Raw genomic sequence first — 57,671 nt, 5'->3', positions numbered from 1 at the left:
TTGAGCCTCGTCGTGATTTGCTTACTCAAATGGTCGGCGCTTTATGTTTTGCTACAACAGCAAATGTATTTGGCATTAATTGTATTTCCAGTATTAGGTCGTTTAGCCCCTTTATTTTTGTTTTTAACAACTCAGTATGTTCGTGAAAAAGGCTTGGGCTCATCGATAGCAGCAACTATTCCACGAAAGTCGGCATACCTGGTCTTTATACTCTGCCTAAGTGCATGTTTGTATTTTAGCTGGACTGGAGTGGTGAGTATATTCGCGTTTATTTGTACTTTACTGTATTTGCGATGGAAATTTATTCAGCGTATAGGTGGCGTAACGGGAGATACAATTGGTGCAGCGATTGAAATTACAGAAGTGTCGAGTCTCTTAGCGTTTGTCATAGCACTACATTATGTAATTGCTTAGTTTTTACAGTGAAATGACTTAACTCCTGATTTAAAAAAAGCCCAGCTATTGCACTGGGCTTTTTATTTTATCCCAACAGATAAATGACTAAATGAATAAGCGATGGCCCAAGCAATACCATAAATACTCCAGCAAGTACCATGCTCAAGCATGCTGCTACACCTTCTTCTTTATGACGTGATAATGCTTTACTTGTACCAAATCCGTGTGCAGCATTGCCAAGAGCCGCACCTTGTGCAAAGCGTGAATGCAATTTAAGCCCAGCCAAAACTAGGTCAGCCATAGCCACGCCGGCAATCCCAGTAATCATGGTAAATAGAATCACCAATTCGACTGAACCTCCAATATTCGAGGTAAGTTCCATGGCAAAGGGGGTAGAAATGGAACGTGCCATTAAGCTATAAGACGTTTCTTGGTCAAACTGAAACAACTGTGCCAAATAAAAAGCACTAATAATCCCAGCTAACATGCCAATCACGATGCCTAAACTAATGCTCAGCGCATGCTGACGGATAATTTGCCGATATTCATAGATGGGAATAGCAAAGGCCACAGTGGCAGGGCCGAGCATCCATACAATCCATTGGCTTTCTTGCATATAGGTGTCATATGAAATATGAAAGCAAAGCATGAGTATAATCAGCACAAACGGGACGAATAGTGCAGGGGAAAGAACCATATACGGTAACTTACGATGTAGCTTTTTCGCCAAAATATAACCGATTAGGGTCAGGACGAAAAACAATACAGAGATGCTGTTCAACCCAAAATCGTTCATAAGGTTTTTCCTGCTGTGTTGACATCATGATCTGTCGCAGTTTGGTGTTTCGCTTTAAGTTTTGCCTCGAGTTTAAAGCCCCAATAAACCGTAAATGCTGTAAACACCATGACACAGACGGTACCCAGTACCACGGCTAAAATTAACTGCCAGCCAGAGCTGAGTAATAAATCTTGATATTTAATTAATCCAACTACACAGGGGATAAAGAATAGAACCAGTTCAGCCAAAATAAAATCTGAGCCTTGTTTGACCCACTGCATTTTAAATAAACCACTCAACAATGCAGCTAATAGCAGCAATAAACCAATCACGCCAGCAGAGATCGGCAAGTTAAACCATGATTGAATGCAAGAGCCGATCCACCAGATCAATATCAATAAACTTAGCTGGGCTAAGGTCTTGAGAAACTGGGTAAATTTGGAAGTAGATTGTGGAAACGTATCCATGAGACGACAGTAGAATAGGAGATGACGCTATTTTAAAAGTGCATACCCTGTATAATTATGAATAATTAATTATTAATTATGCTTAAATGGAATAATAATGGACATTAAAAGCCTAAAAGTCTTTGTGACCATCGTACAAAAACAGAGTTTTAGTCATGCAGCTGAAGCGCTTTTTGTCACTCAGCCGACCATTAGCAAATTAATTCGTCAGTTAGAAGACGAGATCGGCGTGCCTTTATTTCATAAAGGAGAAGCAGGTCGAAAAAGGGAAGCACAGCTCACCTATATGGGAGAGCAGATTTATCAGCATGCTTTAGTGATTTTGAATGAACAACAACGGATGCTTGATACAGTCACCCAAGTTCGTGCCTTAAAACAAGGTAAATTGACTCTAGGTTTACCGCCATTGGCATCGGTGATGTTTAGTCAGTTAATCGCGCTGTTTCATAAAAAATACCCGAATATTGAACTGAGCTTTTTTGAGGTAGGTGCGACGGGTATTGAAAGTGCTATTTTAAAAAAACAGGTCGATGTCGGGATTATTTTGGGTCACTTGAAACCGGTGTTGAGCGGTATTCCGGTGATGGAGTCACCTTTATGTTTATTATCCAAAAAAAACTCACAGTGGCGTAAGCGAAAAACCGTTTCGTTGATTGAATTAAAAGAAGAATCTTTTTTATTGTATGACGATACCTTCACACTCAATGACATCATTATACAGGCGGCAAATTACGTCGGATTTGAGCCCAATGTGGTATGTAAAAGCAGCCAGTGGGACTTCATCGCCAAAATGGTGGATTCAAATGTTGGGATTGCACTCCTGCCTAAAATTTATTGTGAACAACTTGATGCGGTAAAATACCATGTGGCTGAATTAGAAAATCCGAACTTAGACTGGAAACTCAGCATGGCCTGGAATACCACTGTTGCCATGAGTCCCGCAACGCGTGCATGGCTAGAAATCATTGAAGACAATAAAGACAAAATACATTTTTAGTTCATTCACAGATCAAGTCGATGAAATAAAAGATTGGAAATGGAGGTGGATTTACGATTTGTACATCAAAGATTATTGAAAAGGATTTTGCAAAATCAACATGCATGAATTAAATTGGGTGTTGGTCGTTATTTTTGATGGTTCATAAAATGAAATGGGATGATATTGGTCAACAACCGTGTTCAATCGCTCGTGCGCTTTCTGTGCTAGGGGACCGTTGGACCATGTTGATTATCCGTAATGCATTTATGGGCATTCGACGTTTTGATGACTTTCAACAAAATCTCGGTGTGACGCGTCATGTGTTATCTGACCGATTAAAGCGTTTGGTTGAAGAAGGTATTTTAACCAAAGTTGCTTATGTCGAGCGTCAGGAACGTTTTGAATATCGACTGACTCAAAAAGGCTTAGACTTGTATCCAATCCTTCTAGCTATGACCCATTGGGCTGATCAATATATGGATCAGGGCTTAGGATCACCTGTTGAATATGTCCATCAGGCATGTGGGCAAAAATTTAAACCGGTTTTAGTGTGCTCATGTTGTGCTGAACCGATCCAAGCCAAACAGGTCAAACCGATATTTACCCAAGCCTATTACATCGCTCTAAATCAATTAAAACCTGCCTAAGCTGTTTTATGGCTTTCTTCAAGATGCTGATTTGCATCTATTTAGCCAAATTAGCCTAAGCGGTATTTGGGTTGCTTTAAAATCACAAACAATTTGCAGGTTTAGGGATGCCCGCTAAACGACTTAAATGTCGAGCGACCAAACCGGTGTTAAATTTGTCTTGTAACACCGCATTATTAATATCAGCGCTCACCGTTTTCATTAAAAATTTAATGAGTGGGCGAGTTGCCGGCGAGTGACCAAACTGTTGATAAAACTGTCGCACAGCTTGTAAAACTTCAAAATGCCAAGGGCTTAACTCAAGTTCTAAACTTTTAGCCAGTTCTTGGGCAACAGTTTCATTCCAAATAGTGTAATCCACCAAATGGCCATCTTGGTCTAATTCAAGATTCATATTCATTCCAAAAGAGAAGATTGTAGAAATGGATCGCTTTTACTCAAATTATTTGAGTGAAATACATCGTTTAAATTTCAGGCATAGATCAGCAAAAGCGGCATAGTCGATCACTTTCATATGACTATAATTCATACTTTTACCTAAAATTTCAGCATCATTTTCAAGTACATAACATGTGCCAAATTGCTGAATTTGTTCATCTGCAATATGTAAGACTGCTTCACCCATTAGTATGATTGAATCTTCAGGGTTGATTAAACTGGCTAACTGCTGGATGTGCTGTAGGGTATTGGCATAGCTGGCTTGGACTAAATACAGCGTAGAATTTGACATCATCATTCCTCTTTTACCAATACAACACATGATCAAATTGTTGAATCAATTCAGTATTGAATTGAACAAACTCAAGCTCTTGCTCACTGTTGATCACAAATGGATGCTGCGAATTTTTTTGTTCAATATAAATCGGGGTGAGATCATAAAACTCAAAGCTATCAACCATGTTGGATGCGAGTTTAAATGCATGCTTGAGTTGACTAAACTCTTGTTCGGCTTGAAGTAAGCTCAGCGCAGCATCTTTGAGCAACACTTTAACGTCACAGCCGAAGGTTGCAAGCACCATGGTCGCAGAAAGACTTTCATGTACTTGTAAGCTTGCAAGATTTGCATGGGTTAAAACAACCAGTACAGATTTCACGTAATTTTCCTTTTCAATGCTACAAATGCGCGGCAATCAAAATACTTAGAATTGCAATAAACGGTCTGCAGTTTGTACGGCATCGGCAAGTTCACCTAAGCCCACAAGTTCAAAATGCTCAGCTAGATTATGTTGCTGAATATTGTGACGCTGAGCATTTTCCTGATCTGTGATCCCACGTGCGAGAGCTGCACTTACACAAACAGGTAAACGAATGCCGAGTTTTTGCCATTCACTGCTGAGTTTGCGCTGATCATCTGGCACCCATTGCAGAGCATTTGCCACATTTACACCATCTTGATAGAAAAAAACCCGAAAGTTTTCGCCTTTTTGTTTCAGCGCTTGGGCAAGGCCCAAAGCATGCCAAGCCAATATCGAAGTAGGTGAGGAGGTAATTAGTAATAGAGTACTCATCGAAATTCACTAAATGAATAAACGGTCTAGATCGACAGTTTGTTCTGAGTTCAGAAGAAAAAGCTAGTATACAATGATTTACTCAATGATCTGAATATTTGCAAAGTTTTGCTTATTTAGGCAGCGAAGTCATTGCCAATTTTTCTTCAAATATAACTTTGGGTTTATTTTGGATTCAGCCTCAAGCCGTCAGTTTTTCATAAATAAACTGTGCGGTTACATACTGAAAAATCTTTATATGAATAAAACGCAATTTTTGATTTTGCAGAGTGCTATGATCTTTTCATTTTTTAAACCATCTCATGAATATAGAGAAATTTAACTTAAGTTTATTTAATTCAATCAATGCTTCGGACAATGCTTTAGATTTCACCATTTCTTTCGCCATATTTATAGCCAATGATCTATTTTATATCGTGATTCTTTTGATGTTTTTGGCTTGGTTTAAAGGCAATTTTGATATCAAAAAACAAATCGTTAAAGCCACTGTTTTTACAATCGTCGCATTTCTTATCAGCCAAGTGATTTCAAGTTTTTTTTACTATCCTAGACCCTTTGTCTTGGACGTTGGACGCACGATTATAGAACATTCACCGAATGGATCATTCCCGAGTGATCACATGCTGTTTTTTAGCACGATTGCATTTTCTTATATATTTTCAAAGCAAAAAACCGTCGGCTATGTATTTCTAGCATTCGCTTTTCTTGTTGCATGGTCGAGAGTCTATTTAGGTGTGCATTATCCAATGGATATGGCGGGCGCGTTGATCATCGCTGTTTTGCTTAATTTTGTCGGACTGTCTTTATGGCGAAGCTATGGTTTTCATTTGGTGAGCATGATCTTAAAAGTTTACGAGTTCCTATTCTCAGCCATGATCAAAAAAGGCTATATCCGCTAAATTAAGTTCGCCAAATATTTGCGATTTCAAAAGTTTGCTGCTGTTATAGTTACATTGCCAACATCTTGCCAGATGAATATTTATGATGATTCATCTGGCGTTCACATCCAGATCCTATACCTCAAAAAATAGTCAGACTGCTCAATTCCATTTGCTCATTCGATAAGATCATCTCTAATATTTTGTTGCTGTCTAACATGCTTCGCAATGTAACTATTATTAAATATCTTCTTCAAAAAGCCTTCAACTCAAATGCCACGAAAACTTGTGATGTCTTCTAAATGGATCGCTAGCGAGGTCATTTGTCGTAAATCAAATACAGTTAATATTCATAACTGCAACACAGTCAAAATTCCAAAGCAGTAAGATAAAACTAGAATGCTCTTGCAGATTGTTCGGCTCATGGAAAATGCTGAGGCGAGGTTTAATAATTTTGATCTGTAGAAAAGTTGGTGACGACACCAAGATGATGCCAAAGAGTTGTAAAAGCTTGATAACTATAAGGAGTATCTAAACAATGATTTTAGTGACTGGTGGTTTAGGCTTTATAGGCTCACATATAGCCTTGAGTTTAATGGCTCAAGGTCAAGAAGTCATTATTGTGGATAATTTATCCAATGCAAATTTACAAACACTTGAACGACTAGAATTTATTTCAGGCATGTATGTACCTTTTGTCAAACTCGATATTCGAAATACTCCCGCACTCAATAAAGTATTTGAACAATATACCGTCGATGCTGTCATTCATACGGCAGGCTTTAAGTCATTGGAAGAATCCGTCCTTAAACCACTTGAATACTATAATGATAATGTCAGCTGTATCATGAGTTTGCTGCGTGCCATGCAGCGAACAGGTGTACGAACACTGATCCATTTATCAAGTTTGGCGGTATATGGTCAGTCTTCGGCAGAATTAACAGAAGACACAGAAATCAATTTTACCTATCCAAATCCCTATGTGAAATCTCAACAAATGGTGGAAGAAATTATACGGGATACGGCACGTACCGATAATGAGTGGAAAATTGCGATTTTGCGTTTAGGAAACGTCGCAGGTGCTTTCGAACATGCAGTTTTAGGTGAGTTTGTTGCGCCATTGCCAAAAAATATCGTGCCACTTGCGATGCAAGTCGGTGCTTTACAACGAGATTTTATTGAACTTCGCAAACAAGCCAAAACTGAAGATGGTACTGTGGAACGGAGTTTCTTGCATGTACTCGACTGTTGTAAGGCGGTGTGGCAATGTTTGCAATGGTTGTCGCAGCAACAATTTACTTGCGAGGCCTTTAATATTTCAGGTGAATTGGTTTCGATACAGCAACTGTTGGATACGCTTTCAGAAGTGACACAGGCGGAGATTAAGACGGTCGAATCTAGTTTTTACCCAAGCCATGAATATGACCAGCTTGGGGCAAGTACACAGAAAGCGAAAAGTACTTTTGATTGGCAGCCTGAACAAGATTTAAAGAAAATGCTAGAAGATGAATGGCGTTTCTATCAACAAACATTAAGAGGGAATTAACTCGTCTTGTTTTCGGTAAATTTAATCATCGTGCATGATTTTCTTTATAAAATCACGATAAAGATTATCAAATAAACCGCTCATAATTGATAATGGTTATTATTTACAAATCTAAGCAAGTTACCTAAACTGTATTTATCAGCAGAGTTTGATTCTGCATAGACGTTCAAGTTTTATAGATAAGGATATGAGGTCATTTATGCAAACACGTATTGAACATGACACAATGGGCGATGTTGAAGTACCTAGCGATGCGATGTGGGGTGCACAAACACAGCGTAGTTTGCAAAACTTTAAAATTGGTGGTGAACGTTTACCACGTCCAATGATTCGTGCAATGGGTCTCGTTAAAAAATCAGCAGCGATTACTAACGCAGCATTGGGTCAAATCCCTCAGGAACTTTCTGGTTATATCATCAATGCAGCCGAAGAAGTGATCTCAGGGCAGTGGGATGCACAATTTCCACTGGTAGTTTGGCAAACTGGTTCAGGTACGCAAAGTAACATGAACTGTAATGAGGTCATTGCCAATATTGCCAATCAAAAACTGGGTAATCCGTTGGGCTCACAAAAACCTGTCCATCCCAATGATCATGTCAATCGTGCTCAATCGACCAACGATTCATTCCCAACCGCAATTCATGTGGCTGCAAGTCTACAAATCAATGAGCTTTTAATTCCTGCAGTAACAAAACTGCGTAATACCTTAGAAGCTAAATCTAACGATTTTAAAGATATTGTTAAAATTGGCCGTACACATTTACAGGACGCAACGCCTTTAACATTAGGCCAAGAGTTTAGCGGCTATGTTTCACAGCTCGATCATGGTTTGAAGCGTTTAAATCAAGCTTTAGAAGGACTGTATGAATTACCACTAGGTGGTACAGCGGTCGGTACAGGTCTGAATGCACATCCTGAATATGCTGTAAAAGCAGCAGCAGAACTTGCGAAACAAACGGGTCTGCCATTTGTCACTGCGCCCAATAAATTTGAAGCACTTGCAGGGCGTGATGCAGCTGTATTCGCGTCGGGTGCTTTAAAAACACTTGCTGCAAGTTTAAATAAAATCGCCAATGATGTGCGCTGGTTAGCCAGTGGCCCACGCTGTGGTTTTGGTGAGCTACGTATTCCAGAAAATGAACCAGGCTCAAGCATCATGCCAGGTAAGGTCAATCCAACTCAAAGTGAAGCCATGACAATGGTGGTTGCTCAAGTACTTGGAAATGACACAACCATTAATGTTGCCGGTGCATCGGGTAACTTTGAATTAAACGTGTTTATGCCTGTTATTGCCTTTAACTTATTGCAATCTATTCAACTCCTCGGTGATGCATGTAATAGCTTTAATGACCACTGTGCAGTAGGCATTGAGCCAAACCGTGAAAAAATCGATCATTTCTTACATGATTCATTAATGTTAGTTACGGCACTCAATCCTGTAATTGGTTATGAAAATGCTGCAAAAGTTGCTAAAACTGCATATAAAGAAGGTAAAACTCTAAAGCAAGTTGCGGTAGAACTCGGTTTAGTCACTGCAGAGCAATTTGATGAAGTGGTTCGTCCTGAGCAAATGGTTTTACCCAATACCAAATAAATTGGTTTGAGATCATTCATCTAGAGTGTTTGAAAATAAAAAGAGGGGCTGATTCATATTAAGCCTCTCTTTTTATTGGATATATGATTGAATTATTTTTCAACTAGTTATTGCCTAACACAGATTCTTTGGATTCATATTCATCTTGAAATGTATGTATAGAAACCAGACGATTTATTAAAAATAGGGGAACGAACAAAATGAAGAAAGGCCTGATGATGAAGCGAGTAATTCATTGGATTGGGCTTTGAATTCATTGGCACACTTGTTAAAATGCCTTTCTTTTTCTGTTTTCGTTGCTATTTGACATTTGTTTGAATAAATATTTGCAAGACAGTGTTTTATTTAAGGATTTCCCCCAATGCTCACCATCTATTTGACAGATGTCCAAAAGAACGTTCAATTTAAAGACTATCCGGGCGAGCATCCTGTTAAATTTGTTTTGAATTTTAAAAAGATTTTCCCAAGTGTTATGGAGCTTTTGCTACCAGTTTTGCCTGAGAATGAAAATCTAGAAGAAATGAGCTGGGAATCAACAACGACAGATTTTGAAAAATTTAAATTACTACTCAGTGGGTGGGGCGTAATTGAGCTACGTTTGAATGCTATTGCCCAATATAAAGACCGTGCTTATGCAGATAACTTGGTAAAAAAAGCACAGCAAAAACGTAAAGAATATAAAAAAGCACAGTCAAAATTACAAACCGTTGAACTTGATTATTTATTCATGCACGAAGTTCATGGTTTGATTGATGCAGAGTTGGTCGAGCTAGGTGAAAAATTCTATCTACCGACTTTACGTGAGCTTTGGAAAAACCAAGTGTCAGCGAATGTATTAGAAGCAAAATTCTAAACTGCACACAGTTTTAGTCGAAAAATCCTCCGCTTAGGAGGATTTTTTATATGCACAGCAGAACTTCAGATTTACTGCGGCAAGTGACTGTTTCATAGTGACCCATCAAGCAAGTGAAGCATTGATCCTAAACAATATCGTGAACGGTCATCCCTTCTAAATACTTAAAATATTTCTGCTTAAAGGCTTTTAGACTTAACCAGTCATTTGTAGAAGGTCGTCTAATTCGATGGTAGTAAACTTTGAGAATAATACAGCATCGGTTTCTTTTCTAGTAGTAAACACTACCGTGAATCACATGGTCTTTTAATGTGGGAGACAAGCTTCGCTTACTGCATTATCCCATGAGCAGCATACTGTGTAAGGTCGCGACGGTTGTATACTAGAATACCGTTATTCATCAATAAATAGCCCCTACAATCATGATTACAGTACTTCGAGTCTGTGAAGTATTGCTTTGCAAGGAAATGTACCATGCACCTGTTTGGATAACCTTGATGAGCTACTGCTTAATTAAATGCATTACACGCATATCAATTGATGGTCTGATTTTACTTGACCATTACAATGGCTAGTTTGCCAACAGACAGTACAACGACTAAATAAACTTAGCATCCACATAAATACAACCCATCTTGCTTGGTACTGATATAAGTAATATCCGTTGTATGCTTATATTTGCGTGCAACTTTATTCAGTAAACTTAGCTTTTTAAATATTCTTAGATTCTACAGACAGAACATTCATTCATACGATAATCAAGATCATGTATGTCATGGACATGATTGTGCGCCTAAATGAGTATGATGCTGCCAATGGATAGCTTTCAAATCATCATACATAAATAAATCTAACATTTTTCATGCATAGAAGCGTGAAGTGCTGACACCTAGATATTTGCAGGCAGAAGAGACTGCAGTGATTATTTTTAACTGATCGGTGATAGATTTAAGTAAGTATATCGTTGCTTTGAATACTTTCTTAGCTTTACGAGTATAGGGCTATGCTGGCAGCATGTCGAAAGACACAGCAAACTATTAGCGAAAGAGTCTCTCAAAGATGCTAAAACTTGAAAATCATAAATGCGGACATTAAAAAGCCCCATGGTTAGGGGCTAGTCGTATCACTCGCGTGATACTCATATAAGGCTCATCTCATACTGCATGTATTAAAACATAAAATCGAAAAAATTGCTGAGCAAATTAGGCGGGTAAAACTAGGTTATTTTAGAAAAAAGCGATCGCTATACTTTGCCCTGAACATTTGTTCATTTCACTATAACCATAAAGAACTATATTGATGAAAGAATATAAAGTTGTTATCTATCAAGAAGGCATGCTGGGATCTTTACTGCTTGGCTCTTCAAAAGTTGATCCTGTTAAATTCACCAATTTTTTAAATCAAAATGCGCAGCAAGGTTGGGCGGTGATTACGATGGAAAAAGATATCCGCCGTATGCTACTTTTTTGGAAGCGTGAAGCTTATGTAGTTGTTTTGGAGAGAGAAATATGAAATATGGTGTCTTTAGCGCACTTATTATTTCAGTTTTATGGGGGTTATTAGCCATCGCTCAGTTGTGGTTTGAGTTGCTCAGTGTCGAAGTATTTACCAAAATAACCGTCACTGTGGCGATTCTAGAAGCCATCATTATTATCGCAACATTGGTCATACGTGAGTATTTGACAGATAAAAAATTGAAAAAAGATGGCTTTATAGATTAGACCGCATAAATAGGGCGATTGAGTGCTGAACTCAATTGCCCTTAAATTTTAAAGTCATCTTATAGATTAAATCTATATTGGCTCATTACTCAATCATCATAAGGTCAGCACTGCTGGCAGATTTTAATTGTCGTAGCGCAAAAATAGAGCGTGTATGGCGTATACCTTTCATAGAATATAAGTTTTTACGCAAAAAACGCTCATAGTGTTCAGCATTTTTAACCGCAACTTTCACTAAATAATCGTAATCGCCAGTGACTAAATGTGCTTCTACTACTTCTGGCATATTGGCTAAAGTTTCACTAAATTGATCTAAAATTTCATCGTCGTGACGTTCTAATGTAATTTCAATAAAGAATAATTCATTGATCCCAATCGATTTTGGGTTGATGTTGGCTGTATAGCCGTCGATAATTTTTAAATTTTCTAGACGCTTTAAGCGTGTCCAACACGGCGAAGAGGAGAGACCAACACGTTCAGAAAGCTGGGCTATGGTGAGTCGTCCATCTTCTCTTAATGCGGATAATATTAAACGATCAATTCTGTCGAGGTTGTGTCGTGCTTCACTCATGCCAAAATAGAATATAATTGAGAAAAAATAGTTATATCATTTTTTGCAATGGTCGGCTGAAGAAAATAAGTACACTTGGACGTTCAGTGCAGATTTTAAAGATAGAAAAATAAAATATGTAAGCTGTCAGGCAGGGTGATTGAATCTAAAAGTAGAAATTATTGTATAGACCATAAAAAGACCACTCAGCCGGATTACTGACTGAGTGGCAAAAACTTAAGCGTGTAACTGTTGTTCAATGATCGGCCATAGGTTTTGATGTGACGATTTAAACATCAACATATGTCCGATGGCTTTATGACCTGTTTCTTTCGGTTTTAACTCAATCATTTGAGTCGAAGCATTCGGGTATAAGCGCAGCAAGTCTTTGACATTGGCTTCCGTGGCGATTTCGTCATCAGAGCTCCATACGGCAGTGATCGGGCAGCTCACTTGTTGATGAAAATCATGCTGAACAGTTTTGCCTAAGGCATTGATGACATAACCGGGTTTGCTACAAAATTCAGCCCATTCACGAGCAACATCTTTTGGCAAATTTTCACCCATGCCAATTGCATTGGTCGGGCCATAGCCAATGGTATAGCGTGCAATCGGGAAGATCACATTAAACATCACTGGAGCTAAAAGTTTGGTACGACCTTTAAGTTTTTTTACATGACCTGTAGAGCCAGAAACAGCAACCACTTTAGCAACTTTGTCAAAATTTGGCACGATACCTAATAATTGTCCGCCTGCGCTATGACCGAGTAATATGACTTTAGGCGCTTGCGTTTTACTGATCAAGGCGTCGATTGCCGCAGGGATATCAAGCTGCCCCCATTGCACAATACTTGCTGTCGATTCTTTTAGAGGGCTGTGTAGCGACTCACCAATACCACGAAAATCAAAAACTAAAACGTCATAGCCTTGTTGGCTCAACCATGTTGCATAACTATTATAAAATTGATTGGTAATGCCTGTGGCTGGACAAATCAACACAGGTAAAACCTGTTTGAGCTCTGTCTGGTGCGGATAATAGCGCGCACTCAGTGGATAGCCGTCTTGGCAATGAATCGTGAGTTTTTCAGATGATGACATGATTCAAACTTTATGGATGTATTCCGATGTCACTAATTTAAACAAGTTCCAAAAAGAAACTTGAAAAGAGTATGACTCTAAAGTCATGTCATAATAGGTTAGAAGTAAGTATTATTGGAGAAGAAATACAGATAAAAATAATGCGTATAATTGAACAATGGATTTGAATTAAAAATGGATATATTTCAACTTTCAAGTGCAGTAAAAATTGCGATAGTTTTTAGTGGGATTTATTTATGGGTAGGTATGCTCACGGGGGTGTGGAAATATGCACAAATAAGACATTCTGAACTAGCACGTGCGCATTATTATGTCGATATAGCACATCGGAGTAGTTTGTTATACGCCCCAGCAACGCTCATTTTGGCGGTATTGGCCTATTTTTCAGCACTTCCACATACACTCAATTTACTCTTTGTAATCATCAATTTGTTCTTTTTTAGCTTTTCGATTTTAAGTTATGTACTGCATGGCTATTTAGCCGATACCACCAATCAATTTAAAGTCCCGCACGTCTTAGGCAAATGGCATTTACCTAAATGGATGATGAGTATGGCAATGCTTGGATTGGTGATAGGCGAGTTAATTGCAACACTCGGATTGCTCTTCGGAGTCATCGTTAAATTTTGGTTTTAAACAAAGCAATATCAATTAGAAATGGTTTGCATGAGATTGGAAGCTAATCAAGAACTAAAAGCTTTTAAAGTGCAGACGATGGCTATGTAGAAGAATTTATAAAACAAAATTTGAAGTTAAATAAAATCGAAAATTCATGAGAAAAGGCTGATGATTTTCTGGTTATTTTAGGAATTATTTGTATTGTTTTTTTAAATGGATTGAATGAACGAGAAGGTGGGGGGTTGGCATCTTTTCTTTTTTCAAGATGGATGATGCCTCATCCATCTTCTAACTTAAAATTCTGTTGATTTTTGCTTTCGATATTTGTGGTCAATGACTGCCCATAAATAAAAGGCTACAGAGACAATAAGCGCATAAGCAAAATATTCAGGTCTTAAATTTCCTTGTATTAAGCCTTGAATAAGTAGTGTCAGCATGAGAGCAATAGTGGTGCTTGTATAGGTCACCATGTTCTTATTTGCCTTCAGAGCGTTAATGAAGAATTGCTTTTTGAAATGTACTGATAACATCTCCACCCCTCCGTGTTGTTGTTTCGCCAAAACCCATGATTTTGGTCAGGTTTGAACTACTGTTGTACTTCGAAACTAGAAGTATTTCAATAGCAAATGTCATTATTTTGTCATAAAACTATGTTAGATCATCGTATAAGAATAATCATTTTATTCATATACTAAATATTATGAATCTAAAGGTGTTGACTGGTGAGTAAAATGGTCGATGCATAATATCTATGTATGAATAAGCAATATATATACCAACACGGGTATATCGGCTTTATGACACGAAACCGCCTAGCTTACAGTCTGAATCGGGCTTAATCATGGAGTTTGTGTACGGTGTATTTTGCAGAAAGTATTTGTATTTTAACTATTATTATATTTTGTAGCCAAAGGGCTGGCTTTTTTTCTCATCATGAAAATAAAACTTTATTTAAAAGTTCAATGACTTAGGATTATTGCGCTGTAGTAGGACAAATAAATGTCAGTTTGGGTAAAACTCGACAATTATTGGTCACAGGTAAAATCGTCATTCGGGTAAAACTCCGATTTTAGACAGGTCAAAAAAGGTTATTTTTTAACTTTGTCAATTACAGCAGCAATAATCAGCACAATCGTAGAAGGGATCAGCCATGCTAAATTTTGTTGAGCAAGCGGTAGATTGGCAATAAAGCTTGGAAGTGCATCTTCGAAACCAGCCACTTTTAAACCATCAAAAATACCGAAAATAAACGCACATGCGGTAACAGGCGCAATAACTCGTGATGGTGAAATAAACCATTTAGAGCAGAAGCTAAGTAGGATAACTGCAATCGCAGGTGGATAAATCGCACTTAGAACAGGCACTGAAACTGCAATGAGTTTGGTTAAACCTAAGTTTGAAATCAGCAGTGAGAAACCAACTAAAATGAACACAAAAACTTTGTATGGAATTTTAGTCAATTCTGAGAAATATTCAGCACATGCGCAGGTCAAGCCAATCGCGGTAACCATACATGCAACAAAGATCATTGCAGATAGGAAATAAGCGCCCATATCACCAAATGCATGTTGTACATATGCATGCAGGATCACTGCACCATTTGTTGCATTTGGAGCAATATCATGGCTGCCCATACCGAGTTTGAACAAGCTGATATAAACCAGTGTAAGTCCAATACCTGAAATAATACTGGCAATGACAGCATACTTGGTGACGAGCTTACTATCCGTTACACCACGTGAAGTAATGGCTTTTACGATCACGATACCAAAAACTAAAGCACCTAAAGTATCCATGGTTAAATAACCATTGACCACACCTTCAGAAACTGGTGCAGCCACGTAGTTACCAATTGCAGGCGGAATTACACCAGCAGGGATAAAGAACGCAGAGATACCCAGTACAATGAGACCTAAGATCTTGAGCGGTGAAAGGAAATAACCCACAGTATCCAAAATTTTGTTTGGATAAAGTGAAACAATGGTCACTAATGCAAAATAAATCACGCTATAAAACAGCAGACTGTTTGCGCTGTTACCAAAATAAGAAGAGAAACCAATTTCATAAGAAACGGTAGCTGTACGAGGTGTTGCAAATAAAGGTCCAACAGCTAAGTAACACGCGACAGTAAGGATAATGCTGGCTGCTTTACCCAGAGGTGAACTTAAAACTTGAATAGAACCTTCTACACGCGACAAAGCAATAATCGTGATGACAGGTAGGCCAACTGCGGTGATTAAGAAACCAAATGCAGCTAACCAAACATGTTCACCCGCTTGCTGTGCGACAATTGGTGGGAAAATAATGTTACCTGCACCAATAAACAGTGCAAAGGTCATAAAACCTAAGGCAACAATATCCCGTGTACGAAGACTTGTCATAAAGGGGAGATGAACTGTGAAAAAAGGCAATTTTAGTGCAATTAAGCTCGTTTTTGGAGCAAAATTTATAAATCGTATAGATAGTTTTTATAATACGAATCATGAATATATTGACAGATAAAATAATGTTTTATTTATATTTATGATAAATAAAAGAAATTTATTGTATATAAAATTTTTATAGGAATAAGTTTAGCGATTAAGATTTATCAGATATAAATCAATTGTTCTAATTTTCAGCACTAAATAGGATGCTATAAGCCGAATAAATGCAGAAATATTGGCTGAATAAAACAAAAAAAATCTAAAAGGTCTATAATTCGGTGTATTCAAATTTGAGGATATTCAGATGAAAGCTTCCAAAATCACGATTAAAACCGAGCAAGATATTGAAAAATTACGCATTTCAGGTCGTTTAGCTGCTCAGGTTTTAGAGATGATCGGGGAGTATGTCAAGCCGGGCGTGACCACTGAATATCTAGACGATATCTGTAATGATTTTATCGTCAACACACTTAAAGTGATTCCTGCCAACGTTGGCTACTATGGCTATACCAAAACCACCTGTATTTCACCGAATGAAGTGGTTTGTCATGGTATTCCTTCGAAAGAAACTGTATTGAAAGATGGTGACATTATCAATATTGATGTTGCCATCATTAAAGATGGTTATTTTGGTGATACCAGTCGTATGTACTATGTGGGTGAGGTTTCGCCTGCGGCTAAAAAGTTAGTGGAAACTACCTACGAAGCCATGGTTGCAGGGATTCATGCAGTTAAACCGGGAGCAACTTTGGGGGATGTAGGCTATGCCATTCAACAAGTTGCTCATCGTGAAGGCTACAGCATAGTACGTGAATACTGTGGTCACGGAATTGGTAAGGTTTATCATGAGCAACCGAGCGTTTTACACTATGGTCAACCGGGTCAAGGTGTGATTCTGAAAAAAGGCATGGTCTTTACCATTGAACCGATGATTAACAGCGGTAAAGCGCGAACTAAAGAGTTAAAAGATGGCTGGACAGTGATTACTGCAGACCGCTCTTTATCTGCACAGTGGGAACATATGGTGGTTGTAACCGATAGTGGTTTTGAGTTGCTATCTCCATGGCCAGAAGGTACAGGTACATATCCTGCAATCTAAGCTAAATCGCGAATTTAATCCTGAATCTGCTGTATCTAAAGGATTGAAGTTAAATTAAATTGTACAAGTGTATATTTTTTGACTTTAGTCTAATAAGTTGTAGTGTGTATGAGCGTTATAGGTTTTAAGACTAAGAGGTTTTCTCTATAGCTTAATTTATAAGGTTTTGCTTATAACTCTGAAAATCAGTTAGAGCTATTAACGATTTAATAAAGATGTATTTTATTTATATAATATGATTACAGATTCTGCTGTAGTTTCTTAGTTTTTAAGTTTTCGCTTACCCATCACATGGGTAAGCTTTTTTTTGCCTAAAATTTAGCGTGTTCATGTTGGCTGAGTTTTTCAACTAAATAATCAATGAAAACACGTACAGCCGGTAATAAGCCACGACGAGATGGATATACAGCATGGAAAATACCATGTGCAGCTTTCCATTCAGGTAATACATGAACCAAAGCACCTGATTTCACATGATCGGACACAATACTGTCGGGTAATAACACCACGCCACAATCTTGGCAGGCTAGTGCAGCTAACATCGATAGGTCAGAGCCCATTACCGTTGGGTTAACTTTGATTTTTTTCTGATGATGCTGTGCATCGGTCACAATAATATGTTGATCGAGATGCTCATCCGCCATACTTAAAATTTGATGCTGTGATAAATCTTCGGGCTGTTTGAGTTCACCAAATTTATTTAGATAGGTCTGACTGGCAAATAAGTGCTGCTCAATCGTTTCAAATTTACGAATAACTAAGTTCGGGTCATCGTCTAGATTTGAACGGACACGTAGCGCGAGATCGAAGCCTTCATTTATGATATCTACGCGGCGATTGGTCACCATCATTTGCACTTTGATTTCTGGATATTGCTTTAAAAATTCAGGCAATATTTTGGTCATTTCATTTTGCGCGATGGAAACAGGTAAGCTGACTTTAATTAAGCCGCGCGGCTGTGTACTTAGATGATCAACCAAATCGTGTGCGGCTTGAGCGGCATTCATCATGACTTGTGCATGACGATAGATGTTCATACCAATATCTGTAACAGCAAAATGCCGTGAGCTACGTTGAATCAGGCGGACACCTAAACGTTCTTCTAAGTTATAGACCCGACGACTCAGTTTTGATTTTGGAATATCTGTTGCACGTTCGGCTGCACTAAAACCACCATGTTCGACCACTTGGGCAAAACAATAAAAATCATCTAGATCACTCAGCACTGTTCTTATTCCATATTTGCAACGATTTTGCTAATTAACTTGAATTGTTTCATGAAGTCAATCACGTTTTGTAGTTTTTCATGTGAGAAGATTGAGCAAAATTGCCAAGACTAAAGTCGGGTTAACCTTGTAATCGTTTCACATTAGCATGACCAAACAATAAATGTGGTGTATACATCTTTTAAATAACCGAATTTGAAGGATGTGATTTGAGTGTCGTCCTGATATATTCAAATAAAAGACCATTATGAAAGAAATTCGACATTAAAGGACAATGTCATGGAATTAAGACATTTACGTTACTTTGTCGCCGTTGTAGAAGAACAGAGTTTTACGAAGGCTGCTGAAAAGCTATTTATTGCTCAACCTCCTCTAAGTCGTCAAATTCAAAATTTAGAAGAAGAGTTGGGGGCACAGCTTTTTGAGCGTGGCAGCCGTCCTTTAAGAACCACCACCATTGGCCGTTTTTTTTATCAGCAAGCTGTGAAATTACTTTCCAATGCAGAAGAAATTAAGCTCATTACGCAGCGGGCCAGTGCCACTGAACGTACTATTAATATTGGGTATGGCGGTTCCTTACTCTGTGGTTTATTACCTCGAATTGTTTATTTGTTCCGTCAGCAATATCCACACTTAAATGTAAATTTAATTGAACTGAGTGCAGTTGATCAGATTCAGGCATTAAAAGAAGGTCGGGTTGATGCATGTTTTAGCCGAGTTCGTGTGTCGGATCAGGCGGTTAAACGTGTGCTATTGCGTGAAGAGCCGCTAATTGTTGCGGTGCATTCGAGCCATCCTTTATCTTCACAACAACAGATTGCATTAAATAATCTCAAAGATGAGCAGATTTTTATCTATCCAGCAACGGATGGTCAAAGTTATGCAACGCTGATCAAGTCTTTGTTTTTAGAATACGGTATGGAGCCGAAACGCTTTAACACTCAAGCTGATTTGCAGCAATCACTAGGCATGGTTGCCGCAGGTGAAGGCATTTGTATTGTTCCTGAATCTGTACAAATTATGCAGTTTAGGCATGTGAATTATGTGAAATTATCGGATAGTGCGGCCATTAGCCAAATTTACTTGATCGTGCGGAACGATGATGAAGGGGAATTGGCACGTCCTTTATTTGACTGTGTTTATCAAGTATATGATTTAGAAGCAATTGAATACGATCGTCGGGTTTTCTAGTGCTTATTTTAAAAAGTAATAATAACGTTAAATTTGAAATTCAATTTTGAAGCAAACGTTTAAGTAACACCTTTCTGCATAAAACATAGGCTCATTCTTGAAAGTATTGAGCCTATTTTTTTATTCAGTCTTATTAGACCGCTTGTTTTAAAAACTTGGTGACTTCACGGCTAAATTTGACCGGTTCACTGAGCAATGGCGTGTGCCCCGATTTCTTAAAAATGATTTGCTCTGCATTGGTTAGGCTGTCAGCAATAATTTTTTGACCTTGGGCAGGATAGAGGATCGATTTTGCACCTGTGAAAAAAGTTGTTGGTGCGGTGAGTGCTGCAATGGCTTCACGATAATCTTCAGTATGGTTCAAATAGTTTTGAATATACCAATATAAATAGGTCACACTTTGTGAGGGTAACATCAGCTTCTGTAAAGTTGGTTGTTGGTATGCAAAACGGAAAGCGGATAAAGCATAAGGATTGCTATTTTGTAAGTCTATGAATCTTAACCAAGCGTCGACCAGACCTTGACGGTCATGTTTATTCATCTGCTGTGCAAATGGCACGGAGAGGTTGGTTGAAAGTACCTTCGAGATGTCTTCTAAAATACTTAAAAACTCATTGTGGCGTTTGCCATATAAACCATATTGCCAATCTGCATCTACTCGTATTTTAGGGGTTTGATCGATGTGTAAATAGCGTTTAATTTTTTCAGCAAACTGACCGTATTTTAAACCGTGCATGGTGGTCGTTGCCCCCATGGAGTAGGCAATCACCGTGATTTTATCGTAACCAAGCTGGGAAACTAAGCTGTCAATATCTCGCCAATGGCTTGAAATGGTGTCCGTATTTGGAATTTGACAATGTTTAGAGCCGCCAAATCCACGCCAGTCTGGAATGATAAATTTAAAATGCTTTCGGTGTTGATATAGAAAAGGGTGCCATTGCCAACTTTGCATGCCCAGTCCAGATAAAACCAGGATGGGTTCTCCTTGACCATATTCACGAACATACAGTTGTTGTTGATCTGGCATTGTATAGTGTGGCATGCGGCTTCCTATTTATTTTTTGTTTTAGCGATTAAATTTATGCAACTGTGGAATGATGGTTTCAAGCCATTTGATCCAACCGATTTCCAAATCTATCCCAAGCTGTAAAATCATTTTATGAATGTACAAAGTACGGTCTTCATCATGCGCATGTGCAAAGTCTTTTGCAAAAATAGACTGGTACACTTTTAGTTTTTCTTTGTGAATTTCTAGGTGACGTTCTAATTCGGGTAATACGCCGTTTGTGCCCAGTTGAGCTTCAGCACGTAAACGAACCATTAACTCTTCACGTAACTGAGCCGGAGGGCTTTGCTCAACCATCCAATTGGCTAATTCAACACGTCCAAGCTGTTCAACTTGGTAGGTTTTTTTACGGGTTGTACTGTGGTCATCTTCAATGGTGCTGATCCAGCCTTTTTGCTGCATACCACTGAGTTCACGGTAGATTTGCTGATGTGTCGCATTCCAAAAAAAGCCCATAGAGCGGTCAAAACGGCGTGCAAGGTCAATTCCTGTACTAGGTTTTTCAAGTAAGCTCGTGAGTAAAACATGGGCTAAAGACATATATGGCTCAGTCAAAATAGTTTTGTACTTTTTATTATGCAACATGTTGCATAAAAATCAAATCTCGCATATAAATTAGTGCAACAAGTTGCAAAAATCTTGTATGCGTAGATGGAAATAGAAAGCTCGTATACAAGCGAAGATAAAAATAGCCAGCTTTTCAGCACGCTAAGGAGAAAAAATGTCAAATTATCCAAATTTATTGGCACCACTAGATTTAGGTTTTACAACGCTAAAGAACCGTGTATTGATGGGTTCTATGCATATCGGCCTTGAAGAAGCACCGGGTGGCTATGAACGCATGGCAGCTTTTTACGCTGAGCGTGCGAAAGGTGGTGTAGGTCTGATTGTAACTGGTGGTATTTCTCCCAATGATGATGGTGTGACATTTGCTGGTGGCTCAAAATTAGATTCTTTAGAAGAAGCAGAAAAACATAAAGTGATTACGCAGGCGGTACATGATGCTGGCGGTAAAATTGCGATGCAGATTTTGCATACAGGTCGCTACTCGTATCAAGCCAATAATGTTGCACCTTCATCAATTCAAGCACCAATTAACCCAGTAAAACCGCAAGCTTTAAGCACAGCAGACGTCGAACGCACGATCAATGATTTTGCCAAATGTGCTCAGTTAGCACAGACAGCGGGTTATGACGGTGTAGAAGTCATGGGGTCAGAAGGTTATTTAATTAATGAGTTTATTGCTGCACGTACCAACCACCGTGATGATGAATGGGGTGGCAGTTATGAAAACCGGATTCGTTTTCCAATCGAGATCGTGCGTCGTACGCGTGAATTAGTCGGTGAAAATTTTATTATTATTTACCGTCTTTCTATGCTGGATTTGGTTGAAGGTGGTTCGACTTTCGAAGAAGTTGTACAACTTGCAAAAGCCATTGAAAAAGCTGGTGCAACCATTATCAATACCGGTATTGGCTGGCACGAAGCACGTATTCCGACCATTGCAACCAAAGTGCCACGTGCTGCATTTACATGGGTGACCAAGAAATTAAAAGGTCTTGTGAATGTTCCTTTAATCACCTCAAACCGTATCAATACTCCTGAAATGGCTGAGCACGTACTTGCTTCGGGTGATGCAGATATGGTGTCCATGGCACGTCCAATGCTGGCTGACCCACGTTTTGTGGAAAAAGCAGAACAAGGTCGTAGTGATGAAATTAATACCTGTATCGGTTGTAACCAAGCCTGCCTAGATCATATTTTCTCGATGAAAATTGCAACATGTTTGGTTAACCCTCAAGCTTGCTATGAAACTGAACTGATTTTTAAAGAATCTGCACAGGTGAAAAATATTGCTGTGATTGGTGCGGGACCTGCAGGTTTAAGCTTTGCAACTTATGCTGCAGAGCGTGGTCATAACATAACTATTTTTGAAGCATCGAGCCAAATTGGTGGACAGTTTAATATTGCGAAAACGATTCCTGGTAAAGAAGAGTTTTATGAAACGCTGCGTTATTTCAAACGTAAAATAGAACTATTGCCTCAGATTAAATTGGTATTGAACCATACAGCAACGTATGAAGAATTAGCTCAGTCTGATTTTGATGACATCGTGGTGGCGACGGGTGTAACACCGCGTCAGTTAGATATAGATGGTATTGATCATCCAAAAGTATTGAGCTATTTACAGGTATTACGTGAACGTCAACCTGTTGGCAAACGTGTAGCAATCATTGGTGCAGGCGGTATTGGTTTCGATACGGCTGAATATTTAACGCATGAAGGTGAAAGCGGTAGCCTCAATCCTGAGAAATTTTATGATGAATGGGGTATTGATACCACTTATGCGCAAGTCGGTGGCTTGAAACATCCAGACGTCGAAGAATCGCCGCGTGAAGTGTATTTATTGCAACGTAAGGCTAAATCGGTTGGTGCTGGCTTAGGTAAAACCACGGGTTGGATTCACCGTACAGGTTTGAAACACCGCGATGTGAAAATGATTGCGGGTGCAAGCTACGACAAAATTGATGATCAAGGTTTGCATATTACCGTTGATGGTCAATCACGTATTTTAGATGTTGATCATGTGGTGATTTGTGCAGGTCAGGAATCCTATACCGCGATGTATGAACAGCTACAAGCAGATGGGAAAAATGTGCATTTGATTGGTGGTGCGAAAGAAGCAGGTGAGTTAGATGCTAAACGTGCCATTCGTCAAGGTGCAGATTTGGCTGCGGTGATTTAATCAGCCTCATACTAAACCACGACAACTTCATTCAATTTAATATGCAGTTGTCGTGCTTCCTCTCCATTTGGGAGAGGAGTTTGAGGAAAGGGAAATGATTCATCAAAAAAAAGGACATAAACATGACTATTGAAACAACAAAAAAATCTGTTGCACGTTGGCACGAAATGCTTAACACACGGGATATGAATATTTTAAATGAACTCTTGGCAGAAGATGTGGTGTTTCGTTCACCTGTCGCGTTTAACCCATATCCAGGTAAGCCTGTAGTAACTTTTATTTTGACCAATGTGATTCAAATTTTTGAAAATTTTACCTATCACCGTGAGTTCTATACAGAAGATGGCTTGAACGTAGTTCTTGAGTTTTCTGCCAATGTTGGCGAGAAAAAGTTAAAAGGGATCGACATGATTCAGTTTAATGAACAAGGTCAGATGATTGATTTTGAAGTCATGCTTCGTCCAAAAAGTGGCTTAGAAGCATTGGCTGCAAAAATGGGTGAGCGCATTATGCAATATCAGCCTTAAATCTGCTGATTTTAAATGCTCATCACAGAATGATAAAAAGCATGATGGATATTGTCATGCTTTTTGCTTTTGAGGCTTAAGCAAACAAATATTGCTAGCGAGATATGGTTTTGTAGATACGTTTTTTTTAATGGGCATTGTTAGTCAAAGTGAAAAGATTGGAATAATTTGCTGTGGTGCGAAGCGAGGTGAAGGTAAGGTCAATGAATAATGTGATTCATAAAGGGCGTCAGGCTCTTTTAAATTTTGTAGATAATGCTATCGGTGCAGAATTACCACAGCTTTATTATCATCCTGAAGGGCAAATGAAACATGTGCTGCCGAAGTTAAAGCAACTACATGAAAAATATCGCCCTACGCCTTGGCTGTCGAATACCCACGCACATTTACTATATTTTGATGTCATTAAAAAGCGTCAAGTGAAGCTTAAATATGATGCTATAGAGCAGCTAACCATGGCTGATGGTGGAATCACAGCCATTGCATGGTTGGGCTTAGATTTACCTGCGGATGTGCCAACTGTGGTACTCATGCATACGATTACGGGAACGCCTGAAAGTATGCGAGAAGTGGTTCGGGATCTTCATCTATATACAGGTTGGCGCATTGCACTGTGTTTAAGACGCGGTCATGCCAATTTACCTATGCCAGTTGCCAAAATAAATTTATTTGGCTCAACAGATGACTTACGTGAACAGATTGCCTGTATTCAGCAGAAATTTCCCGAATCGAGTTTGTATGGCGTCGGTTCATCTGCCGGAACGGGGCTATTGGTCCGCTATTTAGGAGAGCAAGGTGAGGAAACACCACTTAAAGCGGCTTTTGCTTTATGTCCGGGCTATGATACTGAGCTTGGCTTTAAAAATGTACATCCTTTTTACAGTAAAATGATGACCAAGAAGCTCTTTCAGAAATTTGTAGAACCCTATTCTGCAACATGGTCAACAACACCATCTTTAATAGAAGTCCTAAAAAGTAAAGATCTGGCGCAGTTTGAGCGTGCTTATTTCCAAATGGCTGGTTTTGCCGATTATGAAAGTTATGCAAAATCTACCAATCCAATTTATGTATTTGAAAATCTTAAAATTCCATTGATGATTTTAAATGCCGAAGATGACCCTGTTTGCCACATTCAAAACTTTGAACCCTATAAAGAATTAATCCGTTCTTTGCCGAATGTTGTGGTGGTAACCACCAAAAAAGGCAGTCACTGTGGTTATTATGAAGGTTTAGTGGAAACCCATTCATGGGCAACCAAATTGATGGCAGATTTTTTAAAGTTATATGCGAACTAAAAAATAGCCTACTTTGGGTAGGCTATTTTAAGTGTGTGTTACTCAGCTTGTGCGCAACATGCAGATGTTTGAGGTTTAAGCTTCATCTGTATCAATACTAAAATCAACGCTATAGCGCTCAGTGTAGCGCCTGCATAAGACACTGCAGCATAGCTTAGGTTGAGATTTAGCACTGCGGCACCTGCAACAGCGCCCAAAGCATTTCCAAGATTAAATGCACCAATATTCACTGAAGAAGCGAGGCCTGGTGCATCGTGAGCTACTGTCATAACATGCATTTGTAAAGGTGGTACGACGGCAAAGGCTGCTGCTCCCCAGATGATTAATGCAATCGCCGCGCCAATGGTGGTTGTTGCTAAAATTGGAAATAACAGCATCATCAGCATGAGTAAGACTAAAAAGCCAATCAAGGTTTTATCTAAGGATTGATCTGCGAACTTACCACCGAAATGGTTACCAATTGAAAATCCGATCCCGATTAAGACCAACATGAAAGTGATAAGTTCGGGGCTTGCATGAGTAAAGACTTTTAAGCTTGGTGCGATATAGGTATAGAGCGAGAACATAGCTCCAGCACTCATGACCGTGGTGAGCAGTGCTAAAACAACAGGCATGCGTGTTAATACTTTTAACTCTGCTCGTACATCCGGTTTTTCGGTCTGTTGCTGATGGGGCAGTGCTTTCCATAATGCCAACATGGTGATGATGCCAAGTAAGGTGATGGCCGCAAAAGACATACGCCAACCGATATTTTGCCCCACCCATGTTGCGAGTGGCACGCCGCCAATATTGGCAATGGTCAAGCCCATAAACATCATAGCAACGGCACTGGCTTGTTTATCTTTTGGAACAACACTTGCTGCGACGACAGAGCCTAAGCCAAAAAAGCGCCGTGGTTCAAACTCGTCACTAAACGCGCAGCCATTAAACCTAAATAATCTGGCGCAACTGTGGCAAGCAGATTGCCAAGGGTGAAAATTGTCATTAATAACATGAGTGATGTACGTTTTGGAAAACGTGCTAACCATAAGGTCATCAATGGGGCACCAATCATGACGCCAACGGCATAGGCACTAATCAGTAAGCCCGCTTGAGGAATAGATACCGATAAATCTGCTGCGATTTCAGGCAAAAAACCCATCGGTGAAAATTCTGTTGTGCCAATTGCAAAAGCACCTACGGCTAATGCAATTAATGGAAAATTGAATTTCATATTAAATATCCCACACTGGAGCAAGTTCAGGTGGGTTCACTTCACGCGCATTTCTGTCTAGTGTGGTAATGGCCTGCATCTGTTCTGGTGTTAAATGAATCTCTTGAGCTTTTAAATTACTGATTAAATGTTCACGTTTGGTTGATGATGGAATCACGGCATAACCTTTTTGCAGTGCCCATGCGAGTGCAATTTGGGCCGAAGTGACTTGGTGTTCGGCCGCAATATTTAACAGGGTTGGGTCTTGCAAAACTTTGCCATAAGCCAAGGTCATATAGGATGTGGCATCTATATTGTTCGTTTGCAGATAATTGACCAATTTTTGATTTTGCAAATATGGACTAAGTTCAATTTGATTGGTTGCAATATTTTCTAGCCCGATGTGATCAATGGCTTGTTGAGTGAGCTCAATATTAAAATTAGATACACCAATATGTTCAGTCAAACCTTGTTTTTTTGCTTCAAGTAAATGTCCCATTAATTCAGGAATATCGACTCCTAGAGCAGGTGCTGGCCAATGAATAAGTGTGAGGTTAACTGCATCAGTCCTCAATTTAATTAAACTGTCTTTTAGACTGGGTATTAGTTTGTCGGCAGCATAATTTTCAGTCCAAATTTTCGTGGTTAAGAAAATATCAGCTCGATTGACCTGACTTTCATGGAGTGCTTGGCCTACTTCTGCTTCATTAGCGTAAATTTGTGCGGTGTCTACAGCACGATATCCTACCTCTAAGGCTGTTTTAACTGAATGAATGACAGTTTCACCTGCCAAACGGAAGGTACCGACACCAAATTGGGGAACAATCATCAGGAATTCTCTTTTTTGAATTGATGCTATTGTGCTGCTAATTTTAATGAAGAAAAATGCATGAATTTGGAATATATTATTGATTAAAAATCACGAATCGAATAAGCAATGAAATCGACAATTGAGGAGCTGCAGGCTTTTACTGTTATTGTAGATAGCGGCTCTATTATTAAAGCAGCAGAAAGACTGGATCAAACAGCATCTGGTGTAAGCCGCGCATTACAGCGTCTGGAATCTAAATTAAATGTAACCCTGTTGGAACGAACAACCCGCAAAATTAAGCTGACGCAGGAGGGGCAATTATTTTTAGCTAAAACACGGCGGATATTGAATGATTTGAGCGAAGCGGAAGATTCCCTGCTGAAATTAGATGCAGATATATCGGGTTTGGTGCGAGTCGATTCTGCGATTTCGTTTATTCTGCATATGATCGTTCCCTTGATTCCAGAATTTAATGCGCGTTATCCGCATATACAGATTGAATTGGTGAATCATGATCAAGTGATTGACTTATTAGAGCATAAAGCGGATGTCGCAATTCGCTTTGGGAAATTAAACGACTCCAGTTTGCATGCAAAACTCATCTATAAGAGTCGACTGTGTTTGGTGGCGAGTCCTGAATATCTTAAGCAGCATGGACGTCCGCAAAATGCTGATGAGCTAACCGCACATGCTTTACTTGGATTTAGTCAAATTACCCATATGAATACTTGGCCGATCCAAGTCGCAGGGAAGCCTTTGACAATCCGACCAAACATTAAGGCATCAAATGGTGAAACGTTACGCGAGCTTGCGATTCATGGGATGGGCATCGCTTGTCTTTCGATTTTTATGTTAGAAAAAGATATTGCAGAAGGGCGATTGGTACAACTTTTAGACGATCAAATTGAGCCACATGAACAGCTTATTCATGCTGTCTATTATCAACAAGAGCATTTACCGAAACGTGTTCGTTTATTTATTGAATATTTAGCTGAAAAATTACAAGAATAGTTGTGAGAAAAACTGTGCATCGTTTTGTGCAGCTTTTTATATACATATAAACAATAAAAAACCCGACAATTGCCGGGTTTTTTTGATCATTGGTTTGATAAAACTTCGATCTTAGTTCTCTAAAGCAGGTGTTGCAGCAGCAATGGCAGCAGCCACGGCGTCATCTTCAGACTGAGCAGAACCTGAGTTTTGTTTAGGTTGAGCAGCTTGTGCAGGTTTTTCTGCAGCTTTAGGCGCTTCTGCTTTTGGAGCAGGAGCTTCTGCAGGAGGAGTAGGTTCACGACGAATTTCAGTTGTTGTATTCGGTGTCTCTTCACGAATCACTTCAACTTGCTGTTGAGTCGTTTCTTCAACAACTGGTTGTTCTTCAACTGGTTCTAATTGTGTAGGTACAGATGCTGTTGGTTCAGATGTTGCAACTTCAACCTGTTCCTGTTCTTCTTCTTTTGGTGCTTCTTTTTTTACACATGCTGTAAGAAGTAGACCTGTTGCGATTGCACCGCAGATTAAAAGTTTCTTATTCATAATTACACAAAACAAAAAAGTGTGGATTGGATAAATGCATTATAACAGTAAATAAGAATATAGAAATGATAAGAACTTACTCTAAATTTTTATGATAATTGCTGTTACAATAGCCAATTGTTAATTGTTCTATGAATTGATGCGTAATGACTTTGCTTTCTTGGTACAGAGTAAAGTAAAATCGCACAACATTGTAGGCCAATTTAGGCTCCATTGTACGAGAAACTTAATGACCCATTTTATTTTCGTTACTGGTGGTGTTGTATCATCACTAGGTAAAGGTATTTCAGCTGCATCAGTGGCTGCGCTTTTAGAAGCCCGTGGTTTAAAAGTAACCATGGTAAAAATGGATCCATACATTAATGTCGATCCAGGGACTATGAGTCCATTCCAACACGGTGAAGTTTTTGTCACAGAGGATGGTGCTGAAACTGACTTAGACTTGGGTTATTACGAACGTTTCTTGCGTCGTGCGAAAATGACCAAACTGAACAACTTTACTTCAGGACGAGTGTACCAAGATGTCTTGAATAAAGAACGTCGTGGTGACTACCTCGGTGGTACAGTTCAAGTTATTCCACATATTACTGACAATATTAAAGAACGTGTTCTTCGCGCAGGTGAAGGCTATGACGTTGCGATCGTTGAGATCGGCGGTACAGTAGGTGACATTGAATCTCTCCCATTCATGGAATCTGTACGTCAACTTATGGTCGAACTCGGTCATAAGCGCACAATGTTAATGCACTTAACTTTACTCCCATACATTAAGTCAGCTGCTGAATTAAAAACCAAACCAACTCAACACTCTGTAAAAGAGCTTTTATCGATTGGTATTCAACCAGACATCCTGATCTGCCGTACAGAGCATGATGTTGATGCTGATACTACACGTAAAATCGCGTTATTTACGAACGTTGAAGCACGTGCAGTTGTGGTATGTAAAGATGCGCGTTCAATTTACCAAATTCCACGTACTTTCTATGAACAAAACGTTGACGATTTAATTTGTGAACGTTTTGGTTATAACGATCTTCCAGAAGCTGATCTTACAGACTGGGATAACGTTGTAGATGCATTACTGAACCCTGAATACACAGTTCGTGTAGCGATGGTTGGTAAATACGTTGAACTTCCAGATGCATACAAATCTGTAAACGAAGCACTTTTACATGCGGGTATTCAAAACCGTGTGAAAGTTCAAATCGACTACGTCAATGCAGAAGAACTTGAAAGCCAAGATGTAAACGACGTATTAAAAGACGCGGATGCAATCTTAGTTCCAGGTGGTTTTGGTGAACGTGGTACAGAAGGCAAAATGAAAGCGATTCGTTTTGCACGTGAAAACGGTGTACCGTTCCTCGGCATCTGTTTAGGTATGCAGTTGGCTGTGATCGAATATGCGCGCAACGTTGCGGGTATTAGCGATGCAACTTCAACTGAATTTAACCGTTCTACAAAATCACCATTGATTGGTCTAATCACTGAATGGTTAGATGAGCGCGGCGAAGTTCAACAACGTAATGCAGATTCTGACTTAGGCGGCACAATGCGTCTGGGTGCTCAAAAATCTGAATTGGTTGCGGGAACAAAAACTGCACAAGTGTACGGTTCTGAAGAGATCGTTGAACGTCATCGTCACCGTTATGAAATGAACAACCGTTATATCCCAGTGCTTGAAGAAAAAGGCATGAAGATTTCAGGTTATTCTCCGGTACAACGTCTCGTTGAAACTGTTGAAATTCCTGCACATCCTTGGTTTGTTGCGGTACAATTCCACCCAGAATTTACCAGCTCACCACGTGATGGTCACCCATTATTTGCTGGCTTTATTGATGCTGCTAAAAAACAGTATCAAAAAACCAAGTAATGGCATTGTAGGACTAAACTAGGAAGTTTAAATGTCACAATTAAAACCACAAGAAATTGTACGTTTAGGCGATATACAAATGGCAAATCATTTGCCATTTGTACTATTCGGCGGCATGAACGTACTTGAGTCAAAAGACCTTGCTTTTGAAATTGCTGAAACCTATGTGGATATCTGCAAACGCTTGGATATTCCATATGTGTTTAAAGCAAGTTTTGATAAAGCCAATCGTTCAAGCTTGAACTCTTTCCGTGGCCCAGGCCTGGAAAAAGGAATCGAGTGGTTAGCTGACATTAAAAAACACTTTAATGTGCCGATTATTACTGACGTACATGAACCATACCAAGCTGCGCCTGTTGCTGAAGTTGCGGATATTATCCAGCTTCCTGCATTTTTAAGCCGTCAGACTGACCTTGTTGAAGCGATGGCGAAAACTGATGCCATCATTAACATCAAAAAAGCACAGTTCCTCGCACCACACGAAATGCGTCATATTCTGCATAAGTGTTTGGAAGCAGGGAATGACAAACTGATTCTTTGTGAACGTGGTTCAGCATTTGGTTACAACAACTTAGTTGTCGATATGTTGGGCTTTGACATCATGAAAGAAATGAATGTCCCTGTGTTCTTTGATGTGACACATGCGCTTCAAACGCCGGGTGGTCGTGCGGATTCTGCGGGTGGTCGTCGTGCGCAAATCACGACACTGGCACGAGCAGGTATGGCGACTGGTTTAGCAGGTTTGTTCTTAGAAGCTCATCCAGATCCAGAAAATGCCAAATGTGACGGTCCATGTGCGCTACGCATGTCACAGTTGGAGCCTTTCTTGGCACAGTTAAAAGAACTCGATACCTTGGTTAAAGGTTTCGCAAAGTTAGACACACACTAATTCGATACACATTGATGCGTCACTTTTGACGCATCATTTTTATTAATCAACTGAGGAATTGTTCATGAGCCAAATCGTTGACATTCGTGCACGTGAAATTTTGGACTCTCGTGGTAACCCTACCATCGAAGCAGACGTAATCTTAGCCTCTGGCGTTGTAGGCCGTGCATGTGCACCATCTGGTGCTTCAACTGGTTCTCGTGAAGCTTTAGAACTTCGTGACGGCGACAAAGCTCGTTACTTAGGTAAAGGCGTTAAAACTGCGGTTAACAACGTTAACACAGTAATTCGTGATGCATTGTTGGGTAAATCAGTATTCGAACAAAAAGACATTGATAACACAATGATCGCGCTTGACGGTACTGAAAACAAAGAAAAATTAGGTGCGAACGCAACTTTAGCGGTTTCTTTAGCTGCTGCACGCGCTGCTGCTGATGAAAAGAAAATCCCACTTTTCCAATACATCGCAGACCTTCGTAATAACAGCATTTTGACTATGCCTGTTCCAATGATGAACATCCTAAATGGTGGTTCACATGCAGACAACAATGTAGACATTCAAGAATTTATGATTGAGCCAGTTGGCTTCACTTCATTCTCTGAAGCTTTACGCGCTGGTGCTGAAATTTTCCATTCTTTAAAATCAGTTTTAAAGAAACAAGGTCTAAATACTGCAGTTGGTGATGAAGGTGGTTTTGCACCGAACCTTCGTTCTAACGAAGAAGCAATTACAGTAATTCTTGAAGCAATTGAAAAAACTGGCTACAAAGCTGGTTCTGACATTATGCTTGCGCTTGACTGTGCATCTTCAGAATTCTACAAAGATGGTCAATACATCCTTGCAGGTGAAGGCAATAAAGCATTCACAAGCAACCAATTTGCTGACTACCTTGCTGGTTTTGCAAAACAATACCCAATCATCTCAATTGAAGATGGTTTGGATGAGTCTGATTGGGAAGGTTGGTCTTACCTCACTTCAATCCTTGGCGACAAAATCCAATTGGTTGGTGATGACCTATTCGTTACGAATCCTAAAATTCTTCAACGTGGTATCAATGAAAAAGTGGGTAACTCGATTCTGATCAAGTACAACCAAATCGGTACGTTGACTGAAACTCTAGATGCAATCTACCTTGCAAAAGCAAATGGTTACACTACAGTGATTTCACACCGTTCTGGTGAAACTGAAGATTCAACTATTGCGGATCTTGCAGTGGGTACAGCAGCGGGTCAAATCAAAACTGGTTCACTTTGCCGTTCTGACCGTGTAGCGAAATATAACCAATTACTTCGTATTGAAGAATTGACTAATGCTGCATATCGCGGTAAAGCTGAGTTCAAAGGTTTGAACTAAGCAGATCATGCTATCTATGTTAAATGTATTTGACTCCAAAGCGAGTAAAGCATTGTTGGGCCTTGCGATCTTTTTGATCGCAGGGTTTCAATATTTATACTGGTTCGGTGAAGGTGGTTATCATCAACATCAACAACTGAGTCAGAAAATACAACAACAAGTCGAACTCAATGACGAATTAAAAGAACGAAATCGCGTACTTGCCGCTGAAGTATACGATTTAAAAAATGGCGTTGAAGCTATTGAAGAGCATGCTCGTCTAGATTTAGGTTTAATTAAACCGCATGAGACTTTCGTACAGATGAGTACGATCAGTACTCAGTACAAACCAATTTATATTGATCCAAACGCAAAAGTAGACCTACGTACCAATGAGTCAGAACCAGCCGAACTTCCACCAGAACCTTAAATTGTGGGCCATTATTCCTGCTGCTGGTTCAGGAAGTCGATTTTCTAAAACTGAACTAAAACAATATCAAAACATTGCGGGTCTAACTGTGCTTGAACACACAGTTGCACGTCTCAACCAATTGCCGTTGACAGGCTATGTGTTGGCTATAGGTGAGCAAGATAATGTTGCTCAGACCTTGGCACTCACTAATCAAGAGAAGGCTCATTTTTGTTTAGGCGGTGCAGAGCGTGTGCATTCTGTACTCAATGCATTGCAATATCTATCTTCGATTGCCAATGATGATGATTGGGTGTTCGTTCATGATGCAGCACGACCATGTGTCTCACAGTTGAGTCTAGAAGATTTAGTTCAATCGGCAGTCGATTCGGAGCAAAGTGCGATTCTCGCCATTCCCGTACGCGATACCTTAAAACGAGTTGAAACGGCACCACTTATATCAACAACGGTAGATCGTTCAACTTTATGGCAAGCGCAGACACCACAAATTGCCAAATTGGGTGTACTTAAAAATGCCATTGAACAAGCGCTTGCCGCTGGTGCGACCATCACAGATGAAGCAAGTGCCTTAGAATTTGTCGGTGAGCATGTCAATGTCGTGCAGGGTCGTTCGGACAATATTAAAATTACCTATCCAGATGACTTGGAATTGGCACGTTTAATTTTAGCGTCTCAAGTTAATAGATGATTATTTCAAGGAATATTTAAGGGACAGTGATTTTTACTGTCGCTTTAATCTATAATTCCCGCATCCTTTTTAGATCTGTTTCGCAATGATCCCTTCTCAACAGTATCGTTTTTTACGGCAGTCATTACGCGATGGCCGCAGTATAAAACACGATTCTTCTCGATGGGCTAAACTTCATTTAGACCCGTGGTTACTTTGCTTCTTGGTACTCAATGCAATATTGGGGCTGATGGTTGTCTATAGTGCGACCGCGGAAGATTCGGGAATGGTACTACGTCAAGCCACAAGTTTTGGTGTAGGCTTTATTGTGATGTTGATCTGCGCGCAAATTCCACCCAAAGTTTACCAATCTATGAGTCCGTACTTATATGCCATCGGTATATTTTTACTGTTGTTGGTTTTGGTTATTGGTGAAAAAAGGATGGGGGCGAAACGCTGGATTAGCTTACCGGGTATCGGCAGTATGCAGCCGAGTGAGTTTATGAAATTTGCCATGCCACTCATGATGGCGTGGTATTTTGCGCGAAAACCTTTTCCACCGAAATTTTTACAAATTGTCGGGGCATTAATTTTATTATTGATTCCATTTGCATTGGTCGCTTTACAGCCTGACTTGAATATCGGTTTGATTATTCCGGGTATTTTTGTTTTATTTTTAAGTGGAATGTCTTGGCGTTTAATTGCAGCTGCTTTAACAGCCTTTGCGATTGCAGCACCTGTACTCTGGATGTTCTTTTTTCAGGAATATCAGAAAAAACGTGTACTGACGTTATTTGACCCTGAGTCTGACGCACTTGGTGCAGGTTGGAATATTATTCAGTCTAAAATTGCCATTGGTTCAGGCGGTTTAATGGGTAAGGGGTATACCGAAGGGACACAGTCGCATTTGGGTTATCTGCCAGAGCATCATACTGACTTTATTATGTCGACCTATGCTGAAGAGTTTGGCTTTATTGGTGTATTTCTTTTATTTAGTTTATTTACAGCAATTATTGTTCGCTGTTTGATTATTGGACTAAATTGCTTCCATAATTTTGGACGACTCTATGCAGGGGCGATAGGATTAACTTTCTTCTTTTTTGTATTTTTAAACTCGGGTATGGTCAGTGGGATTTTACCGGTAACAGGTGATCCACTACCGTTGATGAGTTATGGTGGTACAGCCGTAATTGCGATGCTCGCAGGAATGGGAATTGTGATGTCGATTCATACGCATCGCTAAGCATTAATGTAAACGGAATAATCAAGCCGGACCAATGTCCGGCTTTTTTTATGCGCTGGACGTACGGGAAAATGCTGTAGCAGAATGTATTGAGCAGTCCGTCAGAACGTAAATCAATGTTTCTGTGCAGATGATTGGCAGGTCGAATGCCTTGGTTGTAGTTGTTTAAGCTATGGCGGACTGGCCGGCCAGCGCTCATAAGCGCCCGCAAGTATAATCTGTCAGTATCTGGGCAGGCGCCGGCTAAGCGGATAAAAACAGCCGGCTTCATGCCGGCTTTGGGTTTAGTTGAATAGCTGATTGATTTTTCTGGCTATTTCTTTGTTGTAAATTCGATAGTCGCTGATGGCATAGGGGCTGAACAGGGCATATTTGCAGCTGGTGCTGGAACCATTTTTGGCGGCAGCGGTGCGGCAGTTCAAGATGGAAAAGACCTTCGCGTCAGCCGATTTAAGCTCAAATGAGCTTAAGTAAATTTTTTCATTGGCAATATCCTGAGTAGTAACGGTATAGCCATTTTTTACTAGCACATTGCTGAGGCTGGAAATCGTGCGTTTGCTGCTGACTGTCAGCGCATCTTCATAGCCGAAGGTTTTAATCAGGGTTGCAGTGTTCAGCTGCTCGGCATTTTTAAATAATTCCGGCGCTGCGTTTTTGATAAAGAAGCCGAAGTCTTCTGTGCTGATATCGGCCGTAATAGGCTTGAAGGTCATGCGTACGCCATCACTCAGCCTGTCGTATGCGACGCGCATCTGTATATCTGCGCAGGAACTGGAGTCGTTGGCGCTGCGGCGGTGATCAGCGCTGACCGTATTGCAGACTTTTATTTTAACCCGGTCTTGCGCCAGGCGCCGGAATTGCGCGTCATAAATATGATGCACACTCCAGTAACGGTCTTGTTTTAACTGGTTAAAGAACGGGGCATTGCTGATCAGCCCTTTGTTTAAATCCAATTCATTATAAGCCGAGAGCGGTACTGTCAGGGAAAAACTGTTCAGTTCTGGATTGAGCTGGATATGCTGGGTTTTAGGCCCGAAGCCGCCTAGCACATTTTGATAGAGGCTGCCGCGTTCCCCTGTGACTTGGCAGCCGGATAGCCCGGCTGCTGCGGCAAGAAACAATAATGTTTTTTGCATATTTTGATTTTTTCTATAGATAACGATTATTCGAAATTGAAGCTGACGTCAGAAGCCGTGTTTGGAGACGGATGCTGGAAAATACGCTCGTTCTGATGGTCAAAGTAAACTTTCCAGCTGTTTTTGATATTTTTGCACTGGAATAAGCCGTAGTATTTTTGCAGATTCGGTGTAGACAGCACCTCAGAGCCTTTATAAGGAATCAGCGGTGATGGATGGCTTTTAATTTGTACAAATTCACCGCCGTCACGCGCACAATAGGTGTTTGCGCGTTCCCACATAATGGTGCCAGCACCGTAAGATACGTTATTCATGGTGATGGTGCGCGGATTTTTATACTTGGCTTGGAAAAATTCCTGCACCGTCGGATACTGTTCAAAATCCTTATCTGTCAGCTGCCCCAAGGTATTCCATTTATCAATAGCTTTTGACAGCCATCCTTTTTTTGCTTCTTCTGCAGATGCGTAAGTACTGGCAATAATGCATGCTGCAGCTAAAAAGGTTTTAGTTTTCATTATATAACTCCAATTCAGGTGCAGAGCATGCTAAAGGCCATGCAGCGGCGATGCAACTTTGCGGGCGCTAATATGTATAATCAAATGTTAGAAAATGTTTAATTTTTAATAAAAATTTATAATATTTTGTTTTATTAATCTGCATTGAAAAATCAGCGCTTTAAGGCAAACATAAAAAAAGCCCTCAATTGAGGGCTTTATTTAGATATTAATTAATGTAGGAACCACGTGTAATAGCCCCACAACATTAGTGGCCAAGCGAGGAAGGGGCTAAAAAGCCATTTCCAGAACCAATGGTGTGGTGTAAAACCCACACCATGCACAAAACCACCTGAAATACCTATCATGATGAACATCAGCGCTCGATGGCTATATCCACCATTGTCATCCAGCATGGCAGCAGGATGTACAAGTAACACGGCTGCCAAAGGAAAAGCTAACAGGCAGGAAATGACCATTGCAAATTTATTTGGCTTCTTTTCTACAAGTGATTTTTCTACAGCAGCATCAGTCATTTGTTATTCCTCATCTAGATCTTGATGATGTTCGATGTAAAGCGCACTAAGTACACCTGCAAAACATGCCATCAAGATACCGAGAATCCAAGCAAAATACCACATCGTCTTTTCTCCTTAGACACAGCCTTAGTATAGGCTGTGTGAATTCTCTTCAATATGTTTGTTAGTAACCACGCCCCACATTTTGTAGTAACACCAAGTTGTGTAGCACAGGATAAGTGGGACAAAAATACATGCTGCAACTGTCATCACAGTTAGGGTATTTTTACTTGATACCGCATCCCACATAGTCAAACTTACAGTTGGGTTGATGCTCGATGGCATAAGGAAAGGGAACAATGCAAAACCAGCAGTTAAGATTGCACCAATGACTGCCAAGCTTGAACCAAGGAAGCTGAAACCTGCTTTACCTTTACCTGCGGCAAGGATGATGATCAGCGCACCTAAAATAGCCATGATTGGCGCAATCATAGTAATTGGATAAGTACTGTAATTGTTCATCCAACCTGGGTTGGCATTGGTGATCACTTCTTTAGCTAATGGGTTTGCAACGCCATTAGTGTCAAACGGTTGAGCTAATGTGTAGCCTTGGATATTACCGAAGTATAACCATGCGCCTGCCAGTAAGAAGCAAACTAAGAATACGATACCCATAAGCTGAGTTGCTTTTGCAGAGCGTGCGCGTAGATCGCCGTCTGTACGAAGCATGAGCCATGCACCACCGTGAGCGCAAAGCATAGATAAACTCACGATACCGCAAACTAAAGCGAATGGGTTAAGCAGTGCAAAGAAGCTCCCTGTATAAGTCGAGCGAACAGTTTCGTCCATAGTGAATGGAACACCAAGGAACATATTACCAAACGCAACACCAAATACGAGGGCAGGAACGGCACCACCAATTGCTAAACCCCAATCCCAAGAATTACGCCACTTGGTATTTTCAAGTTTAGAACGGTAATCAAAACCGACTGGACGTAAGAAGAGGGCGAAGAGTACCAGTAACAGTGCCCAGTACATGCCTGAGAATGCAGTCGCATATACCATTGGCCATGCTGCAAACAGCGCACCACCGGCAGTAATAAACCAAACTTGGTTACCGTCCCAGTGTGGGGCAATCGTATTGATTGCCGCACGACGTTCTTCGTCTTTTTTACCTACGAATGGCATGATCGCCATTGAGCCCATATCGAAGCCATCGGTGAGAGCGAAGCCGATCAGTAGGACACCGACTAATACCCACCAAATGATTTTGAGTAATTCATATTCGATCATGCTTGAGCCTCCTCATTTGCCTTTTTTGCAGCTTCAAGTTTCTCGAAGTGGTATTTACCAGTATGTAGAGAACTTGGGCCAAGGCGTGAGAATTTAATCATTAAGTACATTTCAATGATCAGCAGTACAGTGTAGAACGCTGCCAATGCAAGGATAGAACCCCATACATCACCTGTACTTAAGCTAGAAGCTGAAAGATGTGTAGGTAGAACTTCACCGATAGTCCAAGGTTGACGACCAACTTCGGCAACATACCAACCTGTTTGTGCTGCAATCCAAGGTAATGGCAGGGCAAATAAAGCAAACTTTAATAACCAAGGTTTGTTTTCTGCATTACGTTTACCGACAGCAAAGGTAGCAAGTACGAACAGAAGGAGCATTAAGAAACCAGAAGCAACCATTGCACGGAATGCCCAGAACAAGCTTGGAACATGTGGAATAGTGTCTTTTGCAGCAGCTTTGATTTGATCATCAGAAGCATCGACCACTTTGTCTGTGTATTTTTTCAGAAGCAGACCATAACCCAAGTCTTTTTGAGACTCAGCAAATGCTGCTTTAAGTTCAGGAGACGTATCGCCTGCACGAAGTTGTTCTAACTGTGAGTAAGCCACCATACCGTTACGAATACGCGCTTCGTGTTGTACGATCAGGTCTTTAATACCTATCACTTCTTTGTCAGTTGAACGTGTTGCAATAATCCCCATGACATAAGGAATTTTGATCGCGTAGTCAGTAGACATGGTTTCTTTATTTGGAATACCAAACAAAGTAAATGGCGCTGGAGCTGGGTGAGTGTCCCATTCAGCTTCAATCGCAGCTAGTTTAGTTTTTTGTACGTCACCAATTTCATAACCAGATTCATCACCCAGTAAGATCACCGAAAGTGTAGACGCTAAACCAAAGATAGCAGCGATGGCGAATGAGCGACGCGCAAATGGCAAGTCACGCTTTTTCAATAAGTAGTAACTTGAAATTGCCAGTACGAAAATAGCACCAGTCACATAACCTGCAGATACGGTATGCACGAATTTAACCTGAGCCACGGGGTTGAAAATCAGCGCACCGAAGTCCACCATTTCCATACGCATGGTTTCATAGTTAAAAGCAGAACCAACAGGGTTTTGCATCCAACCATTGGCCACTAAAATCCATAGTGCAGACATGTTCGAGCCTAGAGCAACTAACCAAGTGACAGCCAAATGCTGAACTTTGGATAGGCGATCCCAGCCGAAGAAGAATAAACCAATAAATGTTGATTCAAGGAAGAATGCCATCAGACCTTCAATGGCTAATGGTGCACCGAAAATATCACCGACATAGTGTGAGTAATACGCCCAGTTAGTACCGAACTGAAACTCCATGGTCAAACCAGTAGTAACACCTAAAGCGAAGTTAATACCGAAGAGTTTTCCCCAGAATTTAGTCATGTCTTTATAAATTTCTTTGCCAGAAATCACATAGGTGGTTTCCATGATGGCAAGAATAAAAGCCAGACCTAAAGTCAGTGGAACAAAAATAAAGTGATACATCGCGGTCATTGCAAATTGGAACCGCGAAAGATCGACCACGCTTTCAGAAATCATCAACGTGTCTCCTTGATTTGGGAAGGACTGCCAGCAATATGCTCGGCAACTTGATTGTCAAAGTTTTTAGGGATAGTAGGGGCGTCGAACCAGATGTTCTTAATGATCATTAAAATAATCACTTTAATTATTAGTATTGCGGTTATTTCTCTGACCACACGACGATTTAAATCTTTGAATTTTAAGCTCATGGAGATAAGCCTATTCTTTAAACTTGTACTATATTATTAACAAATATATACAAAAAGCAAATAGGTTGAACAGTTAAAATAAAAATATATTATTAAGTAATTTAAATACAAATACTTATGGTGTTTAATAGTTAAAAAATAAACTATTTTTTTATTTTAAATACCTGACTAAAACACTTGTGTTTAAATATTGTAAATCCGACTAAAACGGTTATATTTATATTTTAAATTCTGACTAATTTACTATATTTACTATATTTACTAAAAGTTACATTGTGAATAATGAGAATCTTTACTAATTAAATATAAGTAGGTTAAGTCTTGAAGTGCGACACCACCTCGCTATTAAATAACCCGAATCATGAATAAGCCCAGATATATCATGATAAATTGAGGCTTGTTTTGATGTGGGCCGCATTCTTCAGTGTATAAACTTCTGTCTGCGGACATATCGCAGCAATTGCCTCAGCAAGCTTTTACGTCCATCAATGCAGGCGATCAGAATGTCTGTCACTATTCTGCAAATCTGTGAATACGCTGAACATTCATTAGCACCTTCACTTTTTGAAAGGTAAAGACCTAGCCGTTCTTTATGGTCCTCGGCATGTAATCCTAGAATGGTAAAACGGCTTTGTTGACAGAAATACCTTCATTCTTGATCTTTTTTGTTAAAAACACGACATTTTAATTGGTGAATAATACTTGTAATGAATGGTATTGAGCCACACAAATGGATATACGGCAATATCGAGAAGACGCCGTTACCAAGCATGTAATTCAGGGATTAACTTGTCTGTAATATTGGTAATGCCACCCTTGGAAAGAACCAGTGCATACATATCGGTAATTTGTTTCTGAATATTGCGGTAGCCCGTACGGAGTGCATATAGCGAAATGACTTTGTTGTCGATCTATTTATGGAGTTAGGTTTGATTTTTCTTGACGAGTTGAGGCTCAAAATCGTCAGCACGATCCCGAGGTATTTCCAGTTCAAATGAACCGTAAGATGATTTTACAGTCTTACGAGAATAGCTATTCCTACAATTGGCTAGTGGGGGCTTCTAAATTCAATTTCAGCATTTAAAGCTGCTTCTGTCAGTTGTTTGAGGGGTGGGGTTAAGATACCGTTTTCACCAGTGAGGAGGGCTTGACTGTAATTGTTTTTAAAAACAGCTTTGAAATCAAAGTTGCTTGCCATGATGTGTCATTTCTTGTTTGATTCAGTTTATTGAAATGACACAGATTTTTGAATACTATTGAAAAAGCAGGTATTTATAACGTATATAAGTCCTACTTTTGCTAATCAAAGCGCGATATTGTATACTTGTGCCTAACTCAAAGTGGGTAATGTTCCTGCTTATCTTTTTTTATTTAGCTGATTGTGATTTATCTGTATTCAAGCTTCTGACTTGATTCATATCTTTGTAACTACAGAATTATTATTCCAAACCCGATTGATTAATCTCTTTGTTCTGTCACAAAAAGCTCACATGTTGAGTAAATCTTTTGAATATTTTAAATACTTGGCAAACTGCCAAAGCCGTAAATGGCGACGAAATTAATGTAAAACTGGTGCCTTTGAAACGTCAACAAAATACCAATGCTGGTTTAATTTGGGTTGATGTTGGGCAAATGGTTGAATTAGAAACAGGCGAGACATTTAACCTGAATCTAGATGGCAAAAGCTTCTATACTGGCCCAAACCAGCTATATCGCTTAGCCTAAAAGCAAAAAACAGCAGATGATCTGCTGTTTTTTTTTTGCTTAATTTAAAGTCTACGTTTGCATGGTCTGGATGCGTATATTAATCAAATATGATGGTAAGTTTTTCTAAAGGCTAACGATTAGAAAGCTATGGACTAGTAAGACCAAATTTTTAATTTTAAATCACTCACAGATGGGTTTTCACCAATCTCTAATATTTGAGCTTGTTCTGTACGCCAGTCCCCTAAAACGATACGAGGTTTGCCATGCACATCGTGTATTTGGGGGCGGTGGGTATGTCCATGAATCAGTAGATCGGCATGCTCTAAAGCTTTTTCTACAGCTTCGGCATTTACATCCATGATTTCATAAGATTTAACTTGCTTGGTTTCTGTACTTTTTTTGCGGAAGCCATTGGCGATTTTTTGTCGAATGCTAAGCGGTAAGCTCTTTAAGAAACCTAAAAGCAAAGGATTACGAATCACTTTACGAAACTTTTGGTAAGACACATCATCGGTGCAAAGTAAATCGCCATGTTCGAGGCGAATTTTATAGTTGCTAATGTGGAGATAATCAACGTCTTGTAATAATTGACCGTGAAATTTATCTAAAAACTTTTGACCCAATGCAAAGTCACGATTACCTACTTGGAAATAAATTTGATTTCCCAAAGCAGTAAAATCTTTAAGCGCTGCAATGATTTCGTCTAACCATGGGGCAGTAAAGTCATCACCAATCCAAGCATTAAACCAATCACCTAAAATATACAGCTGGGTATTTTGAGTTTTGTATTGTTCTAACAAAGCTAAAAACCCCCGAACGAGTCGAGGGTGTTCAGGTGACAAATGTAAATCAGCGATAAACAGATAGGTCACGAATCTTTTCCTTATTCTAAAAATCCCTCCCAGCCTCCCTTTGGAAAAGGGAGGAGTTCCGACATTTATTTCATATTGAAACTCCCTCCTTTATTAAAGGGACTTGCGCAGCAATGCTACTCAGGGAGAATTTAAAAATTATTCAGAAATGATTTTAGCTGATTCGATTACAACGTTCTCTAGAGGAACGTCTGCGTGGTAGCCACGGTTACCAGTACGAACGCTTTTGATTGCGTCAACAACGTCAAGACCTTCAACTACTTTACCAAATACTGCATAGCCCCAACCTTGCGCTGTTTTACCAGTGTGATTAAGGAAAGAGTTGTTTTTCACGTTAATGAAGAATTGAGCTGAAGCAGAGTGAGGTGCTTGAGTACGTGCCATAGCGATCGTACCAACATCATTGCTTAAACCGTTGTCAGCTTCGTTTTCAATAGAATCACGAGTTGTTTTTTCTTTGAAGTTTTCATCCATGCCGCCGCCTTGGATCATGAAACCATCAATAACACGGTGGAAAATCACGCCGTCATAGAAACCATCGCGAACATACTGTAAGAAGTTTTCAGCAGTTTTAGGTGCTTTTTCAGTGTTAAGCTCAAGAACAATACGACCTTTATTGGTGTTTAATTCGACTTGAGGAAAACTCATTGTGTAATCTCCTGTACATGGACATGAAAGCCATGGGTTTTTTGGTTGTGAGAAGCATAAGCAAACTGTAAACTACAAGGCAAGTAAAAACGTTACTTTCTTTGTTAAAAATAAAGAAAAGCGTTTTAATTATCCTAATTTTATCTTTATAGAAGTGATTTTATTACCATGAAGCCAAACGATGTTGTTTCATCCCTGCCTAACAATCCGACAACCAAGAACAATGCCCCTGTCGAAGCTGCGCAGCAGGAACAACAGCCAGGCTTAGATTTTGTACGTCAAGTCATTACCGATGATTTATCTGCAGGTCGTACAGAACAAGTTGTAACACGTTTCCCACCAGAGCCAAACGGCTACCTACATATTGGTCATGTAAAAGCCATTTGTCTGAACTTTGGTATTGCTCAAGAATTCGCGGGTCTATGTAACCTCCGTTTCGACGATACAAACCCAGATGCCGAAGAACAAGAGTATGTAGATGGTATTGCCAATGACGTGAAATGGCTAGGTTTTGAGTGGAACGGCGAGCCGCGTTATGCATCGAGCTATTTTGATCAGCTTTACGCTTGGGCAGTTCAATTGATTGAACAAGGTGATGCCTATGTGGATTTGCAAAGCTCTGAAGAAATCAAACTGAACCGCGGTAATTTTGTTGAGCCGGGTAAAAACTCGCCGCAACGTGATGCTAGCGTAGAAGAAAACTTAGCGCGTTTTGAACAAATGCGTAATGGTGAGTTGGGAGAAGGTCAGGCAGTACTACGTGCCAAAATTGACATGACTTCACCTAACATTCATATGCGTGATCCTATTTTGTATCGTATTTTGCATTCTGAACATCACCAAACTGGTGATAAATGGAAAATGTACCCAATGTACGATTATGCGCATCCATTATCAGATGCCATTGAAGGAGTTACGCATTCACTGTGTACACTAGAGTTTGTTGATCATCGTCCGTTCTATGACTGGGTTGTAGAGAAAGTTAAATCCCCATCTGTACCACGTCAGTACGAATCAAGCCGTCTAAATGTGGATTACACCATTACCTCTAAACGTAAATTACGTAAATTGGTTGAAGGTGGATTTGTGAATGGTTGGGATGACCCACGTATGCCGACCGTTGTGGGTATGCGCCGTCGTGGCTTTACTCCAGAAGGTCTACGTGACTTCTGCAAACGTGTAGGTGTAACGAAAGTTGATGGCAGTATCGTAGATGTTGCAATGCTTGAATACTGCATCCGTCAGTCTTTAGAAAATACTGCTTCGCGTGGCATGGCTGTGTTGAATCCACTCAAAGTGACTTTAACTAACTTGCCTGAAGCGATGGATTTGGTGCATGCACGTCATCCAAACGTAGACATGGGTGACCGTATCATTCCGTTAACTCAAGACATTTACATTGATCGTAAAGACTTTGAAGAAGTTGCGCCTAAAGGCTTTAAACGTCTGATTCCGGGCGGTGAAGTGCGTTTACGTCATGCGTATGTGATTAAGTGTGATGAAGTGATTAAAGACGAGAACGGTGAAGTGGTTGAATTGAAATGTTCAATTGACCCTGAAACTTTAGGTAAAAACCCTGAAGGCCGTAAAGTGAAAGGTGTTGTACATTGGGTTTCTGCAAGCAAGGGTATTGCAGCGGAAGTTCGTATCTACGACCGTTTATTCACTGAATCAGACCCTGAAGTGGGTGATGACTTCCTTGCAAACTTAAATCCAGAATCACTTAAAGTGGTTCAAGCGGTCATTGAGCCTGCATTGGCAGAAGCAAAACCTGAAGATCGTTTCCAATTTGAACGTGAAGGTTACTTTGTTGCAGATCAGTTTGATCATACAGCTGAAAAACCAGTGTTTAACCGCATCTTAGATTTGAAAGACAGTTTTAAACCGGGTAAATAAAATCTTAGTTTTTAAAGGGATTCATCTTTGAATCCCCAATAGGTTAAGATCAAGTAGGTTAAGATTAAGCTCAACTTCGGTTGGGCTTTTTTCATGCTTGAGATGGTTCATTAAGGCAGTACAGAGGGGAAATAAGTGATCATTCGAAATAAAAATAATAGCTTTAAACTTTTATTTGCATGGCATGGCACGATACTCCCAAAAGTCATGCCTGCGTTGGCTGTCGTCGTGAGTTTGTCGGCGATTTTGGTGTATCTAAGTGCTGCACATTACCTGAATACGCCCGAAGTTCCAGCCATCGGGTTTACTATCTTTGGGGTAATTCTGTCGATTTTTTTGAGCTTTCGAAATACTGCCTGTTATGACCGTTGGTGGGAAGGTCGCAAGCTTTGGGGCACATTGATTGCCAATACACGCCACATGATTCGGGATAGTCATGTACTTGAAGATGAGCAAAGAACCGTGTTGATGTACCGCATCATGCTGTTTTGCAATTTGTTACGTGATCGCTTACGCCATGAATCACAAGATATTGCACATTTTAAAGATGGTGCAGCTTTGACGGATCAGCAATGGCAGCAATGTCGAGATAATATCAATGCACCACAGTATTTACTTGAAATTATTCAAAAAGATTTAGTCAAAACTTATAAACAAGGTCAGATTACAGATATTATTTACAGCACGCTTACACGTCATACTGTAGCAATGGGTGATATCCATGCAGGCTGTGACCGTATTATGACCACGCCATTGCCATTTTCGTATTCGGTGCTTTTACATCGCGCGGTGTATTCATTTTGTCTGATTTTGCCGTTTAGCCTAGAGGCCAGTTTAGGGATATGGACACCTGTTATTGTGGCTTTGATTGCATATTTATTTTTAGGTTTGGATGCGTTAAGTGCAGAGCTAGAAGAGCCTTTTGGCTTGCAGGAAAATGATTTACCGCTGGATTCGATTGTACGGAATATTGAGCGTGAAATGTTTAGCAGCCTAGAAGTTGAACTTCCGCCGTTGATTAAGACTTTTAACAGTAATTTAAGATAAATTCTTGGCCTAATTTTCAGATAAATTCGGCGATACGTACCAAGCATATTGATGCTGAAAATAATCGTCCAAGTGTCGCATAAAAGCCTGTACTTTAGGCGGAACAAAATGTCGATGCGGAATTACCACATAGATTGCAGTACTTTGAACAGGGATTGCTGATAGAACTTGGACGAGTCTGCCAGATTGTAAATCTTCATCCACATGCCAGATGGAGTTGTTTGAGATGCCTAAACCTGCAAGTGCTGCTTGGCGTACGCCTTCACCTGAGTTGATATGAACTTGTCCTGAAACAGGTATATTTATGTTGTGTTGATCTTGGACGAATGTCCAAAGCTGCGAAACACCCTTAGGGTATTTCTGTAAAATGCATTGGTGTATAGAGAGCTCTTCTAGGGAGTGAGGTTCGCCATATTGTTCGATATAGCTAGGCGAGGCACACAAAATACGACGGTTTAAGCTGAGCGGTTTAGCAATCAGTGATGAGTCTTCTAACTGTCCAATACGTATCGCAACGTCGATACCTGCGGAGACCAAATCTAAATTTTGATCGGTCTGTTCAATATCCAAAGTCAATGTTGGATGCAACTTGGCAAAGGCTGCAAATACTGGCCCTAAGATACGATTTCCAAAAACTTCTGAACAGGTGATTTTTAATACCCCACTAAGTTGTTGTGGTTCAGGCTGAAATTGGCCTAGCAGAGAATTAAATTGTTCGAGTAAGGGAAAACCTTGCTGCAATAAAACAGCACCCTCCTGTGTTAAATGTAGTTGCCGTGTAGTGCGATGAAATAAGCGCAGCCCTAAACTTTGTTCAAGTCTGTGTAGACGGCTACTAGCGACAGAAACAGAGAGATTGGCTTCTTTGGCAGCTTGACTGATTGAACCCAGTGCCGCCATTCGTGTGAATAAGTCGAAATCTTCAGTTAGTATTATCAATATAATCAAGAAAGTCTTTCTCGATATTCAGGGTTTTTCTGATAAACATCTGTACTTATTCTGTGTATAAATTAAACACAGGAAATCACCATGAACTATCACAACCTAGGGCAATCTGGCTTACAAGTTTCAGAGTTCGGCTTTGGTGCAGGTACATTTGGCGGGCAAGGCCCTATTTTCTCTGCATGGGGGCAATCGAGTTTAAATGATGCCCAACGTATGATTGATCTGTGTATTGATCAAGGCGTGAATTATTTCGATACCGCAGATGCTTACTCAAATGGTGCCTCAGAGCAGATGCTCGGTGCATTACTTCAATCAAAACGCCAAGAGGTGATTATTTCCAGCAAAGTGGGTATCCGATTGAACGATGGAATCAATCAAGGTGGATATTCTAGAAGCTATATAATTCAAGCCGTGGAGGCGAGTTTAAAGCGTTTAGGCACAGATTATATTGATGTGCTGCAACTCTGCATCAGTTTGATAGCACGACGCCACTTGAGCAGCTGATGCGCAGTTTAGATGACTTGGTAGGTAGTGGAAAAGTTCGCTATATCGGTGCGTCGAATTTTTCAGGCTGGCAGCTCATGAAAGCACAGTCGATTGCTCAGCAGCATGGCTATGAAAAGCTAAGTGTGCATCAAGTCTATTATTCTTTGATTGGACGTGACTATGAATGGGAGTTGATGCCTGCACAGCATGATCAACAGATTGGTGCAGTGGTTTGGAGTCCGCTGGGCTGGGGGAGATTAACTGGAAAATTTGATCGTGAGCATGCGATTCCAAAGCAAAGTCGACTACATGAGACCGCTCAATTCGCACCGCCAGTTCAACACGAAAAGTTATTTGCAGTGTTAGATGTAATGCAAGAAATTGCCATGGAAACAGGGCACTCTATCCCACAGATTGCATTGAATTGGCTGAAAACCAGACCGACTGTGTCTAGTATTTTGATAGGCGCACGTAATGAACAGCAACTGTTGGATAACCTTGCGGCGAAAGATTGGTCGTTAAGCGTAGAGCAGTTAGCCCGATTAGACGCAGTCAGTGCAGTGTATCCACCTTATCCATACTATCCCTATTGGAATGGGCAATTTACAGAGAAGAATCCCACGCTAGTGACATCAGCATTTATTACAGAACATACAGCAGAATAGGGCAATAACAATTCAGTGGTAGGCAATGATCAGTTCTCTGTGCTATCACTGAATAAAATTATAATATGAAGGAATGCTGATGAGTGTCGTGATTGAAACCCAGATGTTAATTCGTAAGTCCATCAATATCGTATTTAATGCTTTTGTTGATCCTTTAATAACACAGCATTTTTGGTTTAGTGCATCGAGTGGATATCTAGAAGAAGGTAAAACGGTGCAATGGACTTGGCAAAAATATAATGCAGTCGCCGATGTAGACGTGCTGAATATTAAGGAAAACAAATTAATTCAAATACAGTGGGGAGAACCAAAAACTCAGGTCGATTTTATTTTTGAGCAAATTAGCCCGATGGAAACCTATGTCCGCATCAAAAATTCAAAGATTCCTCTGCAAGGTCAGGCATTGATTGATTTTATTATCGATAGTACAGGTGGTTTTACAACGGTTTTGGATGCAGCCAAAATTTATTTAGAACATGGCCTGCAAAGCAATTTGGTTGAAGACAAATTTCCACCTTTTAGCAATGCGAACTTTTAGCAATGTGAAGAGTGACCAAGATTAAGTATTACATCTGATACGCTAAAATAAAAAGCTTGTGTATTGGCACAAGATTTCTAAGCAATGTGCTGATGTACTGAAATTTGATAAAGCCACAGTTCAATGATGCTGTAGTGGATTAACGATTTTTATGTTCTTCACGCTTTAAATAGGTATAAACCGGCATCTGCATTTTGGCTTTTTCGCGCAGTTTCTTTTTGATATAGAACACCAGTGCAAAGCAAGTAGTGGTCACGGTCAGCATCATGCTACTCATAAAACTCATCAGAGAACTGACATACCCAATCGTGGTGAGTCGGTTCATCATACGAAACACCTGAGGACTACTTTCAACACCGGTAATGGCCCAAGTGCATAAGTGTTCACAGTTATTAATAATCAGATGATAGTTGTTTTCATGCATACGTGAGCGCATACGACGCACCACTTTACGCCCTTTAAACTTTGGATTGCTGTACGACTGAACGATGATTTTTTTGCCGTGGCTGAAATTTTCGATAGAGGTCATTTCAATCGGATGTTTTTTGAAAAGGTGTGCAAAACCTGAGTAGTGAATGACTCTACCGCGGCCGGCATATATGCCATGATGGCTATAACCGAAGTGTTTAACAATCAGATGTGTTCCAAGAGGAAAACCATCTTTCTGCACATGCATGTATTTACCAGTCCTACTTTAAATCCGAATTATTTTTAAAGATTAGTCTACTTTTAATCTGTGAATTAATCGACTATTTTAGCGATGATTTAGCTAAAATTTGTTCGATTTTTAACGTGCGCTATGGATAGGGTCATGCTTGGTCTTCAATTAACCTCAATGTTTAAAAAAATGCGCTTTATGATGCTGCTCGGTCTGATTTTCTCACCGAGTATTTCCTATGCCAATATTCAAGCGAAACGTGTCAGTCAGCCTATTGCCGTGGATGTGGTTGAAATTTCCGATCTGAGTCAACTGAAGCTCTATTTATATGATACACAGCAGCAGCCATATCAAGACCTACAGCGACTAAAGCAGGTATTAGCGCGTAAGTGTAATACGATGAACTTCGCAATGAATGCCGGGATGTATCATGCAGACTTAGCACCTGTTGGTCTATACGTTGAAAATGGAGTGCAGAAAAAAGCCTTGAATCGTGCAACACGAGGCTTTGGTAATTTTTTAATTCAGCCGAATGGTGTTCTAGCATGGAATGGCAAGCAAGCGGTGATATCAACCACACAAAAATATGCTTCCACAGATTTTAAGGCACGTTATGCAACGCAGTCAGGTCCAATGCTGGTGGTAGATGGAAAAATCAATCCAAACTTTATCCCACAGTCAGATTCATTGAAAATCCGCAATGGTGTGGGGATCAAAAACGGCAAGTTGTATTTTGTGATCAGTCGTGAAGGCGTGTCGTTTTATGCATTTGCACAATATTTTAAGCAGCAATTATCGATTAACAATGCCTTGTATTTAGATGGATCTGTGTCTAGTGCAGATATCCAAGCGTTGAATAGACATGATTCGAGTTTAAAACCTTTAGGGCCAATTGTAGCGTATACAACAGGATCTCAATGCAAACAATAAAAGCCCGAATAATCGGGCTTCATCTGTACAGTGTTTAGATTGATAGAAACAACTGTTTATTTGCCGACTAAACCTAAAAAGGTACTTTGGGTTTGGCACATTTGAATGGCTTGTTCTTTAGATTGTTTTTTAATACTTTCTTCAAACTGTTTTTTCTGTTCTTTGATTTGTTCTTCGTTTAAGCCCATTTGTTTCGACAAGGCTTCGAGTTTGTCCCAAGATTCTTCGCATTCTTTGGGGATTTGGCTACAAGCACTTAGACTAAGTATGCAGCAGGCAATAAGGCAACTTGTTAATTTATTCATGTTCATTCCTTTAATTTTTATATCAATGCTGTTTAGAGGTCATCTGCCTATTATTGATGTAATATTAGGTTTTATTGTCGTGTGTTTAAAAATTAGACATTGTTGATTTGCCTTGGAGCATAGCATAAAAGCTGTAAATAGCGATGTGGCCAATCCACAAAACCTGATCTGTAAATAAGCGGCATACTTTTGATTAGACTAAAAAATGAAAAAGGCACTCTGTAAAACAGAATGCCTTGTTTGAACATTGAATGTTCAGACTCTACTGTAGAGGTAGATGCTGGATTTCATTTAATTCCTTACGGCTATAACCGCGCGAAGCGAGTACTTTTTTAATACCGAGGATAACATCTTCATCCGTTGCCTTTGTAAGAGCAGCAATAAGCTGTTCATTGGTTTTACAAGAGCAATCATTTTCAACACAGGCAATTTGATTCTTATGCCCGTTTTGCTGTTCATTAGCGAACAACTTATGCCAAAAACTCATAGAGCCTTCATTTGCGACCTAACATAGGACGAAATATAACCAATTCAATAAATAAAGCAAGACTACTAAAGTGAAATTTTAGCCACTTGAATCATCATTTTTTCGATTGGACTTTTAGAATCTTTGCTTAATTGATATAGAAAGGTATCCATTACACCGCATGTGGCGAGAATATAAAGCTTTTTTAGTATATAAAAAAGGAGCTTTTAGAAAGCTCCTTTTATGACAACAACATGACTTGAAATAATTTGTTTAAATCTTCTCAAGAAACACGCCAGACTCTACATGGTGTGTATAAGGGAACTGATCAAACAAGGCAAATTTGCTGATTTTATGCGTTTGTGAAAGTAGTTTGAGATTGTCATGCAAAGTATCTGGGTTGCATGAAATATAGATAATGCGTTCAAAACGTTGCAACAGTTTTAGTGTTTCATCATCGATACCTGCACGCGGTGGATCGACAAATACCGTATCGAAGTTATAGCTTGAAATTTCAATCTCAGCTTCTTCAAGGCGGCGGAATGTACGTTCAGCATTGTAGGCTTGCGTGAACTCTTCAGCAGATAGACGAGCCACTTGGATATTATCAATGCCATTTTGCTCAATATTCCACTGTGCAGCATAGACTGAAGACTTGGCTAATTCTGTTGCCAAAACGCGATTAAAGCGTGTTGAAAGAGGCAGCGTGAAATTACCATTACCACAGTAAAGCTCAAGTAAGTCTTGGTCTGAGTGATCGGCAGCCTGACACGCCCATTCCAGCATTTTTTGACATACGCCGGCATTTGGCTGAGTGAAACTACTTTCGATTTGTTTGTACTGATATTTGCGGTCAAACACTTGGAGTTCTTCAACCACATAGTCATCAGTTAAAATCACGCGCTGACCACGACTACGACCATAAATCTTGATGTTGAGCTTTTCAGACAGCGCTTTGGCAGCTATCTCCCATTCAGCATTGAGCGGGCAGCGGTAAACCAATGAAACTAACATTTCACCTTTCAGCGTTGCTAAGAAATGAACCTCAAATAAACGGCTCGATAAGATCTCTTGTGCCTTGAGTTCATTTAATAATACGGGCATTAAATCATTAATGCTTTTATCTACAATCGGGAAATCTTTAATTTCTACAACTTGTTTTTCATTGTCTGAATTGCGTTCAAACATTGCATAGAACATATCATTTTCAGTATGCCAAATTCGGAATTCCGCTCGCATACGAAAGTTTTGTTCAGCAGAAGGAAAAACTTCTAAAGAGGGAGGGTTGTATTCTGAAAATTGAGCCGTAATGCGGGCAACTTTGGCATCAAGTTGTTGCTGATAAGTTGAAGTCATATGCAGTAAAAAATCGCAAACATATTAAAAAAAGTCATGTTAGCAAAATTCACCTTATAAGACTAAATTAATTCCACTTTTGGCTGTATTTATCTGTAGAGAAGATGAATCTGAATACGCTAAACAGAACTTTTATCGAGGGGAAGTTAAAAAAACGCTCAATCTTTATGGAACATTCATAAAGATTGAGCTAAGTGAGGAACTGATTAGTTGGAGTTCATTCCAACATTTAATTCATTGTCATTAAGCTAGCATTACCACCGGCTGCCGCTGTATTGACACTGATTGCCCGCTCAATCACGAAACGCTCTACAGGGATGTCATATTGGCCTGAAGCTAAATGTGTAATGCCAATAATTGCACCTTCACGAGACGCGATGACTTGTTGAATTTTTAATAACTCAGCTTTTTCACCATGATGTAAAACCGCATCAAAATTGCCATGATAAATATCCGTGATCACTTTAAATTGGTCTACGAGGATTTTTGGCATGCTATTTAAGTGTTTCAACACAAAAGTATTGTCTGCAAGTACAACAGGCTGACTACCTACAGATAAAATCGCAGCAATTTGATTCAGTTGATCTGCATCATTATTAGCCAATGAAAGCACACCTTTACGTGCCAAAATGGCATATTGGTTGTTTTCACCGGTTGGGCCTTGCAGTTCAAAACTTTGTCCTGCGGCTATGGCCTGCGGTGCTTGAATAGCAATGCCTGAAAAATGCTGCTTCGCCCAAGTGTTAAATGCGTCATATGCAGGGAAGTGTGCAGCTTGTGCTTCTGCCTGAGCTGCATAAGGTGTAGCCAGTTTTTTCTCAGAAACTTGATGCATTAAACGGTAAAGATATAAAGGACCGCCAGCTTTTGGACCTGTACCTGATAAGCCTTCGCCACCAAAAGGTTGTACACCGACCACAGCACCTACAATATTACGGTTAATGTACAAGTTGCCGACTTCTGCATGACCGATGACTTTTTGAATCGTGTCATCAATACGTGTATGCAAGCCCATGGTTAAACCATAACCTTTGGCATTAATTTGCGTTAATAGGTTTTCAATCTCACCATATTTGTAGGTGATTAAATGCAATACTGGCCCAAAAACTTCACGTTCTAAATCATTTAAATTTGGCAGTTCAATCAAAGTTGGTGCAACGAAAGTACCCGTACTTAAGGTATTGCTATCAGCATTAAACATGATTTGATGTACGGGATAGCCTTTGCTACGCATCTTCTCAATATGTTTTTCAATATTTTGCTGTGCTTCAAGGTCGATCACAGGGCCAATGTCAGTTGCTAAAAGTGCAGGATTTCCGACACGAAGTTGCTTCATCGCACCTTGTAACATGGTACGGACAACGTCCACATTATCTTCTTGCACACAGAGAATACGTAGGGCAGAACAGCGTTGACCTGCACTGTCATAGGCAGAGTTAACGACATCCAATACCACTTGTTCTGTCAATGCTGATGAGTCAACAATCATGGCATTTTGACCACCAGTTTCAGCAATCAAAACCACACTTTCGCCAAATTGGTTTAAGCGCTGTGCCACGGTTTTTTGCAAGATACGTGCGACTTCCGTTGAGCCTGTAAACATGATGCCTTGGATACGTGAGTCAGCACTGAGTTTGGCACCAATGGTTTCACCACGGCCAGGAAGGAGTTGCAATACATCGAAGGGAACACCAGCTTCCCATAAAATATGTACAGCTTGAGCAGCAATTAGCGGTGTTTGTTCAGCAGGCTTGGCAATCACGGTATTACCTGCAACCAAGGCTGCAGCAATTTGACCTGTGAAAATAGCAAGCGGGAAGTTCCACGGGCTAATGCACAGCACAGTGCCAAGAGGTTCAATTTGCGTATTTTCTGCTAGATCAATCATTTGAGCCGCATAATAACGTAGAAAATCTACAGCTTCTCGAACTTCAGCAATAGCATTGGCATAAGTTTTACCACTTTCACGTGACAACAACACCATGAGAGATTGCAATTGTGCTTCCATCAAATCCGCTGCACGGTTTAAGCATGCTGCACGCTGGTCTTTGGCTAAAGTTTTCCATGAAGCTTGGGCATTTACCGCATTATTGAGAGCGATTTCCGCTTGTTCTAAACTGGCTTCGCTGACACTGCCGACCACATCACTACGGTTTGCAGGGTTTGTAATGTTGATACTTGCAGTATTAATTTCTTCTAAATTAGCGCCCATTGCACTAGCATGCCACTGGGTATGTGCATGTTGTACGGCCGTGGTATTGAGCTGAGATAAGTCGCGATCATTGGCTAAATCGAGTCCTTTTGAGTTGCGACGTTCTGTGCCATACAAATCTTGCGGAAATGGGATAGAAGGATGCTTAGCTCCAGTAATACCTTCTTTTTCAGCCGTCGCTAATATCGTCTGTCTTGGATTTTCAATTAAATCTTCAATTTTTAAATTTTTATCTGCAATACGGTTGACGAAAGAGGTATTCGCACCATTTTCCAGTAAACGTCGTACCAAATAGGCCAATAAGGTTTCATGGTTACCCACTGGTGCATAAATACGACAAGGCACACCCAGTTTGTTATCAGACTTCGAACCCACCACTTGTTCATAGAGGGGTTCACCCATGCCGTGAAGGCACTGAAATTCATACTGGCCTGGATAGTAAAGCTCTGGCTGTGCTAATTGGTAGATCGTAGCAACGGTTTGCGCATTGTGTGTTGCAAACTGAGGATAAATTTGCTCAGGTGCAGCCAAGAGTTTTTTAGCACATGCAATATAAGATAGGTCGGTATGAACTTTGCGCGTAAATACAGGATAGTCACTCATACCTTCAATTTGCGCTTTCTTAATTTCGCTGTCCCAGTATGCACCTTTCACTAAGCGGATCATTAAACGTTTTTGGCTACGCTTAGCGAGGTCAATAATATGGTCGACCACATAGAAACAGCGCTTTTGGTAGGCTTGAATCACAAATCCAATACCTTTCCAGTCCGCTAATTTAGGCTCAAAACACAGGCGTTCAAGTAGTTCCAAAGAAATTTCTAAACGGTCAGTTTCTTCAGCATCAATGTTTAGACCAATATTGTAATGCTTGGCTAATACTGCAAGTTCAAGCACTTTTCCATAAAGCTCGTTATGTACACGATCGATCTGCGAGCGTTGGTAGCGTGGGTGTAGGGCAGATAATTTGATCGAAATGCCTGCTCCGTTATAAACATCCTTACCTTCAGAAGCTTGACCAATCGCGTGGATCGCATCGGTATAGTCTTGATAATAACGTTCTGCATCAGGTTCAGTTAATGCTGCTTCACCTAACATGTCATATGAATAGCGGAAGCCTTTGTCTTCTAAAACTTCTGCATGTTTAAGCGCTTCATTGATGGTTTCACCTGTAACAAACTGTTCACCCATCATACGCATAGCCACGTCTACAGCTTTACGGATAATGCCACGACCACTGCGTGCTAAAATACCCGTCAATAGACTAGAAAGACTTTTTTGTTGAGGGGTTTCCATTAATTTACCCGTCAGCATTAAGCCCCAAGCAGCAGCATTTACGAACATGAGGCTACTTTGGCCAACATGATCTTTCCAGTTACCTTGGTTGATTTTATCTTTGATTAGTAAATCACGTGTTGCTTTGTCTGGAATACGGAGTAGCGCTTCAGCTAAACACATGAGCGCGATGCCTTCCTGTGAAGACAATGAAAACTCTTGTAGCAAGCCTTGTACAATGCCTGCTTTACCTGTACCGCTTTTACGTTCACGTAATGAATGGGCTAAGTCAAAAGCCAATTGTTGAATTTGATCGCTGATCGGGGAAGGGATTTCACTGTGTGCTAATAAGTTTTCAATGCACTCAGTTTCAGCACGACGCCATGCTGTATTAATCGATTGTTCAAAGCTATTCTTGTCTTTAAATTCAGTGATGTAGTCATCGCTTCCCGTGACTTCAAATACTTTTCCATTCATGTTTCAATTTTCCGTGTCAAAGTTCTATGACGAGCAAATAAATCTTGAGCTTGATCCTTTATTTAATTTATCATCACAGAATATTTAGCGAATAACTCACTATAGTTTTAATAATATTTAGAGAAAAATTCAGATGACTAGCCCATATTTGAGCTTAGACCGTATAGATATTCAAATTTTAGAGCTGCTGCAAGACGACGGAAAATTGTCCAATATTAAGCTTGCAGAAATGGTAAATTTATCACCCACTGCGGCGTTGGCACGTGTGCAAAAATTATCGAAAGAAGGCTTTATTTTAGGCTATGAAGCACGTTTAAATCCGGTCTTACTCAACAATGGATTTGTGGTTTTTGTAGAGATTTTACTAGATAAAACCACGCCCAATGTATTGGAAGATTTTTCGGATGCAGTGCGTCAAATTCCAGAAATCGTAGAATGTCATATGATCAGCGGTGGTTTTGATTTTGTAGTGAAAATACGCTGTGCAAATATGGAAGAATTTAGAAAAATTTCAGGGCAGGTGCTTTGGCAGCTACCTGGTATCAAGGAAACGCGTAGTTATCCTGTGATGGAAGTGATCAAAGAAAGTATGCAAATTAAGCTGAAACCTGCGGCTCGGTCGAAGTAGCTAATCATCAATAATCGAGTATAAAAAAGGGGCATTTAGCCCACTGCTGTCCCATAGTTTGCTTTAAATAAAAAAACCTGAGTCCTAACAGTTAAAATATGAGTGCAAACAAACACTTTAACGACCAGGATTCAGGTTTTGTCACATCAGAATACCGTATTTCATGAG

Annotated in this window: 59 protein-coding genes and 4 pseudogenes (1 of these 63 running past the window's edge); 29 read left to right on the top strand and 34 right to left on the bottom strand. The window is 40.0% G+C overall.

Going from position 1 to position 57,671, the window contains the following annotated elements; all coding sequences use genetic code 11:
* Positions 1-414 carry the 3' portion of an adenosylcobinamide-GDP ribazoletransferase gene (locus FTT94_RS06280; RefSeq protein WP_180170427.1) on the top strand. It extends 333 nt beyond the left edge of the window, so the window shows 414 of its 747 coding nt (coding positions 334-747); its start codon lies off the left edge, out of view; its stop codon occupies positions 412-414.
* Between the two features lie 67 nt (positions 415-481).
* Here the strand turns inward: FTT94_RS06280 and FTT94_RS06275 are convergent, their stop codons facing one another.
* Together FTT94_RS06275 and FTT94_RS06270 are read right to left on the bottom strand one after the other, a co-directional pair.
* The gene (locus FTT94_RS06275; RefSeq protein WP_180026276.1) at positions 482-1,192 is read right to left on the bottom strand and encodes an LrgB family protein; all 711 of its coding nucleotides are present in this window, start codon (positions 1,190-1,192) and stop codon (positions 482-484) included.
* Positions 1,189-1,641: a CidA/LrgA family protein gene (locus FTT94_RS06270; RefSeq protein ID WP_111884333.1), complete on the bottom strand. Its 453-nt coding sequence runs from the start codon at positions 1,639-1,641 to the stop codon at positions 1,189-1,191. The genes FTT94_RS06275 and FTT94_RS06270 overlap by 4 nt, the downstream gene beginning before the upstream one ends.
* Positions 1,642-1,738: 97 nt before the next feature.
* Between FTT94_RS06270 and FTT94_RS06265 the strand changes: the two genes are divergently transcribed.
* Positions 1,739-2,638 (top strand): LysR family transcriptional regulator, encoded by a 900-nt coding sequence (locus FTT94_RS06265; RefSeq protein WP_180003747.1) that lies wholly within the window; start codon positions 1,739-1,741, stop codon positions 2,636-2,638.
* A 149-nt stretch (positions 2,639-2,787) separates the two neighbouring features.
* On the top strand, positions 2,788-3,267 hold the full coding sequence (locus FTT94_RS06260) for a helix-turn-helix domain-containing protein (RefSeq protein WP_078191046.1): 480 nt from the start codon (positions 2,788-2,790) through the stop codon (positions 3,265-3,267).
* 82 nt (positions 3,268-3,349) lie between these two features.
* Here FTT94_RS06260 and FTT94_RS06255 read toward each other — a convergent pair whose 3' ends face one another.
* The 4 genes from FTT94_RS06255 to tusD are packed head-to-tail and all read right to left on the bottom strand — an operon-like array spanning position 3,350 to position 4,775.
* Complete coding sequence (locus FTT94_RS06255) at positions 3,350-3,661, bottom strand: TusE/DsrC/DsvC family sulfur relay protein (protein WP_078190987.1); 312 nt, start codon at positions 3,659-3,661, stop codon at positions 3,350-3,352.
* A 48-nt stretch (positions 3,662-3,709) separates the two neighbouring features.
* The gene (locus tag FTT94_RS06250) at positions 3,710-3,997 is read right to left on the bottom strand and encodes a DsrH/TusB family sulfur metabolism protein (RefSeq protein ID WP_180003746.1); all 288 of its coding nucleotides are present in this window, start codon (positions 3,995-3,997) and stop codon (positions 3,710-3,712) included.
* A gap of 13 nt (positions 3,998-4,010) precedes the next feature.
* Positions 4,011-4,361: a hypothetical protein gene (locus tag FTT94_RS06245; protein ID WP_078193833.1), complete on the bottom strand. Its 351-nt coding sequence runs from the start codon at positions 4,359-4,361 to the stop codon at positions 4,011-4,013.
* 45 nt (positions 4,362-4,406) lie between these two features.
* Positions 4,407-4,775 carry a sulfurtransferase complex subunit TusD gene (gene tusD / locus FTT94_RS06240; protein WP_180003745.1) on the bottom strand — a complete coding sequence of 123 codons (369 nt, stop codon included), beginning with the start codon at positions 4,773-4,775 and terminating at the stop codon, positions 4,407-4,409.
* A gap of 302 nt (positions 4,776-5,077) precedes the next feature.
* Between tusD and FTT94_RS06235 the strand changes: the two genes are divergently transcribed.
* The 4 genes from FTT94_RS06235 to FTT94_RS06220 all read left to right on the top strand — a co-directional run bounded on the left by FTT94_RS06235 (position 5,078) and on the right by FTT94_RS06220 (position 9,646).
* Positions 5,078-5,674, top strand: a complete 597-nt coding sequence (locus FTT94_RS06235) for a phosphatase PAP2 family protein (RefSeq protein ID WP_180054847.1) — start codon at positions 5,078-5,080, stop codon at positions 5,672-5,674.
* 517 nt (positions 5,675-6,191) lie between these two features.
* A complete protein-coding gene (locus FTT94_RS06230) occupies positions 6,192-7,199 on the top strand; it encodes an SDR family NAD(P)-dependent oxidoreductase (protein WP_180023610.1) in 1,008 nt (335 codons plus the stop codon).
* 199 nt (positions 7,200-7,398) lie between these two features.
* Positions 7,399-8,793: a class II fumarate hydratase gene (fumC, locus tag FTT94_RS06225; protein ID WP_180170426.1), complete on the top strand. Its 1,395-nt coding sequence runs from the start codon at positions 7,399-7,401 to the stop codon at positions 8,791-8,793.
* 361 nt (positions 8,794-9,154) lie between these two features.
* The gene (locus FTT94_RS06220) at positions 9,155-9,646 is read left to right on the top strand and encodes a hypothetical protein (protein WP_078193829.1); all 492 of its coding nucleotides are present in this window, start codon (positions 9,155-9,157) and stop codon (positions 9,644-9,646) included.
* A gap of 127 nt (positions 9,647-9,773) precedes the next feature.
* Here the strand turns inward: FTT94_RS06220 and FTT94_RS16915 are convergent.
* Positions 9,774-10,560: pseudogene (locus FTT94_RS16915) on the bottom strand (IS3 family transposase); the annotation flags it as partial.
* Positions 10,561-10,945: 385 nt separating this feature from the next.
* Here FTT94_RS16915 and FTT94_RS06215 point away from each other — a divergent pair.
* Positions 10,946-11,158, top strand: coding sequence for a DUF4177 domain-containing protein (locus FTT94_RS06215; RefSeq protein ID WP_168378641.1), 213 nt, complete (start codon positions 10,946-10,948; stop codon positions 11,156-11,158).
* On the top strand, positions 11,155-11,367 hold the full coding sequence (locus FTT94_RS06210; RefSeq protein WP_168378640.1) for a hypothetical protein: 213 nt from the start codon (positions 11,155-11,157) through the stop codon (positions 11,365-11,367). The genes FTT94_RS06215 and FTT94_RS06210 overlap by 4 nt, the downstream gene beginning before the upstream one ends.
* A gap of 85 nt (positions 11,368-11,452) precedes the next feature.
* Here FTT94_RS06210 and FTT94_RS06205 read toward each other — a convergent pair whose 3' ends face one another.
* Positions 11,453-11,938, bottom strand: a complete 486-nt coding sequence (locus FTT94_RS06205; protein ID WP_078188537.1) for an Lrp/AsnC family transcriptional regulator — start codon at positions 11,936-11,938, stop codon at positions 11,453-11,455.
* A 216-nt stretch (positions 11,939-12,154) separates the two neighbouring features.
* Positions 12,155-13,015: an alpha/beta fold hydrolase gene (locus FTT94_RS06200; RefSeq protein ID WP_180026271.1), complete on the bottom strand. Its 861-nt coding sequence runs from the start codon at positions 13,013-13,015 to the stop codon at positions 12,155-12,157.
* A 174-nt stretch (positions 13,016-13,189) separates the two neighbouring features.
* Between FTT94_RS06200 and FTT94_RS06195 the strand changes: the two genes are divergently transcribed.
* Positions 13,190-13,651 carry a hypothetical protein gene (locus FTT94_RS06195; RefSeq protein ID WP_180026270.1) on the top strand — a complete coding sequence of 154 codons (462 nt, stop codon included), beginning with the start codon at positions 13,190-13,192 and terminating at the stop codon, positions 13,649-13,651.
* 275 nt (positions 13,652-13,926) lie between these two features.
* On the opposite strand, the gene FTT94_RS06190 is transcribed toward FTT94_RS06195, so the two are convergent.
* Entirely contained in the window at positions 13,927-14,163 is a 237-nt protein-coding gene (locus FTT94_RS06190; RefSeq protein WP_078188534.1) for a hypothetical protein, read from the bottom strand.
* A gap of 558 nt (positions 14,164-14,721) precedes the next feature.
* A complete protein-coding gene (gene brnQ, locus FTT94_RS06185; RefSeq protein ID WP_168378637.1) occupies positions 14,722-16,014 on the bottom strand; it encodes a branched-chain amino acid transport system II carrier protein in 1,293 nt (430 codons plus the stop codon).
* A gap of 349 nt (positions 16,015-16,363) precedes the next feature.
* Between brnQ and map the strand changes: the two genes are divergently transcribed.
* Positions 16,364-17,158 (top strand): type I methionyl aminopeptidase, encoded by a 795-nt coding sequence (gene map, locus FTT94_RS06180; RefSeq protein ID WP_168378636.1) that lies wholly within the window; start codon positions 16,364-16,366, stop codon positions 17,156-17,158.
* 311 nt (positions 17,159-17,469) lie between these two features.
* Here map and FTT94_RS06175 read toward each other — a convergent pair whose 3' ends face one another.
* Positions 17,470-18,384, bottom strand: coding sequence for a LysR substrate-binding domain-containing protein (locus tag FTT94_RS06175; protein ID WP_180170425.1), 915 nt, complete (start codon positions 18,382-18,384; stop codon positions 17,470-17,472).
* 279 nt (positions 18,385-18,663) lie between these two features.
* Between FTT94_RS06175 and FTT94_RS06170 the strand changes: the two genes are divergently transcribed.
* Positions 18,664-19,575, top strand: coding sequence for a LysR family transcriptional regulator (locus FTT94_RS06170; RefSeq protein ID WP_078188530.1), 912 nt, complete (start codon positions 18,664-18,666; stop codon positions 19,573-19,575).
* 133 nt (positions 19,576-19,708) lie between these two features.
* On the opposite strand, the gene FTT94_RS06165 is transcribed toward FTT94_RS06170, so the two are convergent.
* The gene (locus FTT94_RS06165; protein WP_180170424.1) at positions 19,709-20,617 is read right to left on the bottom strand and encodes an alpha/beta fold hydrolase; all 909 of its coding nucleotides are present in this window, start codon (positions 20,615-20,617) and stop codon (positions 19,709-19,711) included.
* 24 nt (positions 20,618-20,641) lie between these two features.
* Positions 20,642-21,181 carry a PadR family transcriptional regulator gene (locus FTT94_RS06160; RefSeq protein ID WP_180005106.1) on the bottom strand — a complete coding sequence of 180 codons (540 nt, stop codon included), beginning with the start codon at positions 21,179-21,181 and terminating at the stop codon, positions 20,642-20,644.
* A gap of 181 nt (positions 21,182-21,362) precedes the next feature.
* Between FTT94_RS06160 and FTT94_RS06155 the strand changes: the two genes are divergently transcribed.
* The 3 genes from FTT94_RS06155 to FTT94_RS06145 all read left to right on the top strand — a co-directional run bounded on the left by FTT94_RS06155 (position 21,363) and on the right by FTT94_RS06145 (position 25,209).
* Positions 21,363-23,387: an NADPH-dependent 2,4-dienoyl-CoA reductase gene (locus tag FTT94_RS06155; protein WP_180035779.1), complete on the top strand. Its 2,025-nt coding sequence runs from the start codon at positions 21,363-21,365 to the stop codon at positions 23,385-23,387.
* Positions 23,388-23,509: 122 nt separating this feature from the next.
* Entirely contained in the window at positions 23,510-23,914 is a 405-nt protein-coding gene (locus FTT94_RS06150; protein WP_180026266.1) for a nuclear transport factor 2 family protein, read from the top strand.
* A 203-nt stretch (positions 23,915-24,117) separates the two neighbouring features.
* Positions 24,118-25,209: a YheT family hydrolase gene (locus FTT94_RS06145; RefSeq protein WP_180170423.1), complete on the top strand. Its 1,092-nt coding sequence runs from the start codon at positions 24,118-24,120 to the stop codon at positions 25,207-25,209.
* 38 nt (positions 25,210-25,247) lie between these two features.
* Here the strand turns inward: FTT94_RS06145 and FTT94_RS06140 are convergent.
* Both FTT94_RS06140 and dkgB read right to left on the bottom strand, forming a co-directional pair.
* A pseudogene (locus tag FTT94_RS06140) lies at positions 25,248-26,422 on the bottom strand (MFS transporter).
* Between the two features lies 1 nt (position 26,423).
* Positions 26,424-27,230 (bottom strand): 2,5-didehydrogluconate reductase DkgB, encoded by an 807-nt coding sequence (gene dkgB, locus FTT94_RS06135; RefSeq protein WP_218955611.1) that lies wholly within the window; start codon positions 27,228-27,230, stop codon positions 26,424-26,426.
* 108 nt (positions 27,231-27,338) lie between these two features.
* Between dkgB and FTT94_RS06130 the strand changes: the two genes are divergently transcribed.
* Positions 27,339-28,223 carry a LysR family transcriptional regulator gene (locus FTT94_RS06130; protein ID WP_180162636.1) on the top strand — a complete coding sequence of 295 codons (885 nt, stop codon included), beginning with the start codon at positions 27,339-27,341 and terminating at the stop codon, positions 28,221-28,223.
* Between the two features lie 111 nt (positions 28,224-28,334).
* On the opposite strand, the gene FTT94_RS06125 is transcribed toward FTT94_RS06130, so the two are convergent.
* Complete coding sequence (locus FTT94_RS06125; protein ID WP_168378628.1) at positions 28,335-28,748, bottom strand: internalin; 414 nt, start codon at positions 28,746-28,748, stop codon at positions 28,335-28,337.
* A gap of 229 nt (positions 28,749-28,977) precedes the next feature.
* On the opposite strand from FTT94_RS06125, the gene FTT94_RS06120 reads away from it, so the two are divergent.
* From FTT94_RS06120 to rodA, 6 genes are all read left to right on the top strand, one after another.
* Positions 28,978-30,618, top strand: coding sequence for a CTP synthase (locus FTT94_RS06120; protein ID WP_180022127.1), 1,641 nt, complete (start codon positions 28,978-28,980; stop codon positions 30,616-30,618).
* Positions 30,619-30,649: 31 nt separating this feature from the next.
* Positions 30,650-31,507, top strand: coding sequence for a 3-deoxy-8-phosphooctulonate synthase (gene kdsA / locus FTT94_RS06115; protein WP_078188522.1), 858 nt, complete (start codon positions 30,650-30,652; stop codon positions 31,505-31,507).
* 64 nt (positions 31,508-31,571) lie between these two features.
* A complete protein-coding gene (gene eno, locus FTT94_RS06110) occupies positions 31,572-32,861 on the top strand; it encodes a phosphopyruvate hydratase (protein ID WP_078188521.1) in 1,290 nt (429 codons plus the stop codon).
* 16 nt (positions 32,862-32,877) lie between these two features.
* Entirely contained in the window at positions 32,878-33,270 is a 393-nt protein-coding gene (locus tag FTT94_RS06105; RefSeq protein ID WP_078188520.1) for a septum formation initiator family protein, read from the top strand.
* Entirely contained in the window at positions 33,233-33,958 is a 726-nt protein-coding gene (gene ispD, locus FTT94_RS06100; protein WP_180170422.1) for a 2-C-methyl-D-erythritol 4-phosphate cytidylyltransferase, read from the top strand. The genes FTT94_RS06105 and ispD overlap by 38 nt, the downstream gene beginning before the upstream one ends.
* Before the next feature lie 85 nt (positions 33,959-34,043).
* Positions 34,044-35,180: a rod shape-determining protein RodA gene (gene rodA, locus FTT94_RS06095; RefSeq protein WP_180170421.1), complete on the top strand. Its 1,137-nt coding sequence runs from the start codon at positions 34,044-34,046 to the stop codon at positions 35,178-35,180.
* Between the two features lie 284 nt (positions 35,181-35,464).
* On the opposite strand, the gene FTT94_RS06090 is transcribed toward rodA, so the two are convergent.
* The 9 genes and pseudogenes from FTT94_RS06090 to FTT94_RS06050 form a co-directional block, all read right to left on the bottom strand.
* Positions 35,465-36,316, bottom strand: coding sequence for a hypothetical protein (locus tag FTT94_RS06090; RefSeq protein ID WP_180022129.1), 852 nt, complete (start codon positions 36,314-36,316; stop codon positions 35,465-35,467).
* A gap of 26 nt (positions 36,317-36,342) precedes the next feature.
* Positions 36,343-36,831, bottom strand: a complete 489-nt coding sequence (locus FTT94_RS06085; RefSeq protein WP_180022130.1) for a hypothetical protein — start codon at positions 36,829-36,831, stop codon at positions 36,343-36,345.
* A 212-nt stretch (positions 36,832-37,043) separates the two neighbouring features.
* Positions 37,044-37,346, bottom strand: coding sequence for a cyd operon YbgE family protein (locus tag FTT94_RS06080; RefSeq protein ID WP_078188516.1), 303 nt, complete (start codon positions 37,344-37,346; stop codon positions 37,044-37,046).
* 3 nt (positions 37,347-37,349) lie between these two features.
* Positions 37,350-37,451: a cytochrome bd-I oxidase subunit CydX gene (gene cydX / locus FTT94_RS06075; protein WP_002120988.1), complete on the bottom strand. Its 102-nt coding sequence runs from the start codon at positions 37,449-37,451 to the stop codon at positions 37,350-37,352.
* A 24-nt stretch (positions 37,452-37,475) separates the two neighbouring features.
* Positions 37,476-38,621 (bottom strand): cytochrome d ubiquinol oxidase subunit II, encoded by a 1,146-nt coding sequence (gene cydB / locus FTT94_RS06070; RefSeq protein ID WP_168378622.1) that lies wholly within the window; start codon positions 38,619-38,621, stop codon positions 37,476-37,478.
* The gene (locus FTT94_RS06065) at positions 38,618-40,204 is read right to left on the bottom strand and encodes a cytochrome ubiquinol oxidase subunit I (protein WP_180022131.1); all 1,587 of its coding nucleotides are present in this window, start codon (positions 40,202-40,204) and stop codon (positions 38,618-38,620) included. Before FTT94_RS06065 ends, cydB begins: the two co-directional genes overlap by 4 nt.
* Positions 40,204-40,395: a cytochrome oxidase putative small subunit CydP gene (cydP, locus tag FTT94_RS06060; RefSeq protein WP_078188513.1), complete on the bottom strand. Its 192-nt coding sequence runs from the start codon at positions 40,393-40,395 to the stop codon at positions 40,204-40,206. Before cydP ends, FTT94_RS06065 begins: the two co-directional genes overlap by 1 nt.
* A gap of 761 nt (positions 40,396-41,156) precedes the next feature.
* Positions 41,157-41,384: pseudogene (locus tag FTT94_RS16910) on the bottom strand (transposase).
* 59 nt (positions 41,385-41,443) lie between these two features.
* A complete protein-coding gene (locus FTT94_RS06050; protein ID WP_168378620.1) occupies positions 41,444-41,593 on the bottom strand; it encodes a hypothetical protein in 150 nt (49 codons plus the stop codon).
* Between the two features lie 308 nt (positions 41,594-41,901).
* On the opposite strand from FTT94_RS06050, the gene FTT94_RS06045 reads away from it, so the two are divergent.
* The gene (locus FTT94_RS06045) at positions 41,902-42,120 is read left to right on the top strand and encodes a transposase (protein ID WP_180160231.1); all 219 of its coding nucleotides are present in this window, start codon (positions 41,902-41,904) and stop codon (positions 42,118-42,120) included.
* Positions 42,121-42,254: 134 nt separating this feature from the next.
* On the opposite strand, the gene FTT94_RS06040 is transcribed toward FTT94_RS06045, so the two are convergent.
* Together FTT94_RS06040 and FTT94_RS06035 are read right to left on the bottom strand one after the other, a co-directional pair.
* The gene (locus FTT94_RS06040) at positions 42,255-42,974 is read right to left on the bottom strand and encodes a UDP-2,3-diacylglucosamine diphosphatase (RefSeq protein WP_168378618.1); all 720 of its coding nucleotides are present in this window, start codon (positions 42,972-42,974) and stop codon (positions 42,255-42,257) included.
* 138 nt (positions 42,975-43,112) lie between these two features.
* Positions 43,113-43,622 carry a peptidylprolyl isomerase gene (locus FTT94_RS06035; RefSeq protein WP_078193500.1) on the bottom strand — a complete coding sequence of 170 codons (510 nt, stop codon included), beginning with the start codon at positions 43,620-43,622 and terminating at the stop codon, positions 43,113-43,115.
* A 168-nt stretch (positions 43,623-43,790) separates the two neighbouring features.
* Between FTT94_RS06035 and FTT94_RS06030 the strand changes: the two genes are divergently transcribed.
* Together FTT94_RS06030 and FTT94_RS06025 are read left to right on the top strand one after the other, a co-directional pair.
* Positions 43,791-45,518 (top strand): glutamine--tRNA ligase/YqeY domain fusion protein, encoded by a 1,728-nt coding sequence (locus tag FTT94_RS06030; RefSeq protein WP_180170420.1) that lies wholly within the window; start codon positions 43,791-43,793, stop codon positions 45,516-45,518.
* Between the two features lie 135 nt (positions 45,519-45,653).
* Positions 45,654-46,565, top strand: coding sequence for a bestrophin family protein (locus tag FTT94_RS06025; RefSeq protein ID WP_180170419.1), 912 nt, complete (start codon positions 45,654-45,656; stop codon positions 46,563-46,565).
* Between the two features lie 9 nt (positions 46,566-46,574).
* Here the strand turns inward: FTT94_RS06025 and FTT94_RS06020 are convergent, their stop codons facing one another.
* Entirely contained in the window at positions 46,575-47,498 is a 924-nt protein-coding gene (locus FTT94_RS06020) for a LysR family transcriptional regulator (protein WP_180170444.1), read from the bottom strand.
* 96 nt (positions 47,499-47,594) lie between these two features.
* Between FTT94_RS06020 and FTT94_RS06015 the strand changes: the two are divergent.
* Positions 47,595-48,661, top strand: a pseudogene (locus FTT94_RS06015) (aldo/keto reductase).
* Positions 48,662-48,740: 79 nt separating this feature from the next.
* The gene (locus tag FTT94_RS06010) at positions 48,741-49,199 is read left to right on the top strand and encodes an SRPBCC domain-containing protein (protein ID WP_180026256.1); all 459 of its coding nucleotides are present in this window, start codon (positions 48,741-48,743) and stop codon (positions 49,197-49,199) included.
* 139 nt (positions 49,200-49,338) lie between these two features.
* Here the strand turns inward: FTT94_RS06010 and FTT94_RS06005 are convergent, their stop codons facing one another.
* A complete protein-coding gene (locus FTT94_RS06005; RefSeq protein WP_111883727.1) occupies positions 49,339-49,875 on the bottom strand; it encodes a lecithin retinol acyltransferase family protein in 537 nt (178 codons plus the stop codon).
* A gap of 135 nt (positions 49,876-50,010) precedes the next feature.
* Here FTT94_RS06005 and FTT94_RS06000 point away from each other — a divergent pair, with 135 nt between their 5' ends.
* The gene (locus tag FTT94_RS06000; RefSeq protein ID WP_257222540.1) at positions 50,011-50,787 is read left to right on the top strand and encodes a phosphodiester glycosidase family protein; all 777 of its coding nucleotides are present in this window, start codon (positions 50,011-50,013) and stop codon (positions 50,785-50,787) included.
* Positions 50,788-50,843: 56 nt separating this feature from the next.
* Here FTT94_RS06000 and FTT94_RS05995 read toward each other — a convergent pair whose 3' ends face one another.
* From FTT94_RS05995 to putA, 4 genes are all read right to left on the bottom strand, one after another.
* The gene (locus FTT94_RS05995; protein ID WP_078188680.1) at positions 50,844-51,092 is read right to left on the bottom strand and encodes a hypothetical protein; all 249 of its coding nucleotides are present in this window, start codon (positions 51,090-51,092) and stop codon (positions 50,844-50,846) included.
* A gap of 262 nt (positions 51,093-51,354) precedes the next feature.
* Positions 51,355-51,579 carry a hypothetical protein gene (locus FTT94_RS05990; RefSeq protein WP_168378613.1) on the bottom strand — a complete coding sequence of 75 codons (225 nt, stop codon included), beginning with the start codon at positions 51,577-51,579 and terminating at the stop codon, positions 51,355-51,357.
* Between the two features lie 252 nt (positions 51,580-51,831).
* On the bottom strand, positions 51,832-52,914 hold the full coding sequence (gene trmA, locus FTT94_RS05985) for a tRNA (uridine(54)-C5)-methyltransferase TrmA (RefSeq protein ID WP_180170418.1): 1,083 nt from the start codon (positions 52,912-52,914) through the stop codon (positions 51,832-51,834).
* A gap of 229 nt (positions 52,915-53,143) precedes the next feature.
* Entirely contained in the window at positions 53,144-56,875 is a 3,732-nt protein-coding gene (gene putA, locus FTT94_RS05980; protein ID WP_180170417.1) for a trifunctional transcriptional regulator/proline dehydrogenase/L-glutamate gamma-semialdehyde dehydrogenase, read from the bottom strand.
* Positions 56,876-57,008: 133 nt separating this feature from the next.
* Between putA and FTT94_RS05975 the strand changes: the two genes are divergently transcribed.
* A complete protein-coding gene (locus tag FTT94_RS05975; RefSeq protein ID WP_180170416.1) occupies positions 57,009-57,503 on the top strand; it encodes an Lrp/AsnC ligand binding domain-containing protein in 495 nt (164 codons plus the stop codon).
* Positions 57,504-57,671: the final 168 nt, after the last annotated feature.

It is taken from the genome of Acinetobacter sp. YH12027, from assembly GCF_013420085.1.
Taxonomy (GTDB): domain Bacteria; phylum Pseudomonadota; class Gammaproteobacteria; order Pseudomonadales; family Moraxellaceae; genus Acinetobacter; species Acinetobacter amyesii.
The sequence above is the reverse complement of the archived record's forward strand: the minus strand, read 5'-3'. Positions and strand labels throughout refer to the sequence as shown.

Coding starts and splice junctions, on each gene's coding strand:
- FTT94_RS06275 (WP_180026276.1), bottom strand. CDS start 1,192: ATGAACGATTTTGGGTTGAACAGCATCTCTGTATTGTTTTTCGTCCTG.
- FTT94_RS06270 (WP_111884333.1), bottom strand. CDS start 1,641: ATGGATACGTTTCCACAATCTACTTCCAAATTTACCCAGTTTCTCAAG.
- FTT94_RS06265 (WP_180003747.1), top strand. CDS start 1,739: ATGGACATTAAAAGCCTAAAAGTCTTTGTGACCATCGTACAAAAACAG.
- FTT94_RS06260 (WP_078191046.1), top strand. CDS start 2,788: ATGAAATGGGATGATATTGGTCAACAACCGTGTTCAATCGCTCGTGCG.
- FTT94_RS06255 (WP_078190987.1), bottom strand. CDS start 3,661: ATGAATCTTGAATTAGACCAAGATGGCCATTTGGTGGATTACACTATT.
- FTT94_RS06250 (WP_180003746.1), bottom strand. CDS start 3,997: ATGTCAAATTCTACGCTGTATTTAGTCCAAGCCAGCTATGCCAATACC.
- tusD (WP_180003745.1), bottom strand. CDS start 4,775: ATGAGTACTCTATTACTAATTACCTCCTCACCTACTTCGATATTGGCT.
- FTT94_RS06235 (WP_180054847.1), top strand. CDS start 5,078: ATGAATATAGAGAAATTTAACTTAAGTTTATTTAATTCAATCAATGCT.
- FTT94_RS06230 (WP_180023610.1), top strand. CDS start 6,192: ATGATTTTAGTGACTGGTGGTTTAGGCTTTATAGGCTCACATATAGCC.
- fumC (WP_180170426.1), top strand. CDS start 7,399: ATGCAAACACGTATTGAACATGACACAATGGGCGATGTTGAAGTACCT.
- FTT94_RS06220 (WP_078193829.1), top strand. CDS start 9,155: ATGCTCACCATCTATTTGACAGATGTCCAAAAGAACGTTCAATTTAAA.
- FTT94_RS06215 (WP_168378641.1), top strand. CDS start 10,946: ATGAAAGAATATAAAGTTGTTATCTATCAAGAAGGCATGCTGGGATCT.
- FTT94_RS06210 (WP_168378640.1), top strand. CDS start 11,155: ATGAAATATGGTGTCTTTAGCGCACTTATTATTTCAGTTTTATGGGGG.
- FTT94_RS06205 (WP_078188537.1), bottom strand. CDS start 11,938: ATGAGTGAAGCACGACACAACCTCGACAGAATTGATCGTTTAATATTA.
- FTT94_RS06200 (WP_180026271.1), bottom strand. CDS start 13,015: ATGTCATCATCTGAAAAACTCACGATTCATTGCCAAGACGGCTATCCA.
- FTT94_RS06195 (WP_180026270.1), top strand. CDS start 13,190: ATGGATATATTTCAACTTTCAAGTGCAGTAAAAATTGCGATAGTTTTT.
- FTT94_RS06190 (WP_078188534.1), bottom strand. CDS start 14,163: ATGTTATCAGTACATTTCAAAAAGCAATTCTTCATTAACGCTCTGAAG.
- brnQ (WP_168378637.1), bottom strand. CDS start 16,014: ATGACAAGTCTTCGTACACGGGATATTGTTGCCTTAGGTTTTATGACC.
- map (WP_168378636.1), top strand. CDS start 16,364: ATGAAAGCTTCCAAAATCACGATTAAAACCGAGCAAGATATTGAAAAA.
- FTT94_RS06170 (WP_078188530.1), top strand. CDS start 18,664: ATGGAATTAAGACATTTACGTTACTTTGTCGCCGTTGTAGAAGAACAG.
- FTT94_RS06165 (WP_180170424.1), bottom strand. CDS start 20,617: ATGCCACACTATACAATGCCAGATCAACAACAACTGTATGTTCGTGAA.
- FTT94_RS06160 (WP_180005106.1), bottom strand. CDS start 21,181: ATGTCTTTAGCCCATGTTTTACTCACGAGCTTACTTGAAAAACCTAGT.
- FTT94_RS06155 (WP_180035779.1), top strand. CDS start 21,363: ATGTCAAATTATCCAAATTTATTGGCACCACTAGATTTAGGTTTTACA.
- FTT94_RS06150 (WP_180026266.1), top strand. CDS start 23,510: ATGACTATTGAAACAACAAAAAAATCTGTTGCACGTTGGCACGAAATG.
- FTT94_RS06145 (WP_180170423.1), top strand. CDS start 24,118: ATGAATAATGTGATTCATAAAGGGCGTCAGGCTCTTTTAAATTTTGTA.
- dkgB (WP_218955611.1), bottom strand. CDS start 27,230: ATGATTGTTCCCCAATTTGGTGTCGGTACCTTCCGTTTGGCAGGTGAA.
- FTT94_RS06130 (WP_180162636.1), top strand. CDS start 27,339: ATGAAATCGACAATTGAGGAGCTGCAGGCTTTTACTGTTATTGTAGAT.
- FTT94_RS06125 (WP_168378628.1), bottom strand. CDS start 28,748: ATGAATAAGAAACTTTTAATCTGCGGTGCAATCGCAACAGGTCTACTT.
- FTT94_RS06120 (WP_180022127.1), top strand. CDS start 28,978: ATGACCCATTTTATTTTCGTTACTGGTGGTGTTGTATCATCACTAGGT.
- kdsA (WP_078188522.1), top strand. CDS start 30,650: ATGTCACAATTAAAACCACAAGAAATTGTACGTTTAGGCGATATACAA.
- eno (WP_078188521.1), top strand. CDS start 31,572: ATGAGCCAAATCGTTGACATTCGTGCACGTGAAATTTTGGACTCTCGT.
- FTT94_RS06105 (WP_078188520.1), top strand. CDS start 32,878: ATGTTAAATGTATTTGACTCCAAAGCGAGTAAAGCATTGTTGGGCCTT.
- ispD (WP_180170422.1), top strand. CDS start 33,233: ATGAGTCAGAACCAGCCGAACTTCCACCAGAACCTTAAATTGTGGGCC.
- rodA (WP_180170421.1), top strand. CDS start 34,044: ATGATCCCTTCTCAACAGTATCGTTTTTTACGGCAGTCATTACGCGAT.
- FTT94_RS06090 (WP_180022129.1), bottom strand. CDS start 36,316: ATGCAAAAAACATTATTGTTTCTTGCCGCAGCAGCCGGGCTATCCGGC.
- FTT94_RS06085 (WP_180022130.1), bottom strand. CDS start 36,831: ATGAAAACTAAAACCTTTTTAGCTGCAGCATGCATTATTGCCAGTACT.
- FTT94_RS06080 (WP_078188516.1), bottom strand. CDS start 37,346: ATGACTGATGCTGCTGTAGAAAAATCACTTGTAGAAAAGAAGCCAAAT.
- cydX (WP_002120988.1), bottom strand. CDS start 37,451: ATGTGGTATTTTGCTTGGATTCTCGGTATCTTGATGGCATGTTTTGCA.
- cydB (WP_168378622.1), bottom strand. CDS start 38,621: ATGATCGAATATGAATTACTCAAAATCATTTGGTGGGTATTAGTCGGT.
- FTT94_RS06065 (WP_180022131.1), bottom strand. CDS start 40,204: ATGATTTCTGAAAGCGTGGTCGATCTTTCGCGGTTCCAATTTGCAATG.
- cydP (WP_078188513.1), bottom strand. CDS start 40,395: ATGAGCTTAAAATTCAAAGATTTAAATCGTCGTGTGGTCAGAGAAATA.
- FTT94_RS06050 (WP_168378620.1), bottom strand. CDS start 41,593: ATGGCAAGCAACTTTGATTTCAAAGCTGTTTTTAAAAACAATTACAGT.
- FTT94_RS06035 (WP_078193500.1), bottom strand. CDS start 43,622: ATGAGTTTTCCTCAAGTCGAATTAAACACCAATAAAGGTCGTATTGTT.
- FTT94_RS06030 (WP_180170420.1), top strand. CDS start 43,791: ATGAAGCCAAACGATGTTGTTTCATCCCTGCCTAACAATCCGACAACC.
- FTT94_RS06010 (WP_180026256.1), top strand. CDS start 48,741: ATGAGTGTCGTGATTGAAACCCAGATGTTAATTCGTAAGTCCATCAAT.
- FTT94_RS06005 (WP_111883727.1), bottom strand. CDS start 49,875: ATGCATGTGCAGAAAGATGGTTTTCCTCTTGGAACACATCTGATTGTT.
- FTT94_RS06000 (WP_257222540.1), top strand. CDS start 50,011: ATGCTTGGTCTTCAATTAACCTCAATGTTTAAAAAAATGCGCTTTATG.
- FTT94_RS05995 (WP_078188680.1), bottom strand. CDS start 51,092: ATGAATAAATTAACAAGTTGCCTTATTGCCTGCTGCATACTTAGTCTA.
- FTT94_RS05990 (WP_168378613.1), bottom strand. CDS start 51,579: ATGAGTTTTTGGCATAAGTTGTTCGCTAATGAACAGCAAAACGGGCAT.
- trmA (WP_180170418.1), bottom strand. CDS start 52,914: ATGACTTCAACTTATCAGCAACAACTTGATGCCAAAGTTGCCCGCATT.
- putA (WP_180170417.1), bottom strand. CDS start 56,875: ATGAATGGAAAAGTATTTGAAGTCACGGGAAGCGATGACTACATCACT.
- FTT94_RS05975 (WP_180170416.1), top strand. CDS start 57,009: ATGACTAGCCCATATTTGAGCTTAGACCGTATAGATATTCAAATTTTA.